49 protein-coding genes and 1 other annotated feature are annotated in these 53,174 nt (G+C 48.7%); of the genes, 2 read left to right on the top strand and 47 right to left on the bottom strand.

Annotated elements, in window-relative coordinates; translation table 11 throughout:
- The first annotated feature begins 114 nt into the window (after nucleotides 1-114).
- The gene (locus C508_RS0114610; protein WP_018703490.1) at nucleotides 115-1,170 is read left to right on the top strand and encodes an IS30 family transposase; all 1,056 of its coding nucleotides are present in this window, start codon (nucleotides 115-117) and stop codon (nucleotides 1,168-1,170) included.
- A gap of 228 nt (nucleotides 1,171-1,398) precedes the next feature.
- Here the strand turns inward: C508_RS0114610 and C508_RS0114615 are convergent, their stop codons facing one another.
- The 29 genes from C508_RS0114615 to C508_RS0114755 all read right to left on the bottom strand — a co-directional run bounded on the left by C508_RS0114615 (nucleotide 1,399) and on the right by C508_RS0114755 (nucleotide 31,321).
- Nucleotides 1,399-2,223, bottom strand: coding sequence for a class II fructose-bisphosphate aldolase (locus C508_RS0114615; protein ID WP_018704317.1), 825 nt, complete (start codon nucleotides 2,221-2,223; stop codon nucleotides 1,399-1,401).
- A gap of 295 nt (nucleotides 2,224-2,518) precedes the next feature.
- Complete coding sequence (gene rplT, locus C508_RS0114620; protein WP_018704318.1) at nucleotides 2,519-2,872, bottom strand: 50S ribosomal protein L20; 354 nt, start codon at nucleotides 2,870-2,872, stop codon at nucleotides 2,519-2,521.
- A gap of 40 nt (nucleotides 2,873-2,912) precedes the next feature.
- Nucleotides 2,913-3,110: a 50S ribosomal protein L35 gene (gene rpmI, locus C508_RS0114625; protein WP_018704319.1), complete on the bottom strand. Its 198-nt coding sequence runs from the start codon at nucleotides 3,108-3,110 to the stop codon at nucleotides 2,913-2,915.
- A gap of 30 nt (nucleotides 3,111-3,140) precedes the next feature.
- Nucleotides 3,141-3,644: a translation initiation factor IF-3 gene (gene infC / locus C508_RS0114630; protein ID WP_026319559.1), complete on the bottom strand. Its 504-nt coding sequence runs from the start codon at nucleotides 3,642-3,644 to the stop codon at nucleotides 3,141-3,143.
- A gap of 37 nt (nucleotides 3,645-3,681) precedes the next feature.
- Nucleotides 3,682-3,808 (bottom strand) — a sequence feature (ribosomal protein L20 leader region).
- 46 nt (nucleotides 3,809-3,854) lie between these two features.
- Nucleotides 3,855-5,765 (bottom strand): threonine--tRNA ligase, encoded by a 1,911-nt coding sequence (thrS, locus tag C508_RS0114635; RefSeq protein ID WP_018704321.1) that lies wholly within the window; start codon nucleotides 5,763-5,765, stop codon nucleotides 3,855-3,857.
- Nucleotides 5,766-6,037: 272 nt separating this feature from the next.
- Nucleotides 6,038-6,385: a GRAM domain-containing protein gene (locus tag C508_RS0114640; protein ID WP_018704322.1), complete on the bottom strand. Its 348-nt coding sequence runs from the start codon at nucleotides 6,383-6,385 to the stop codon at nucleotides 6,038-6,040.
- 125 nt (nucleotides 6,386-6,510) lie between these two features.
- Complete coding sequence (locus tag C508_RS0114645) at nucleotides 6,511-7,161, bottom strand: hypothetical protein (RefSeq protein WP_018704323.1); 651 nt, start codon at nucleotides 7,159-7,161, stop codon at nucleotides 6,511-6,513.
- Nucleotides 7,162-7,176: 15 nt separating this feature from the next.
- Nucleotides 7,177-8,136, bottom strand: coding sequence for a ferredoxin-like domain-containing protein (locus C508_RS0114650; RefSeq protein WP_018704324.1), 960 nt, complete (start codon nucleotides 8,134-8,136; stop codon nucleotides 7,177-7,179).
- A 233-nt stretch (nucleotides 8,137-8,369) separates the two neighbouring features.
- Nucleotides 8,370-10,523 (bottom strand): type IA DNA topoisomerase, encoded by a 2,154-nt coding sequence (locus C508_RS0114655; protein WP_018704325.1) that lies wholly within the window; start codon nucleotides 10,521-10,523, stop codon nucleotides 8,370-8,372.
- Nucleotides 10,524-10,623: 100 nt separating this feature from the next.
- Nucleotides 10,624-11,442 carry an HD domain-containing protein gene (locus C508_RS19640; protein WP_018704326.1) on the bottom strand — a complete coding sequence of 273 codons (819 nt, stop codon included), beginning with the start codon at nucleotides 11,440-11,442 and terminating at the stop codon, nucleotides 10,624-10,626.
- A 34-nt stretch (nucleotides 11,443-11,476) separates the two neighbouring features.
- Nucleotides 11,477-12,064 (bottom strand): 7-carboxy-7-deazaguanine synthase QueE, encoded by a 588-nt coding sequence (locus C508_RS0114665; RefSeq protein WP_018704327.1) that lies wholly within the window; start codon nucleotides 12,062-12,064, stop codon nucleotides 11,477-11,479.
- Complete coding sequence (gene queC / locus C508_RS0114670) at nucleotides 12,061-12,732, bottom strand: 7-cyano-7-deazaguanine synthase QueC (RefSeq protein WP_018704328.1); 672 nt, start codon at nucleotides 12,730-12,732, stop codon at nucleotides 12,061-12,063. Before queC ends, C508_RS0114665 begins: the two co-directional genes overlap by 4 nt.
- Nucleotides 12,729-13,529 (bottom strand): GTP cyclohydrolase FolE2, encoded by an 801-nt coding sequence (gene folE2, locus C508_RS0114675; protein ID WP_018704329.1) that lies wholly within the window; start codon nucleotides 13,527-13,529, stop codon nucleotides 12,729-12,731. The genes queC and folE2 overlap by 4 nt, the downstream gene beginning before the upstream one ends.
- Before the next feature lie 104 nt (nucleotides 13,530-13,633).
- Nucleotides 13,634-14,689: a type 2 isopentenyl-diphosphate Delta-isomerase gene (gene fni, locus C508_RS0114680; protein ID WP_018704330.1), complete on the bottom strand. Its 1,056-nt coding sequence runs from the start codon at nucleotides 14,687-14,689 to the stop codon at nucleotides 13,634-13,636.
- Nucleotide 14,690: 1 nt separating this feature from the next.
- Nucleotides 14,691-16,655 (bottom strand): bifunctional 4-hydroxy-3-methylbut-2-enyl diphosphate reductase/30S ribosomal protein S1, encoded by a 1,965-nt coding sequence (locus C508_RS0114685; RefSeq protein ID WP_018704331.1) that lies wholly within the window; start codon nucleotides 16,653-16,655, stop codon nucleotides 14,691-14,693.
- Nucleotides 16,656-16,827: 172 nt separating this feature from the next.
- Entirely contained in the window at nucleotides 16,828-18,684 is a 1,857-nt protein-coding gene (locus C508_RS0114690; protein WP_018704332.1) for a carbon starvation CstA family protein, read from the bottom strand.
- 200 nt (nucleotides 18,685-18,884) lie between these two features.
- The gene (locus C508_RS0114695; RefSeq protein ID WP_018704333.1) at nucleotides 18,885-19,640 is read right to left on the bottom strand and encodes a LytR/AlgR family response regulator transcription factor; all 756 of its coding nucleotides are present in this window, start codon (nucleotides 19,638-19,640) and stop codon (nucleotides 18,885-18,887) included.
- Nucleotides 19,633-21,339 (bottom strand): sensor histidine kinase, encoded by a 1,707-nt coding sequence (locus C508_RS0114700; RefSeq protein WP_018704334.1) that lies wholly within the window; start codon nucleotides 21,337-21,339, stop codon nucleotides 19,633-19,635. Before C508_RS0114700 ends, C508_RS0114695 begins: the two co-directional genes overlap by 8 nt.
- Nucleotides 21,340-21,348: 9 nt before the next feature.
- The gene (locus C508_RS0114705; RefSeq protein WP_018704335.1) at nucleotides 21,349-21,939 is read right to left on the bottom strand and encodes a lysophospholipid acyltransferase family protein; all 591 of its coding nucleotides are present in this window, start codon (nucleotides 21,937-21,939) and stop codon (nucleotides 21,349-21,351) included.
- Nucleotides 21,940-21,941: 2 nt separating this feature from the next.
- Nucleotides 21,942-22,631 carry a (d)CMP kinase gene (cmk, locus tag C508_RS0114710; protein WP_018704336.1) on the bottom strand — a complete coding sequence of 230 codons (690 nt, stop codon included), beginning with the start codon at nucleotides 22,629-22,631 and terminating at the stop codon, nucleotides 21,942-21,944.
- Nucleotides 22,632-22,665: 34 nt separating this feature from the next.
- Entirely contained in the window at nucleotides 22,666-23,961 is a 1,296-nt protein-coding gene (gene aroA, locus C508_RS0114715) for a 3-phosphoshikimate 1-carboxyvinyltransferase (protein WP_018704337.1), read from the bottom strand.
- Nucleotides 23,962-23,988: 27 nt separating this feature from the next.
- Entirely contained in the window at nucleotides 23,989-24,999 is a 1,011-nt protein-coding gene (gene aroF, locus C508_RS0114720; protein ID WP_018704338.1) for a 3-deoxy-7-phosphoheptulonate synthase, read from the bottom strand.
- Nucleotides 25,000-25,100: 101 nt separating this feature from the next.
- Nucleotides 25,101-26,345, bottom strand: a complete 1,245-nt coding sequence (locus C508_RS0114725) for a BaiN/RdsA family NAD(P)/FAD-dependent oxidoreductase (protein ID WP_018704339.1) — start codon at nucleotides 26,343-26,345, stop codon at nucleotides 25,101-25,103.
- A 111-nt stretch (nucleotides 26,346-26,456) separates the two neighbouring features.
- Nucleotides 26,457-27,182: a pseudouridine synthase gene (locus C508_RS0114730; RefSeq protein ID WP_018704340.1), complete on the bottom strand. Its 726-nt coding sequence runs from the start codon at nucleotides 27,180-27,182 to the stop codon at nucleotides 26,457-26,459.
- Between the two features lie 35 nt (nucleotides 27,183-27,217).
- Nucleotides 27,218-28,393 carry a D-alanyl-D-alanine carboxypeptidase family protein gene (locus C508_RS0114735; RefSeq protein WP_018704341.1) on the bottom strand — a complete coding sequence of 392 codons (1,176 nt, stop codon included), beginning with the start codon at nucleotides 28,391-28,393 and terminating at the stop codon, nucleotides 27,218-27,220.
- Between the two features lie 15 nt (nucleotides 28,394-28,408).
- Nucleotides 28,409-28,960: an SMC-Scp complex subunit ScpB gene (gene scpB, locus C508_RS0114740; RefSeq protein WP_018704342.1), complete on the bottom strand. Its 552-nt coding sequence runs from the start codon at nucleotides 28,958-28,960 to the stop codon at nucleotides 28,409-28,411.
- Nucleotides 28,942-29,679 carry a segregation and condensation protein A gene (locus C508_RS0114745; protein ID WP_018704343.1) on the bottom strand — a complete coding sequence of 246 codons (738 nt, stop codon included), beginning with the start codon at nucleotides 29,677-29,679 and terminating at the stop codon, nucleotides 28,942-28,944. The genes scpB and C508_RS0114745 overlap by 19 nt, the downstream gene beginning before the upstream one ends.
- A 4-nt stretch (nucleotides 29,680-29,683) precedes the next feature.
- Nucleotides 29,684-30,685 carry a tryptophan--tRNA ligase gene (trpS, locus tag C508_RS0114750; RefSeq protein ID WP_018704344.1) on the bottom strand — a complete coding sequence of 334 codons (1,002 nt, stop codon included), beginning with the start codon at nucleotides 30,683-30,685 and terminating at the stop codon, nucleotides 29,684-29,686.
- A 12-nt stretch (nucleotides 30,686-30,697) separates the two neighbouring features.
- Nucleotides 30,698-31,321: a site-2 protease family protein gene (locus C508_RS0114755; protein ID WP_018704345.1), complete on the bottom strand. Its 624-nt coding sequence runs from the start codon at nucleotides 31,319-31,321 to the stop codon at nucleotides 30,698-30,700.
- Between the two features lie 132 nt (nucleotides 31,322-31,453).
- Between C508_RS0114755 and C508_RS0114760 the strand changes: the two genes are divergently transcribed.
- The gene (locus C508_RS0114760) at nucleotides 31,454-32,413 is read left to right on the top strand and encodes a polysaccharide deacetylase family protein (protein ID WP_245553745.1); all 960 of its coding nucleotides are present in this window, start codon (nucleotides 31,454-31,456) and stop codon (nucleotides 32,411-32,413) included.
- Between the two features lie 48 nt (nucleotides 32,414-32,461).
- Here the strand turns inward: C508_RS0114760 and guaB are convergent, their stop codons facing one another.
- The 18 genes from guaB to C508_RS18835 all read right to left on the bottom strand — a co-directional run.
- Nucleotides 32,462-33,916, bottom strand: coding sequence for an IMP dehydrogenase (gene guaB / locus C508_RS0114765; protein ID WP_018704347.1), 1,455 nt, complete (start codon nucleotides 33,914-33,916; stop codon nucleotides 32,462-32,464).
- 187 nt (nucleotides 33,917-34,103) lie between these two features.
- Entirely contained in the window at nucleotides 34,104-35,462 is a 1,359-nt protein-coding gene (locus C508_RS18830) for a VanW family protein (RefSeq protein WP_018704348.1), read from the bottom strand.
- A 78-nt stretch (nucleotides 35,463-35,540) separates the two neighbouring features.
- Nucleotides 35,541-36,347 carry a PRC-barrel domain-containing protein gene (locus C508_RS0114775; protein WP_018704349.1) on the bottom strand — a complete coding sequence of 269 codons (807 nt, stop codon included), beginning with the start codon at nucleotides 36,345-36,347 and terminating at the stop codon, nucleotides 35,541-35,543.
- Between the two features lie 54 nt (nucleotides 36,348-36,401).
- Nucleotides 36,402-37,610 carry a hypothetical protein gene (locus tag C508_RS0114780; protein ID WP_018704350.1) on the bottom strand — a complete coding sequence of 403 codons (1,209 nt, stop codon included), beginning with the start codon at nucleotides 37,608-37,610 and terminating at the stop codon, nucleotides 36,402-36,404.
- Between the two features lie 56 nt (nucleotides 37,611-37,666).
- Nucleotides 37,667-38,923, bottom strand: a complete 1,257-nt coding sequence (locus tag C508_RS0114785) for a methionine gamma-lyase family protein (RefSeq protein ID WP_018704351.1) — start codon at nucleotides 38,921-38,923, stop codon at nucleotides 37,667-37,669.
- Nucleotides 38,920-40,746 carry a GTPase HflX gene (hflX, locus tag C508_RS0114790; protein WP_018704352.1) on the bottom strand — a complete coding sequence of 609 codons (1,827 nt, stop codon included), beginning with the start codon at nucleotides 40,744-40,746 and terminating at the stop codon, nucleotides 38,920-38,922. The genes C508_RS0114785 and hflX overlap by 4 nt, the downstream gene beginning before the upstream one ends.
- Before the next feature lie 47 nt (nucleotides 40,747-40,793).
- Nucleotides 40,794-41,063, bottom strand: coding sequence for an RNA chaperone Hfq (gene hfq / locus C508_RS0114795; protein WP_018704353.1), 270 nt, complete (start codon nucleotides 41,061-41,063; stop codon nucleotides 40,794-40,796).
- A gap of 87 nt (nucleotides 41,064-41,150) precedes the next feature.
- Nucleotides 41,151-42,095 (bottom strand): tRNA (adenosine(37)-N6)-dimethylallyltransferase MiaA, encoded by a 945-nt coding sequence (miaA, locus tag C508_RS0114800; RefSeq protein ID WP_018704354.1) that lies wholly within the window; start codon nucleotides 42,093-42,095, stop codon nucleotides 41,151-41,153.
- On the bottom strand, nucleotides 42,092-42,886 hold the full coding sequence (locus C508_RS0114805; RefSeq protein ID WP_018704355.1) for a class I SAM-dependent methyltransferase: 795 nt from the start codon (nucleotides 42,884-42,886) through the stop codon (nucleotides 42,092-42,094). The genes miaA and C508_RS0114805 overlap by 4 nt, the downstream gene beginning before the upstream one ends.
- A gap of 19 nt (nucleotides 42,887-42,905) precedes the next feature.
- Nucleotides 42,906-44,867: a DNA mismatch repair endonuclease MutL gene (gene mutL / locus C508_RS0114810; RefSeq protein ID WP_018704356.1), complete on the bottom strand. Its 1,962-nt coding sequence runs from the start codon at nucleotides 44,865-44,867 to the stop codon at nucleotides 42,906-42,908.
- 2 nt (nucleotides 44,868-44,869) lie between these two features.
- A complete protein-coding gene (gene mutS, locus C508_RS0114815; protein WP_018704357.1) occupies nucleotides 44,870-47,449 on the bottom strand; it encodes a DNA mismatch repair protein MutS in 2,580 nt (859 codons plus the stop codon).
- Between the two features lie 18 nt (nucleotides 47,450-47,467).
- Nucleotides 47,468-48,772, bottom strand: coding sequence for a tRNA (N6-isopentenyl adenosine(37)-C2)-methylthiotransferase MiaB (gene miaB / locus C508_RS0114820; RefSeq protein WP_018704358.1), 1,305 nt, complete (start codon nucleotides 48,770-48,772; stop codon nucleotides 47,468-47,470).
- Nucleotides 48,773-48,915: 143 nt separating this feature from the next.
- Nucleotides 48,916-49,281 carry a sulfite exporter TauE/SafE family protein gene (locus C508_RS0114830; RefSeq protein WP_018704360.1) on the bottom strand — a complete coding sequence of 122 codons (366 nt, stop codon included), beginning with the start codon at nucleotides 49,279-49,281 and terminating at the stop codon, nucleotides 48,916-48,918.
- On the bottom strand, nucleotides 49,281-49,643 hold the full coding sequence (locus C508_RS0114835; protein WP_018704361.1) for a sulfite exporter TauE/SafE family protein: 363 nt from the start codon (nucleotides 49,641-49,643) through the stop codon (nucleotides 49,281-49,283). The genes C508_RS0114830 and C508_RS0114835 overlap by 1 nt, the downstream gene beginning before the upstream one ends.
- A 29-nt stretch (nucleotides 49,644-49,672) precedes the next feature.
- Nucleotides 49,673-50,491, bottom strand: coding sequence for an Asp23/Gls24 family envelope stress response protein (locus tag C508_RS0114840; RefSeq protein ID WP_018704362.1), 819 nt, complete (start codon nucleotides 50,489-50,491; stop codon nucleotides 49,673-49,675).
- A 76-nt stretch (nucleotides 50,492-50,567) separates the two neighbouring features.
- The gene (locus tag C508_RS0114845) at nucleotides 50,568-51,395 is read right to left on the bottom strand and encodes a PHP domain-containing protein (RefSeq protein WP_018704363.1); all 828 of its coding nucleotides are present in this window, start codon (nucleotides 51,393-51,395) and stop codon (nucleotides 50,568-50,570) included.
- Complete coding sequence (locus tag C508_RS0114850) at nucleotides 51,392-52,879, bottom strand: leucyl aminopeptidase (RefSeq protein ID WP_039797583.1); 1,488 nt, start codon at nucleotides 52,877-52,879, stop codon at nucleotides 51,392-51,394. Before C508_RS0114850 ends, C508_RS0114845 begins: the two co-directional genes overlap by 4 nt.
- A 128-nt stretch (nucleotides 52,880-53,007) precedes the next feature.
- Nucleotides 53,008-53,174 (bottom strand): transposase (locus C508_RS18835; protein WP_018702672.1); only part of this gene is annotated, 167 nt, incomplete at its 5' end.

Here is a 53,174-nt window from a genome sequence, read left to right on the forward strand (position 1 = left end):
AAAGGTTGATTGTAAAATGAAGTTGAACACTTAAGAAAAAAGTCCATGGTGACTTTTCCTCGTATGGTAGAATGGAGTTCTCACACAACCATCACCAACGAGGAGGCAATCACTATGGACTGCCATGATTATATCATACAAGAGCCAGAACGCAAGCGCGGCCAGCACTTAGGGAAAGAAGAACGAGGTGCTATTCAGCACCTAAATAAGCAGGGCTATTCATTACGCAAGATCGCTCAAGCCATCAATTGCTCGCCAAGTACGGTTATGAACGAGCTGCGCCGGGGAACGCCGCTGCGCAAAAGCAACAGAGGTCGTGCGCCTGAATACAACGCTAAACGAGGTCATGCGGTCTACAAGGCTAACCGAACACGCTGCAAGAAAAGGCATCGTATAGTGGAGTGCTCGGCCTTTGTTAAATGGCTAGTAAAAATGGTTCGCAGCCATACGTGGTCCATAGATGCTTGTGTAGGCCATGCAAAGCTTCATAACAAATTCCCTAAAGAGCAGCTGGTGTGTACCAAAACGCTATACAACGAACTGGCATCCGGCAACTTGCCTCTATCACTTTTTGACGTGCCGGAATTGCTTAAACGCAAGCGCAGAAAGGTCAAAAGCCATGAACATAAACGCCTGAAAGGCCGTAGCATCGATGAGCGCCCCGCTATTGTTGCGGAACGCACCGAGTTAGGACATTGGGAAGCCGACACAGTGGTCGGCCTGCGCAATGGCAAGGAAGCTGTCGTTTTGACACTGATCGAACGCGTCACAGACCATTATCTTGCCATTCACATTCCCGGAAAAACAAGCGTGGCCGTGATGAATGCCATGAGGCAACTATACAGTGAATATGGCAACCAGTTCAGTACTATCTTCAAAACAATCACCACCGACAACGGTTCTGAATTTGAAGACTTTGCAGACGTTCAGCAATGGGGCACGAAAGTTTTCTTTGCTCATCCTTACTCGTCTTGGGAGAGAGCCATAAACGAAAGGCATAACGGTCTCTTGCGCAGGTACATTCCCAAAGGCACGTCTATAGAGAGGTATACTCCCGAAGAGGTGAAGGGCTTTGCTGATGAAATAAACGCTCTTCCACGCAAGCGCCTCGGTTATCGAACTCCAGACGACCTTTTCGAAGACTTTCTTGACTCTATTTATGCTGCTTAATTTAAACTACTGTTCTACTTTACCAAAGTGTTCAACTTGCACTTGCAATTTGCGTTCTTTTAACAAACCAAGAGTGCTATTTTTCAATACGATCGCTCCACTCCAGCCTATATTCTTCTCAATTCATTATAAGCACTCCCTTACTGCCCGTCCAGAGGGTGCGAAAAACTTAAAAAAGCAGGGAAACCCGAAGCACTGCCTCGAAATCCCCTGCTTAAAATTTCATTATTAAATAGCTTTGGCCTTGGAGATGCACTCAAAGGCCAGCATGTACTTGCGCACCGACTCCTTGACGCCCTTTTTAACAATCGCCATCAAGTTCACATAATTCATATGAGGCGTCCGCGACAGTTCTTTTTTCAACTGTTCCGCCGCTACCGTCGAAGTGTCGGTTGCAATATTAATTTTTGCAATACCTGCTTGGATCAAACGCCGATATTCTTCCGACTGCAAACCAGCCCCGCCATGCATGACCAGGGGAATTTGCACCATCTGACGCAGCAAGCCAAGGCGTTCAAAATCCAACGAAGCATCCGCAATCGCGCCTAAATGATTGCCACATCCTACCGCCAAGGCGTCAATACGGGTTTTTTGCGCAAACTGCGCCGCCTCTTCCAATCCAGCAGTCGTCTCGCCGCCTAAAGAGCCAAGTTCTCCTTCCACGGTTAAACCGGAAGCATGAGCAATTTTGGCCACTTCTTTTGTACGACGTACGTTTTCCTCAAACGTCAGCCTAGAACCGTCAAACATGACCGAAGTAAATCCCCAACGTACCGCTTTTAAAATCCCTTCGTACGTATGACTATGATCCAAATGCAAGGCCACCGGAACACTTGCTTTGTGAGCAGCCCTTACCATAGCAGCTCCCAACAAATCTGCGTCGACAAACTTAAATAACCGTTCAGGAATTCCAAGAACCAGGGGCGTTTTTAATTCTTCCGCTACTTCCACCACAGCTCCCAGGGTTTCAAAATTAAAAACATTAAAGCCCCCTACTGCGTATTGCCGCCGCCGCGCATCCTGTAGAAGTTCTGCCATTGTTACTAAAGCCACGACACAACTCTCCCTTCAGGGTTTATTTATTATGTTTTTTCTTTTCGCCATACAAATCGAAAACCCCTGCGCAAAAAGCAAAGAGAGTTTGAAAAATTCATTTTTTTCAAACTCTCTTTGCTTCAATAAGAAACCGATATAATTGGGATTCATAAAACCCTTTCGCGTCTTTCGTGTATTTCGCGGTTCTTTATCAATGCCCCTCCAATTTATATCCAACCGCGAAAAGCGTGAAATTATAAATGTAGAGTATACAAAAAAGCCAGCCCAAAGGCCGGCTTTTCACTAGTTCATTTTACAGTTTGGCTTTAGCGGTTTCAACAAGCTGGTTGAAAGCAGCCAGATCATTGACAGCCAAGTCGGCCAGCATTTTGCGGTTTACTTCTACGCCAGCTTTAGTCAAACCATTGATCAATTTGCTGTAGGACAAGCCATTAATACGAGCAGCCGCATTAATACGGGCAATCCACAGACGACGGAATTCGCCTTTTTTGGCGCGACGGTCACGACGAGCGTAGAACAACGCTTTCATGACTAATTCATTAGCTTTTTTAAACTGCTTGCTGCGGGCACCACGGTATCCTTTAGCCAGCTTTAGAATTTTTTTATGGCGTCGATGTGCAGTAACGCCTTTTTTTACTCTCGGCATTTCAATCCCTCCAGAAAGTGTACGTTAAAATATTTTTTAATTATGCGTTCGGCAGCATAAGCTGTACGCGTTTGTGGTCGGACTTGCTTACCAGCGAAGCTTTGCGCAGATTGCGTTTACGCTTAGGTGATTTGCATTCCAGGATATGGCTTTTAAAAGCTTTGGCGCGCTTGAATTCACCGCTGGCGGTGATACGAAAACGTTTGGCAGCGCTTCTACGAGTTTTGATTTTCGGCATTACTTGCTCCCCCTTGCTGTTGTTTCAGTTTTACCCCTGCTGTTTGGGATTCAAAATCATAATCATGTTCTTGCCTTCCAGTTTCGGATCGCGTTCTACGTTGGCAATATCAGCCAATTCCTTGGCCATACGCACAAGCAAAACCCGCCCTAATTCCGGATGGGATAATTCCCGGCCGCGGAACATGATGGTCACTTTGACCTTGTCACCATCTTCTAGAAAACGCAGGGCATTTTTTTTCTTAACATCAAAGTCGTGGTCTTCGATATTAGGACGAAGTTTGACTTCTTTGATGGTAACGATTTTTTGTTTTTTCTTGGCTTCTTTGTCCCTTTTTTGCTGCTCATACTTGAACTTTCCATAGTCCATGATGCGGCATACCGGCGGACGAGCCGTCGGAGCAACTTCTACCAGGTCGAGATTCTGCTCAATAGCCATCTGCAAGGCGTCGCGCACCTGCATGATGCCTAGCTGTTCACCTTCGGCGGTAGTTACCCGCACTTCTCTTACCCGAATCTCTTCGTTGATCCGCAAATTTTCTTTGCTAATTGTCATTCACCTCCGCATACATTTACAAAAAAGAAAGCGGGTAGAGTCTGCACTCCACCCGCAATACACCCTTAGCTTTGGGTTTGCTAACCTAGCTCACTGCTCCATGGCGTGGCAAGGTGAGAAGCGGATGGCTTCTTCTTTTAAGTCACTTTTGTTAAGATACCATGATTTTTCTTCATTGTCAATAACGTTTTATTTTTTCGCCGCAATTTCCGCTAACAGTTGCTCCGTGAATGCCTCTGTCGCCTGCGGTCCCAAATCTCCTTCGCCCCGTTTACGCACAGCCACAGTGCCATTTTCCAGTTCCTTGTCTCCCACGACCAGCACATAGGGGATTTTTTGCATTTGCGCTTCTCTGATTTTATAGCCAATTTTCTCGTTGCGCTCATCCACGGCCACGCGAATGTCCTGATTCCACATTTCTTTTGCAACCTTTTTAGCATAGTCCATATGGCGATCTGTAATCGGTAGAATTTTAACCTGCACTGGCGCCAGCCAAGCCGGGAAGGCGCCAGCAAAATGCTCAATCAGAATGCCAATGAAGCGCTCCAGGCTGCCATAAGCCACACGATGAATCATAACTGGACGATGCTTTTGGCCGTCTTCGCCGATATAGTTCAAATCAAAGTTTTCCGGCATCAGCATGTCCAACTGAATGGTGCCGCACTGCCAGGTCCGGCCAATGGAATCACGCAGATGGAAGTCAATTTTCGGACCATAAAAAGCGCCGTCGCCTTCATTAATCTTGTATTCCATGCCTCGTTCGTCAAGAGCGTCTTGAAGCGCCTTAGTGGCCGTTTCCCAAACATCATCCGAACCCATGGAATCCTCGGGACGAGTGGACAACTCGGCATGATACGAAAGGCCAAAGGTGCTATATACTTCATTAAACAAATCAATAACGCCCTGAATTTCTTCTTTGATTTGCGAAGGCAGCATGAAAATATGCGCGTCATCCTGAGTAAAGCTGCGCACACGCATTAAGCCGTGCAAAGCGCCGGAAATCTCATGACGATGCACAAGACCCAGTTCGCAGGTACGCAACGGCAAATCGCGATAGCTATGATACTGAGAGCGATATACCAAAATGCCGCCAGGACAGTTCATGGGTTTTACCGCGTAACCTTCGCCGTCAATCTCCGTAAAGTACATGTTTTCGCGATAATGATCCCAATGTCCGGACTGCTGCCATAATTTCTGATTCAAAATAATCGGTGTCCTGATTTCCTGGTAACCGTATTTCCGGTGCATTTTGCGCCAGAACGTTTCCAGTTCATTGCGCACCACCATGCCATTCGGGTGGAAGAAAGGAAAACCAGGTCCTTCGTCTTGCATGCTGAATAAATCCAATTCTTTGCCCAGTTTACGGTGATCCCGTTTGGCCGCTTCCTCCAGCATTAACAGGTAGGCGTCTAAATCCGCTTTCTTCTCAAATACCGTCCCGTAAATACGCTGCAGCATTTTCCGTTTTTCATCGCCCCGCCAGTATGCGCCGGCCACCGACTGCAATTGAAGAGCCTTTAGACGACCTGTTGACGAAACGTGAGGGCCTGCGCATAGGTCGATAAATTCACCCTGCTCGTACATGGAAATAACCGCATCTGCCGGCAAATCCTGAATCAATTCCACTTTATAGTCTTCACCGCGCTCGTTGAATAACGCGATAGCCTCTTCCCGACTGACTTCTTTACGTGAAATCGGCAGATCTTCTTTAACGATTTTTTCCATTTCCTTTTGGATGCGCGCCAGATCTTCCGTGCTGAATGGTTCTTCAACGTCAAAATCATAATAAAAGCCATTAGCAATAGCCGGTCCAATGGCGATTTTCACTTTCTTGTCGCCATATAAGCGTTTGACCGCTTGCGCCAGTACGTGAGAAGCGCTGTGACGCAAGGCATCGCGTCCTGCGTCTTCATCAAAAGTCAACAGCTCTACAGCCGCATCCTGCTGCAGCTTGCTGGCCAAATCCTTTACTTGCCCGTCTACCTTACCCACCAGTACTTTTTTAGCTAAGGAACGGCTGAGCTGTTCCGCCAATTCGCCAAGAGTCGTACCCTGAGCCACCTCGCGAATGCTGCCGTCTTTTAATTTTACTTGTACCATTTTTACAACCTCCTTGCAAAAATAAAATCCCCGTCCCATGTAGGGACGAGGATTGCTCGCGATTCCACCCTGCTTGACCCGAAGGCCCTGCTTGTTTAGGAAAATAACGGCTCCTTATGCCGGCCGGCTCTACTTCTATTCAAACCGGCAGCTCCAAGGCGGTAGTTCAGCGCACCATGCCAGAACGCTTACAGCCAATGGCGTTCTTTCTCTGCAGACATGCCCCTCGTTGAACCATATCCTTGTCTTTGCTATTGTTGATATTGTTTCGATTATACTCCAAGGCCGCCAGCCCTGTCAACCGGATTCAACCGCTCTATTAGGGCTTGATACCATTCATTTCTGCGGCGGATAACAAAACGCAAGCTTTCCTTTTCAGCCGTCTTTATGACCAGCGCATTGGGTATAAGACCCAAGCTTCGAGCCGTAGCAACTTGCGTGAGATCCTCTAAGGAAACTTCTTTAAAATATTTGTGCTCCATCCCCATTACATAGCCTACAAAGACCAAGCGCTCTGTAGTCAAATATAAGGCGCCATGAAGTTTTTCCGCCGCCGAATCAAAATTAGCATGATCTTTTTTTATGATTTTTTCATCATCATGCAAAGAAAAGCTATACATGTATTGCACCTGCCTGTCAAAATTCGTTCAAGACAACTTGAATTTAATTTATATTCGACAAGCTTTGCAAAAAACCTACAAATTAAAGAACAGATTTTTAGTGTGGAAAACAATTTTCTCTATCGCTACGCGCTAACCTGCCGCGTGATCAAGTCGCCCTGGATGTTCATAGTATATTGCAATTGAGGCGCTAAGGCTTTAAAAAATTCCGCATGCCAAACCTCATGACACTGCGTCAGAAACTGGCTGTCTGCGCCGGCTTTCCCCCAATTTGCTCCTTGTATCCAGCCAGTATTACTCCACCTGGTCACTTTGCTGTCTTCCTGCTCCAGCCGGTCCCAACGATCACAAGGCATGCCGTTTAGCACCTTGCCGGCAAAGGCCGCATATGCTGCCGACGCGTCGGTTTCTTCCTGTCCGTCTTTGCGAGCTGCCAGTCCGCAAGTTTTCCCTTGAGCGGCAAAAACATTTTTTATCATTTCCTGTCCAGCAGTTCCAAAGCGCGCCAGCAGTTCTCTAACAGCGGCGCCTTCACGCAATTCGGCCAAATTAATTTGCCGCTGCAGCCAGCCATGTATATTACTCGCGTCAATCAGCTCCGCCAAATCCTCATCCGGCAATGGCTCTCCATAGGTCTGCCAAACCATTTCTCGTCCTTCTTCCGCCGCGTCGGCGTCAAACTGGGACGCCGACTCCCAAAGCAATTGTTCCCGCTCCACTAAGATACGAATTTTATGATACAGCCAGTAATGAATAGGTCCTAAATATAAGCTCATAGTAAATCCTCCGTTCTATTTGTTCTGTTCTTCTTTAATGCTGCAGTTTAGCGCTTCCACCAGCTCTTCCACCTGCAGACCGTGAATAGCGGCCGCTTGCTGCAGCGGCTCTCCTGTCGAAGACGGACACCCGAGGCAGCCCAAGCCAAACGAGCGAAAAACCGGTACCGTGTGCGGATATACCTGCAGAATGTCGCTGATAACGGTTTCCGCATTTACCAATTCTCCCGGCTTCAGATTTCCGTTTAACAGCGGCGCAGGCGCCTGCTGCTTGGCCAGAGGACGCTCTGGCTCTGCGGGACCTGGCTGCTGCCCGTAAAAGCGGCTCAACACTTCTTTTTGAAAACTTCCAAAGCCAATGCGGTCAATAAAAACTCCCATACGCTCTACCTCGGCATTTTGCTTGTAGAACGAAACAATGACATCGGCGATCCGCAGGGCTTCTTCCAAACTCAGCGATCCCAGCAGCTTATCCGCCAGCCTGGGCTGCGCTCCGGCGCAGCCGCCTACATACACATCCCAGCCGCTTTCCGTACCGATGAAGCCCACATCTTTCACATGCACCTCGGCGCAGGAGTTAGGGCAGCCGGCTACGCCTATCTTAATCCGCGAAGGCATTTCTTTTTTATGGTAGCGCTTGTCCAGCTCCATGCCCAGCTTAATGGCATCTTGTTTGCCGCGCTTGCAAAAGGTGTCGCCTGGGCACATTTTGATGCTGCGCACGCAATTGGCAAACCCCATGGCAGGCTGCATCCCCAGCAGTTCCCATACGCCTTCCACATCCTCCGCCTTTAAACCGGTGATCATAATGCGCTGCGCCGAAGTCAATTTCAGTACGCCGCCGAATTGCTCCGCCGCTTCCGCATAACGCCGCAATACCTCCGGTTTGACAAAACCTCCCGGAAGATGTGGCGTCACGGCATAGGTTTTTTTCCCGTCTCTTATTTTTTGCAAGTTTGCACCTTTAGGCTGCATAGCTTGTCTACCTCCTTCAGCATGGCTGTTCTCTATGGTCTTAGTATAGCCGCAAAAAGGAAAGCAGGCTGTGATATACCTCACAGCCTGCTTAAATTCGCCAATATCTGTCTCAAACAAATTCCAGTCTCTATAAAATCCCCCAGACTAGATAATTTTTTTCCTCATTCACCTATCTAGTGGTATCCGATCACGGCCTCCAAGCTTGGAGGCTTTTAGTTCCATACTTCTTTTCAATCAATGAATTCCATTTTCCAGTTGTATCTGCCTGTGTTTTGATCCTTGCCATAATAGAAATAGGCGGCAAACTTATTCCCCTTCTTGCTTTTTAAACCGCGAAAACCAACTCTTCCGTTTTTCAATAGCAGTTTAACCATCTCGGGTGATACTTGCTTTTCAAAAGACGCAATATATTTATCATCTTTCCAGATGGTAAATTTACAGCCGTTTTTCCAGTTGCTGCAGCCAAACGCCTTCGCTGACTCTACCACTGGGCTATTGCATTCCGGACACAAACCTAGTACTTCAACATCTTCCGGGATAATCGCATGGGCCCCAAAACCAGCGGCGTCTTTGACATCATTAACCGATTTTATCACGAACTCAATCATCATATTGATAAAATCAGCTTTGCTGAATTTTTTCTTCTCAATGTCCGCTAGGGTTTTTTCCAGTTTTCCCGTATACTCTAAGTCAAATAATTCTTTTACTGGGAATTTTTCCACCATCATTTTACCTAATTCGGTACAAGCTAGGCTTTTCCCTCGGATTTCGATATAGCCGACGTCTTTTAGTTTTTTGATGGTTTCCGCTCTAGTTGCAGGAGTCCCGATGCTAAAGCCGCTCAAGATAGCAAGCATCATTTCTTCCGCATCTTCTTCTTTATATTTACGGCCGCAATTTTCCATCTCGCGCAGTAACGTTTTTTCCGAATGATACTTAGGCGCCTTGCGCTTCACTTCATTTACGCTGCTTTTATGCACAAAAACAGTATCACCATCTTCTACGTGGGGCAAGGTAATCTCTTTGGAAGTTACCTTTTCGACTTTCTTCCAGCCATCGTTTAATTCTACTTTTCCCTTGCTTAGAAAAACGCCTTCCAGCAGCTCACTGTCGATCTTAATAACCAATTCCGTCTCTTCATATTCTGCCACAGGCATAAACTGTGCTAAAAAACGATTTACTACTGCCTCATAAACGATCTTTTCATCACTATTCATATTCCGTGGCAAAACATAGGTCGGCATAATGGCGGAATGGCTCTCAACCTTTTTACTGTCAAAAACTCGCTTGGACGTATGAAAAACGATGTCCTTTTCAAAGGGAAGCCCTTTTTTATGTGCATTTAATACTTTTTCCGCTTTTTCAATTAAGCTTTCATCTAATACTGAACTGGCTGTTCTCGGATAGGTAATCAACTTATTTTCGTATAAGCTTTGGGCTGTCTTCAATACTTTATCAGAAGTCCAGCCTTTATATTTACTGGTAATATGGCCTTGCAAATTCGATAAATTAAACAAGTATGGGGCATATTCTTTTTTATATTCCACTTTTTTACTTGTAATGCGCGCCGTTTTTTCAGCCAACTCTTTTTGCAACAGTTCCAGCTTATCTTTGGTTTCAAATTTTTCACTTTCATTTTCATGATATACGCCTTCAAAGATGCTGTCTTCCTTGGTTTTAAACTCGGAAACCAATTTATAGTAGCTGGATTCTTTAAAGGCTTCAATTTCTTTATCGCGATCATAAATGATCTTTAAAGTCGGCAATAAGACACGCCCAATATTTAAAACCTTGATCGATTCATCGGCGCGATATTTTACGGTAGCAACCGAGGTAAGGTTAATCCCAATTAGCCAGTCTGCCAGTTGTCGCCCAAATCCGGCATCTTGCAGCGAGCTCATTTCTGTATTGGAGCGCAAGCTTTGCAAGCCTTTTTTTACTTCATCGTTTGTCCATTCATTAAGCAGCAGGCGTTCTATGGGCTTTTTTATATCCAAATATAGTGCAATTTCATCAAAAATAATTTGACCTTCGCGATCATCATCTGTTGCCGCAATAATCCCGTCTATATCTTCTCGCATAATCAACGCGTGAATAATATCAACTTGCTTCTTGGCGCCGGCGTCAATTTGCTCTTTAGTCCGATCCGAAGACTTTATTTTATATTTAAATTCGCTTGGTATGTAAGGAAAATACTCTAATCTCCATCCTTTGAGCTCTAGATTATAATCTTTCAAATCATATAACTGCAGCAAATGGCCAAAAGCCCAGGTTATTACATAGTCGTTGCCTTCAATAAAGCCATCTTTCCTGATTTTAGCATTAATGGCGTCGGCGATATTTCTGGCTACTGATGGTTTTTCAGTAATAATCAATTTTTTCATCTTAATCGACTAACAAAAATTGTTATCTCCTTCATTTAGTATGTCCAGCTGCAAACTAGAAAAGCCGCCTGCTGCGGCTTTTTTAGTTTAACGTTTCCGCTTAAAGCAGAAATTCTTGCTCCAATTCGCCTAAATGATGCAACAGCTGATACGCTATAAGCGCCAATTGCCAAGCCCGGCGACTGCGCAGATACTTAAAATCCAAATCCAAAATGCGTACGCGGTCCAAGGCGTCACAGTCCTTAAACAAGAAGAAAAGCCTTTTTATACGAGTCTGCTCAGCAACCGGCATCTCGCTTAGCGCTCTTAGGCCTCGCTGGTCTGCAATGCAATGCCACTGCATAACGAACTGCAACGCCCGCAAATCTTCCGGCTCTAACTGCTCTTGCAAGGTAACAAGTTTATGCATTTTTTCAATGCTGTCCGCCCCATGCCGCTCGCACAGCGCATCATGGCTGCGTCCAATATCATGAAACGCCGCTGCATAGAGCAGTACTTTCCGGTCTTTTGCCGACAACTGCTCCAAAAAAGACAGAAAAAAAGCATGCAGCAATACTCTTTTCATATGACTAATCCCATGAATGCTCTCTGGCCGGTGAAACTGCCTTCGCAAAACGGCTTCATTCCCAGCCAACAGACGATACTCGTCCAGCAGCGCAGCGTTAACCACCTGCGGCCAAAACGTCCAAAATGAGTAAAAGCTATCAAGCCTATGAATCGAACTGCGGGTTCCGTTATGAACAACGGCCTCATAAATCTGCCCCTCAGCCCCAAGCTGTGCTGTTCTATATAAAGCCAGATGCAAATCTGGCGTCCACGCATCGCCGCCGCTTAAACCGGAAGGAATGTCCCGAGCGGCCTTAAATACTTTGCTGCCGTCCGCATTACTTAACGCCCGCTTTTCTTCCAATGCTTTCACCGCCTCTAATTACCGCCTGATTGCGTTAGCCGCCTTAAGGAACCTGTAGCACCCGATGGAGCTGCACGCCTACGCGCCACAGTTTTCCAGGGTTAGCACGCACCAATTCTAAGGCCCGTAAAGCCGATGCTGGCCTGCCGCCCTCAACCTGTAAATACACCCGTCCCTCCGGGACCAAAGAGTCTTGAATGTGCTCCGCCTGTAGCCGCTCATCCACTACGTATTTCAGTTCATCCGCACGACAGCGCACGCCGTATGCAGCATCCGGCTTAGGCGAAACAGCAATCCAGTCAATTCCCCACTCAGCCGGAACTTCTTGAGTGCCATTCGTTTCCAGCGCTACTTCATGTCCACGCGCATGCAGCGCCGCTGCTAAAGGGCCTAAATCATGCAGCGTCGGCTCGCCTCCGGTAATAATGACGCGCCGTACATCGCGCGGCAATTGCAAAAGAATGTCTGCAATGTCCATATCCTTGGCTTCTGCCGCCGTTTGCGAATGAGCCGTATCACACCAACTGCAGCGAAGATTGCAGCCGCCCAGACGTACAAAAGACGCCAGCGTCCCCTGATAGTAGCCTTCCCCTTGAATGCTACTGAATAATTCTAACACCGGATAATTCATAATTTGCCCCCGGACCGGCGTTGCTGCAGATAGGTAGCAAGTCCTTTAGCCCGCAAAATGCAAGACGGACACTCGCCGCAGCCAGCGCCAGGAATCCCCTGGTAACAAGTCACCGTTTTTTCAGCAATATACTCCAGTTTTCCCATTTGATCCGCCAGCTCCCAAGTTTGCGCCTTATCCAGCCACATCAGCGGCGTATGCAAGACAAACTCCTCCGCCATGGCTAAATTCAAAGTAACATTTAGTGATTTAATAAAAATATCCCGACAGTCTGGATAGCCGCTAAAATCAGTCTCGCAAACACCAGTAACAAGATGACGCAAACCATGTCCTTTCGCCAAAACAGCTGCAAATGACAGAAACAGCAGATTACGCCCGGGAACAAAGGTAGAAGGAAGTGCGCCTTCTTCTCCCTCTGAAACAGGAATATCCGTACGAGTCAATGCATTCGGAGCCAGTTGATTCAGCAGCGCCATATCCAACACCGTATGCTGCACGCCAAGCTCTGCGGCGATCTGCCGCGCATGCTCAATTTCACTGCTATGCCTTTGCCCGTAATCAAAGGTAACCGCTTCCACCCGCTCAAATCGCTCCAACGCCCAAAACAAGCAAGTAGTGCTGTCTTGTCCGCCGCTGAAAACCACTAAAGCGCCTTGGCCCTGTTTCATTTTCCAGTCGCTCCTTCTACCCATTCGCTATGTGCGGCATAAGCGCTGTGATTGTGAATGGACTCAAAGTTTTCACATTCAATCGCAAACCAACGTACGCCCTTTAGGCCGCGAAACAGCAAAATCAAATCACGAATTACATCTTCAACAAATTTAGGGTTTTCATAAGCTTGCTCGGTAACAAATTTTTCATCCTGTCGCTTGAGCAACGAATACACAGGCGCGCTTCCTTGCGCTTCCATAGACGCCACAAGGTCCTCCAACCAATGCAGCACTCCCGGACGGCAACGCAAACGAGCGCGCATCATGCCTCGCTGATTATGCGCGCCATAACGTGAGATTTCCTTGCTGCACGGGCACAAAGACGTAAAAGGAACTTCCACGGAAATAATAAAATCGAACGTTCCATCTTCATCATAAGCCGCTTCAAAAGAACAATTATAATCAACCAAACTGCGAATACCGCTCACCGGCGCCGCTTTTTCAATAAAATAGATAAACGAAAAACTCACATGCGCCCGGCCTGCTTGCAGTCTAACACAAATATCTTTTGCCATGTCCTCCAGTTCCACCATAGAAACCGGCTTATTGCGCCAGGCATCCAATACTTCTAGGAACCGGCTCATATGAGTACCTTTATAGTCATGAGGCAAATCCACTGCCGCATCAATGGTAGCGACAACATGCTGAAATCCTCCGGCCTTTGTTCGAATAGAAAAAGGCAAACGAACCCCTTTGACCCCTACTTTTTGCAGTGAAACCCCTCTATGATCCATCGAGCTTTGCACGTCATCCAACTGAATTTGCCCTCCTGTACAGTGATTCTTCATTTCATCTTAACACATCTGTTCAAGCAAAGACAAGAAAGCCGGCCACTTCCGTGGCCGGCGCCTGTATCCCTTTAGAAAAAGCGTCGCGTTAAACCGCGCTGTCGACTCCAAGACTCGACCAGACCTGTTAAAACCAACGGAGCCTTCTGCAGTTCTTCAATACAACTGCAGCCAGACAGAAGTAGTATGGCCCGAACCTGCATTAATAAAGCCTGCCACTGTTCGACAGCAGCTTTCAAATCGCCAGACCAAACTAACCGCAGTGCCGGCGCCGCTAATGCGACCGCATCAGCCCCCAAGGCCAACGCTTTTACAATTTCCAACGCCGTTCGCACGCCTCCTGAAGCAATCAAAGACGCCCCTTGCCGCTGCACTACGCTGCCAGTTTCCAACAGCGAACACGCTGTTGGTATGCCCCAGGCCAAAAGATCTTCAGCTAAAAACTCATTTTTGCGTTCGGCTTCAATGGCAATGAAATTCGTACCGCCGCAGCCACCCACATCCAAGACTGCCACGCCACAGGAAAGAAGGGTTTCTGCCGCTTCTCGCTGCATGCCGCAGCCTACTTCCTTAACAATCACAGGGACCGAGACGGCGCTGCAAATAGCAGCAATATTATCCCGGTAGCCGCGGAAATCACGATCCCCCTCCGCCATAAACAGTTCCTGTGCGACATTGAGATGCAACTGCAAAGCCGAGGCATCCAGCATATCAACCGCCATAACCGCTTGCTCCGGCGTGGCATGCGCTCCCAAATTGGCCCACACCGCTCCCGAAGGCAAATGCCGCCGCACAACGCGAAAAGTTTCTGCAAGCTCAGGTTCCTCCACCGCGGCATACTGCGAGCCCACAGCCAAAACGCTTTGAGTTTCTCTCGCTAATACCGCCAGACGCTCATTCAACTGCGCCACATCCTGAGCGCCGCCTGTAAGCGCATTGATAATTAAAGGGTGGATCAATGTTTGTTTTCCTACGGACGCAGCAAGAGAAATGTCAGTCACTGCCAAATCCGGAAGACAATGATGCAGCAACTGCACATCCTGAAACCCATTTTTCGCCGGTCCATCTAACAATTCCAGCGCACAGCGCACATGGTCCATTTTGCGCGACTGCCTGGCAGATTGCATCTTATTTCTCTTCTTCAGCGGCTAAACGTTCGCCGATAGTCGCTTGCGCCGGTTCTGCTTGCGTATCGATAAAGGAGCTGAATTCCGCCCGCTCTGTTTCTTGCTGCGCCTGGGAAATGCTAAGACCGATCCGTTTCTGCTCTTTTTCCACGCGAATCACTTTTACAACCACTTCTTGTCCAATGGAAACAACCTCTTCCGGCTTGTTGACGCGTTGTTCCGCCATTTCTGAAATATGCACAAGACCTTCGATGTCGCCATGAATTTTTACGAAAGCGCCAAAAGGCATCAATTTAGTCACAACGCCCTTTACCAGCATGCCTTCCTGTAATTCTTCCACCGCATCCATCCAGGGATCGCGCTGCGTTTGTTTGAGGCTTAGAGAAATCCGTTTGGCCGCCGCATCCACTTTGAGTACCAAGACATCCACTTCATCGCCTACCTGCACAACTTCTTGGGGCGATTTAACATGATGCCAGGACAAATCCGAAATATGAATCAACCCGTCAACACCGCCAATATCGACAAAAGCGCCGAAGTCAGTAAGGCGGCGCACAACACCGTGCACAACCTGATTCGGTTCGATTGAACCGTAAATTTCTTCTTCTTTTTGTTTGCGTTCGTTTTCCAAAATCATTTTTCGAGATAAGACAATACGCTTTTTGCCCCGTTCGATCTCAATCGGCACAACCTGAATCGTCTGTCCGATATATTCACTTAGATTACCCACAAAGCGCAGATCAATATGAGACGCGGGAATAAAGCCTCGAATACCAAATACTGCTACCGAAAGACCGCCTTTTACCTCGGCAGTAACCGTAACTTGCAAGGGGCTTTTTTGCTCCATTGCTTCCTCCAGACGGTTCCAGGCAACCTGTTCATCCGCACGACGCTTAGACAGCAATACTTGGCCGTCCTCATTATCTGCATTCAAAACGTAAACATCAATTTCTTCGCCGTCTTTCACTACGTCTGAAGCTTGATCCGGGGCGGGATACGCCAATTCTTTCAAAGGAATAACACCTTCCGCCTTATAGCCGATATCAACAAACACCTCATCACGGCGAATTCCTACGACAGTTCCTTTAATCACCATGCCCCGTTCAATTTTTTCCGCTGTTTGGGCCAACATTTCGTTAAAATCCTGCATTTTCCTACAAACCTCCTCAATAATCCAATCCGGCGTTGATGCTCCTGCGGTAACTCCTGCGGTTTCCACATCAATAAACCAGGCCGGTTGTAATTCCTCCGCCGTTTCTATATGATATACCTTTGTTCCCGCTCGGGTGCAAAGGTCGGCTAGACGATTCGTATTGGCGCTGTTTTTGCCGCCTACTACGATAATCACCTGTGCTTGAGCAGCAAGCTGTAATGCAGCTTGCTGGCGTTGCTCCGTTGCCGCACAGATCGTCCTGTCTACTACGGCATCTGTTGACTTAGCCGATACAATGGCAACCAGTTCTGTAAACAAATCGGTCGCAAAAGTTGTTTGAGAAACAACGCCTATCTTTTCATATTCAGGCAACGACTCAGCTTCTTCCTTATTTTCCACTACTTTAGCCTGGCGCTGCGCCCATTCCAGAATACTTTGCACTTCCGGATGCCTATGTTCGCCAATAATAATAACTTGGCGTCCTTCATGAAAAAACCTCGCCGCCGCTTGCTGCGCTTTTTGCACGTGCGGGCAAGTAGCGTCAACAACAGTCAATCCTTTGCTTTCCGCTTCCTGATACACGCTCGGGCCCACGCCATGAGAACGAATAACGACGGTTCCCATCGAAAATTCATTTAAAGAAGCGGCCACGCCGACGCCTTGCTTTTGTAAACGTTCTACCACTTGAGGATTATGAATGATCGGCCCCAATGTCGCCACCGGACCGCTCGTATCCTTGCATTTTTCCGCCAACTCGACGGCCCTTCGCACACCATAGCAAAAGCCACAATGTTCAGCTGTTATTATTTTCATAAAGTTACACTTGAACCTCCCGAGTAACGATACTGGTACTTTTATAAAATTCGCTGACTGAACGAGAAATCCTTTTTTACTGCATTATTTTTAAAAAAAAGAAAAAGCGGGACCCAAGTCTGCCTTCAAGACAGTCTCGAGTCCCGCTCCCCTTCTATCCTTTTATTAGATATCAGGGAGTCACATTCGGCTGTGTTTTGCCATATTCACAGAAGTTTTGAATTTCTGTGTTCATGCCGACCGGTTTATCGGTCTTCAGCAATTCCAGCCACTTGCGGCTGCAGTCGATCAACGTAATAACTACCAAAATAATCAAGACAATACTTACTGTACCGTTAATGTTGCCCAAGAGATTTCCCATTTTAAAGAACATGCCGACATTCATAATGCCTGCGGCAATAACAGTAACAACTAGGAAGACCATAGGAACAAAGGAAATTAAAGCATAGCTCTTCGGAGCGATTTTCAGAATGATCGTCGTTCCCAAGGCCAAGGCAACAATGGCGAGAAGCTGATTGGCTACGCCAAAGAGCGGCCAAATCGTTCCTACGTCACCGCTATAGAGCAGATACCCCCACATTACGCTTACAAGAGCGCTCGTAAAGAGAATACCAGGCCACCAGTGAGATTCTTTCAATGGAGCGTACACATAGGTTCCCAGGATATCCTGCAAAATGTAGCGGGCTACACGAGTGCCTGCGTCGATCGTAGTCAGGATAAAGAGAGCTTCAAACATGATAGCAAATTGATACCAATAGCTCATCAGATGCTTCATGCCGCCGATGCTGGAGAAAATATGAGCCATGCCTACGGCCAGGGAAACGGCGCCGCCGGGACGGTGCATAACATCCATACCCACCAAAGCGGACAGCTGTTTGATTTCTACCGTCGGGAACTGCGCAGCTATTTTGGCGTACGCAGCCGCAGGGCTGTTGATAGCCAGATAATCGCCAGGCATCATAACTACGGCGGAAATCAAAGCCATCATAGCAACAAAGCCTTCCATCACCATGCCGCCGTAGCCAATAGCCCGAGCATGGGTCTCAATTTCAATCATTTTCGGGGTTGTACCAGAACTAATCAGGGAGTGGAAACCGGAAATGGCGCCGCAAGCAATGGTAATGAATACATAGGGCCATACCGGTCCGGGAATGATCGGGCCGCCGCCGTTGATAAACGGAGTTGTGAACGGAATATTAACGGTAGGCTGCACAACCAGAATACCCAGCGCCAAAGCGCCAATGGTGCCGATTTTCATATAGGAGCTCAAATAATCGCGAGGCGCTAAAAGCAGCCATACAGGCAGCGTAGCAGCACAGAAGCCGTAAACAGGCAAAGCAATCGACAACGCCGGTTTGCTTAAGTTAAATGCTTCAGCCCAGCTTTCCAACGGTCCGCCAGGAAGTAGCCAGCTTCCCGAGAAAACAGCGCCTAATACGGCCAAGAAGCCAATGATAGAGCCGGAACGAATAGCGCCGGGGAAAATTTTGAACATATACAGACCGATCACGACTGCGATCGGAATGGTCATGCTCAAGGTGTAAAGGCCCCAAGGATTTTTAAAGAGAGCATTTACAACAACCATAGCCAAGCCTGCCAAAGCCACAATGATAATAAAGAAAATGGAAAGAGATGTAGTAATACCGGTAAGTGGTCCTACTTCACGACGAGCGATAACGGCCAAAGACTGACCATTATGACGAATAGACGCGAAGAGAATAATAAAGTCATGTACAGCCCCTGCAAAAATGGATCCTAAAAGAATCCAAGCAAAGCCAGGGCCCCATCCATATTGGGCTGCCAACACAGGGCCTACAAGGGGGCCTGCGCCAGCAATAGCAGCAAAATGATGACCAAAGAGTACCCATTTGTTCGTAGGCACAAACTCGCGTCCATCGTTGCAGCGATAGGCAGGAGTCACGTACGTGTCATTAAGCATGAGAACTTTAGCAGCAATAAATGCGGAATAATAGCGATACGCCAAGACAAATAAGCAGCCGGATACAATGAGAAGTAAAGCGGAATTCATACTTTTCCCTCCTGTTCATATTAAAAATCAAAAAGAAAACAGCCTATGTTTGTCTCTCCCTCCTCTCTGCTAAAAACAGGAATTTCATAAATTTCCTATTTTTAGCATACAGAAGAATAGGATGCGCGACAATACATACGCTGTGAAATGCAGTATATGAAGGGTGAAGCACCGCCTGGGCCTGCGAATGGTTTTATCTCTTACAAGCCAAAAATACGTTTGAGCGGACCAGCCTGCTGCCTACTTACAGGTATCTCTTCATTAGGCAGGTCTTCCAGGATGATATTGTAAGCTCCGTTAAACCAGGGGATAATTTCTTTCACCTTGCGGAGATTCACCAAGTAACTGCGATGACTGCGAAAAAAGCTATCCTCGCCTAGCCGTTCTTGTAATTCATTCAAGCTAAAGCTGGCTGAATAGGTTTTATCTTTTGTTTGAATACGCACTTGATTGTTTGCCGCCTGCACCAGCAAAATATCCTCTGCATTGATTAATACGGTTTTTCCGCCATCGTCAATAGCTAGCTTCTCTTTAAGATAGGTAGGCGAAGGGCAAAAACGATTATCACTATGACGTTCTCTCCAGGCGGTACGCACTTTATCCAGGCAGCGCCCAATCCGTTTTTGTGAAAACGGTTTCAAAACGTAGTCTAACGCATTCAGATCAAACGCCCTGGCGGCAAATTCTTCATGAGCAGTAGCAAAGACCAGCAGCGGCGCTTCCGGTTTATCGGCAAAAGCTTCCGCCAACAAAAGACCGCTAAGCCCTGGCATCTCCACGTCCACAAAGACGACGTCCGGCTTCTCTCTGGATACGCCAGCAAGCCCCTCGGTCACACCAGCCGCTTGGCCGCAAACCTGAACATCTTCGTGAAGGGAAAGCAAGTAAGCCAACTCATTGCGCGCATGCATTTCGTCATCCACTAGAAATGCCCGCAGTCTGCATTCATTAGGCATGATATTCCTCTCTTTCATTCGCATGGACGGGTATCCGCAAATAGATGCGCGTGCCCTCTCCGGGGATACTTTCCATCTTCAATGCATAAGAAGCGCCATATAGTACTTTCAAGCGTTCATTAACATTAGTAAGGCCTACGCCAGTCCCTTTTCCATATCCTAATAGGAGAATTTTTTCCATTACTTTTTCTTCAATTCCCAAACCGTCATCATATACGCAAATTTCCATATGCCCTGCCCGCTGCGCAATGTTCAGTCCTACCATGCCGCCGCTTTCCCTGGCTAAAAGACCGTGTTTAACAGCATTCTCCACTAAAGGCTGTAATATAAATGCAGGCACCTGTATTCCCAGCATAGTGGCGTCAATTTCTTTTTCCACCTTTAACCTCGGGCCAAAGCGCGCTTTTTCCAGCACCAAATAGGAATCAACTAGCTCCAATTCTTCTTGGAGGCTGACAAATTCACGGGAAGATTTCAGCGTACGCCGAAAAAAATCGCTCAGTTCAATTAACAACGTTCGAGCCTGCTCTGAATCGGTCCGGCATAAAGAAACAATAGTATTCAGCGCATTAAACAAAAAATGCGGATTGACCTGCGCCTGCAAAGCCTTCAATTCCGCTTTGGTGGCCATTTCCGACATTTGCTGCAGATTCGCTAATTCCAGCTGCGTGCTAAAGATTTGCCCCAAGCCTTGAGCAAATTCAATGTCCAATTGGTTCATGGCATCATCGCGGCTATAATACAATTTAAACGCGCCGACGATTTTTTCCCGACACAAAAGAGGCACCAACACGGCCGAATGCAACGGACATTCCGCATTGCTGCAGCCAATTTCCCGTCCATTGCGAGCGGTCAAAATCTGCCCGCTTTGGATGCATTCCTTCGTCACGGAAGTAACAATCGGCCCGCCTGCCGGGTGATGATCCGCCCCCAAGCCAACATGAGCCAGCACGGTATGCTGGTTGGTGATAGCTACCGCTGCTGCGCCAGTCATATAACGCACGGTCGTGGCAACTTTTTCCGCAGACAGGCGGTTGAGGCCTTGCCGAAAGTAAGGCAGCGTAGAATTGGCAATGTGCAGGGCTTTATGGGTTTGTATAGCGGCAATTTTAGTCTGGTGCTCACGGGCATTATAAATAATAATCATAAACGCCGCAATTCCTAAGCCATTAGCCAAAACCATAGGAAGCAATGCTTGAATAACCAAAGACTGAGCTACTGCATCCGGTTTGGCCAAAAACCAAATTAAGCCCATGCTAAAAAGAACCACCGTCGTACTGGTAACCATGCCGGTTACCACTTCCGGCGTTCTCGGACGCATGCGATAGTGAATATAACCAGCTAAAAATCCTGCTAAAATCGTAGATATCCCGCACTCTACCGCCGTAAAACCGCCAATAAAAATACGGTGGAAACCTCCGATAATACCAGCAACGCCGCCTACAAGAGGTCCGCAGAGCAGACCTCCTACAATAACACCCGTATCTCGTACATTGACTAGCGCTCCTTCCACAGGAACGCCCATATAAGTTCCGCCAACAGACAACGCTGAAAAGAAGAGCATCAAAACAAACTGCTCTCGCAAAGTAGTTTCTTCTTTAAAAAGATAGCGAAAAGCTCTGGTATGAGAAAAGATGTACGCAATCACAGAAAGAATCGCAATACGCTGCAATAAAATTACGGACAAGCTTTCTTCCATCACCGTAACTCACTCACTTTCTTTTTGTGCCATGAGCATTCCAATTTCCCGCATAATTTGCTGACTTAAATCATCAACAGCTTCCTTGTCCGGTTTCGTACGCGCCACAGGAATTGCCTTGCCGAAAGACACGGAAAACTTGGGCCAACCGCCGCCGCGAAAATCACTTCCCGTTACGGCCACAGGTACAACCGTGGTTCCCGTCTTTAGGGCCATCATCGCCATACCCGGTTCCGGTTCGCCTAAAACACCGTTTTTTCCCCGAGTCCCTTCCGGAAATACGCCTAGAACCTGACCGGCCACCAGAATTTCCAGCATACGCTTTACTGCCTGACGATCTGCACTCCCCCGTTTAACCGGAAAGGCTCCTAACCAACGAATCACATCCGCAAAAATCGGAAATCGAAATAATTCTTCTTTTGCCATAAAATAAATGCGCCGAGGTATATGACATCCGATTAAAGGCGGATCAAAATTGCCAATATGATTAGAAGCTATAATGACGGCTCCAGTAGCAGGAATGTTTTCCGTACCGCAAACGCGACAACGAAAGACCAGCCGAAATAGCCAATACAGAAAAAAACGCACTAGGCTATACATAGTCAGACCTTCTTTCCCGCATCTCGGCAGACTTGACAAAGCCCTGTAATTTTGCCTACCACGTCGTCAATACTCAAACCGCTGGTATCCAAAAGATAGGCGTCTGCCGCCTGCACAAGCGGCGCCAGTTCCCTCTGCTCATCCTGCTTGTCTCTGCTCTCCATTTCAGCCGCAACAAGAGATTCTTCTATTGCTTCTCCTTTGGCCTGCAATTCCAGCCAACGACGATGCGCCCTTTCTTGAAGAGATGCGGTAAGAAAGACCTTCACTTCAGCTTGCGGAAACACGGCCGTACCAATATCTCGCCCGTCCATAACAACGCCGCCAGCAGCCCCCATCTCCCGCTGCATGGCAAGAAGAGCCTTGCGAACTTGAGGCTGTTGAGCATAAATAGATACCAAACGGCTGATTTCAGGACTGCGTATGGCCTCGCTGACATCTACGCCATCCACAAGAACCTTCGCCGCGCCTTCCCCAGGCAAGAGTTCCAGTTGCAGGTTTTCCAGCAGCACCGTCAATGCTTCTTCTTGCTCAGCGCTAATGCCAGCTTGTGTTGCTTTCCAGGCAACCGCCCTATACATAGCGCCAGTATCTATATATACATAACCCAGCTGTTGCGCTACCTTTTTCGCAACAGTGCTCTTACCGGCGCCCGCCGGCCCATCTATGGCAATAACTACTTTTTCCCCCATGGCCTCGTGTTCTCTCCTCCCGGTCAGCGCCATGCTACTTTGCAAAGCCTGCCAACACCTCATAAAAATCAGGATAGGATATTTCTACGCAATCCGCCCCCTCAATAGTAACGCCCTGCGCCGCACTGCCTGCAATAGCCAAGGACATAGCAATCCGATGATCATGATGAGCGAAACAAGTTGCCCCATGCAGCGAATGACCGCCTTCAATAACCAAGCCGTCCTCTTTTTCTTCGATCACTGCGCCCATTTTCCCAAATTCCAAAGCTACTGCATGCAAACGGTCTGTTTCTTTTACCCGCAGTTCTTCTGCACCGCTGATAACGGTTTTTCCACTTGCAAACATAGCGGCAACCGCTAAAATAGGAATCTCGTCAATCAGTCGGGGCATAATTTCACCGCCGATTTCACATCCCTTTAGTGCTGCAGAGCGCACTAAAATATCTGCAATATCTTCATTACCGCTGCGACGGCGGTTCAGGACCGTTAAATCCGCCCCCATCTGCTCAAGCACATCCAAAATACCGGTTCGAGTGGGATTCAAACCCACATTTTCAATCGTCACTTCGCTGTCTGGAACGATCGAGGCGGCAACCATCCAAAACGCCGCGGAACTAATGTCCCCAGCAATATCAATCGCCGGCGGCGCTTCCAATTCCTGCGCCGGTTGCACCGTTACCGCATTTCCTTGCCGCGTCACTTTTACGCCAAACAGCTCCAACAAACGTTCTGTATGATCCCGTGAACGATGCGGTTCGCTTACTGTAGTCGGAGAGTCGGCGAAAAGGCCAGCCAGAAGAATGGCCGATTTTACCTGAGCGCTAGCAACGGGAAGATCATAGGTGATCCCTTTTAGCGTCGGATTAGGCCCAATAGCCATGGGTATATTGCGGCCTTCCTGACGGCCCGCTAATTGACTGCCCATCATACGAAGCGGTTTGACAACCCGTCCCATGGGGCGCTGACGTAAAGAAGCGTCGCCAGTAATAATGCTAAAAAAAGGCTGCGCTCCTAAAATACCGCTTAACAGACGCAGGGTAGTCCCTGAATTTCCGGCGTCCAGAACATCCTCCGGCTCTTTCAGGCCGTAAAGTCCATTCCCGCTGACCGTCAGTACCCCATCGGCATCCTTTTCCACCTTCACCCCTAAGGCGCGCATGCAACGCACAGTAGAAAGGCAGTCCGCAGCATACAGAAAGTTACTCAAACGAACAGGCCTCTCAGATAAGCCTGCCAGCATCACCGAACGATGAGAAATGGATTTATCTCCTGGTGCAACAATCGTTCCTTGCCATTGACTGACTGGTTGAATGACACGTGTCTGGGTCATAAGACATCCTCCTCAATATAATCTGCTTCAGCCTTTACGGCCCACTACCGCGGCAATAGATGACAAAGCCTGCATCATTTGTTCAAAATTCTGCGGCGTCAAGGACTGAAATCCATCCGAGACAGCCTCTTCCGGGCACTGGTGCACTTCTACAATAACTCCATCCGCTCCGGCCGCTACAGCAGCCAAAGTCATAGGCGTCACAAGGCGCCATTTTCCAGTGCCATGGCTGGGATCGGCAATCACCGGCAAATGAGTCAAATGTTTAGCCAAGGGAACGGCGCTTAAATCTAAGGTATTGCGAGTGTATGGCTCAAAAGTGCGGATGCCTCGTTCACAAAGGACAATAGCGTCATTGCCGCCGACCATGATGTACTCCGCCGCCATGAGCCATTCTTCTATGGTTGCTGAACTGCCTCTCTTCAAAAGCACTGGCTTATCCGCATGAGCAATTTCTTTCAGCAACGCAAAATTTTGCATATTGCGCGTGCCAATTTGCAGCATATCTACATACTTGCAAACCGTCTCCACAGCTCTAGGATCGGTTACTTCCGAAACTACAGGCAAGCCCACTTCATCGGAAACAGCGCGCAAAATCCGCAAACCTTCTTCTTCCAAGCCTTGAAAGCTATATGGCGATGTTCTCGGCTTATAGGCTCCGCCGCGCAGCATCACCGCACCGGCATTTTTCACTAGGCGAGCCGTTTCCGCAAACTGCTCATAGCTTTCCACGGCGCAGGGACCGGCAATAACCGGCACTTGTTCGCCGCCAAAAACGACTTCGCCAACACGAATCAGACTGTTTTCCGCCTGAAAAGAACGGCTTACAAGTTTGAAGGGAGTTCTCGTCTGTACTACTTTTTCAACGCCGTCTAAGCGTTCGAAAGCTTCGGCGTCTACCTCATCGTTCTCCCCGATTGCCGTAACTACCGTCCGTCCGCCTGTCTGCCAAACTTGGGCATCCAGTCCGCACTGGTGCAATTTTTCCAACACTCGCTGCACTTGCCCGGGAGTAGGCATTTGCATAAATATGATCATGACCAGCCCTCCGATACGTTTTCACAAATCTGCTTCTATACTAATTTAAATTCACGCTATCCCTTGCATTTTCCTTTTTCATTGACTGGTTTCCTGCATTTTTATTGCGCCGCGCTTCGGCCCGCCAAATATCCGGTAGAAAAGGCCGCCTGCAAATTAAAACCGCCTGTGTTGCCGTCAATATCCAGTACTTCCCCTGCCAAATACAAACCGTCGACAATTTTCGATTTCATGCTGCGCGGATCTACCTCATTTACGCACACGCCTCCCGCTGTAACAATAGCTTCCGCTAACGGCCTCGCTCCTATCACCGTAAAAGGCAGCGCTTGCAGCAACTCCAACAAACGCCGACGTTCCTCCCGCGTCAATTGCCCAATCTCTTTCGCTGTATTAATAAATGCCAAATCCAGCACTACCGGTCGCAGCGAAGACGGCAGCAGTTCATCCAGACAATGCACCGCTTTTTTACGGCCTAATAAAGCAAAATCGCGCGCCAGACGTTTATCCAAGACCTCCGCTGTCAACGCCGGCTTCAGATTAACGCGTATTTCCACAAAACTGCCTGCGGCCACAGCCATGACAGCCTGGCGGCTCAACGTCAAAATGATAGGTCCTGACAAGCCAAAGTGAGTGAAAAGCATTTCACCGAACTCAGCGGCCACGCATTTCTCGTCCACCCACAACGAAGCTTCAACATTGCGAAGCGACAAACCCATCAATTCTTTTACCCACTCTTCTTCCACTTCCAATGGAACCAGCGCTGGCTGCAGCGGCGACAGCGAATGTCCGACCGCTTCAGCCATACGATAGCCGTCGCCAGTACTGCCTGTTCCCGGATAAGAAGCGCCGCCGGTCGTTAAAATCACAGCGTCGGCCTTTTCTCGCCTGCCGTCAGTCAACGTAACGCCGCAAAGCCGCTCGCCCTCTTGCCATAATCCCTGCACAGGCGTTTTAAAATGAAAAACCACGCCAAGACGACGTAAGGTATGCTCAAAAGCAGCCACAACATCGGCTGCCTTCTCACTAACCGGAAAAACTCTGCCACCGCGTTCCTCCTTTGTCTCTACCCCGGCGCTGCGCAGTATTTCTCGTAAAGCGTCATTATTCAAGGCGCTCCATGCGCTATAAAGAAACTTACCGTTTCCTACCATATTCTTGAGAAACCGCTCCCGGTCTCCGACATAGGTCACGTTACAGCGGCCTTTGCCGGTAATGCCTATTTTTCTTCCGGGACGGCCCATTTTTTCGTATATCGTCACTACAGCTCCCGCTTCGGCAGCCGCCAAAGCGGCCATAAGGCCCGCCGCGCCAGCGCCAATAACGGCAATTTTCTTTCGTTCTTCCATGGTTTTCTATCCTTTCATCGATGTAAAACCGACGTCATCTATTTTTTGAACTATGTTGCTGCTTCTACTTCGCTATATCAAGAAAGACCCTATTACAGGGTCTCTCACTATCTACTCTGGTTTAAACTGATACAAACCGGCTACTTCTTCCGCTGTCAAATGGCGCCATTTTCCTCGGCGCACGCCTTGTAGCGTCAAAAAGGCAAAACGAATTCGTTTTAAGGACCATACCGGAAAGCCGATGGCGTCAAACATCCTGCGCACCTGTCGATTACGTCCTTCACGCAGCACCACGGTCAGTACGGAACGATTTTTTTCACGCAAAACCTCTTGCAGCCGCACTTCCACGGGAGCAGTTACGCCGTCTTCCAAGCGAATACCAGCCCGCAAGCGATCCAGCTTTTCTTCGGAAGGAACGCCTTTCACCTGCACCAAGTATTCCTTTTCCACCTGATGCCGGGGGTGAATCAAAGCATGCGTCAATTCGCCGTCGTTCGTCAACAATAACAGACCTTCCGTATGATAGTCCAGCCGTCCTACAGGATATACGCGAGCGTCAATTCCATCTAATAAGTCCAAGACGGTTTGGCGCCCTTCCGGATCTTTAGACGTTGTCACGCAGCCCTTTGGCTTATACAACAGTAAATACACCAATTTTTCTTTCGCTATCAGACGACCATCTACCTGAATACGGTCTTTACCCGCATCCACTTTGCTTCCCAGTTCGGTTACAACCTTTCCGTTCACCTTTACATGCCCTTCACTAATTAAGCGCTCCGCCTCGCGGCGTGAAGCCACTCCGGCATGACTCAATATTTTCTGCAAGCGTTCCTGCATTTCCGCCTCCTTACTTTTCCCAAGACAGCCGTATTCTAGGCCCGTCTTCCCTCCGACAATAGCCGGGCAAAGGCCACTTTTACCCAAGCCCACACATCTTCCGCCGAGAGCGCCGCTAAACGAAACAAGGATCGCCTCTCCACATCTTGTCCGGCCAGAAGCGGTATCGTAGCCACCTCTTCATCTCCGCGCAAAATCCGTACCGTGCCGATAGTATCCCCTCTGCGCACCGGAGCGACAATAGTATCTGGTTTTTGCACCGCAATACGATACGTATTACCAGCGCCATTACGCGATTCCGGCACAACAATATCCTGTGCAACATATAACGAAATTTGATTTTCCAAACCATCTAACACAGCTACATCCGCCACTTTTTGATTTTTCTGCAGCAACGATTTAGCTTTCACAACACCAAAGCCGTAATCCAATAGGGCAATAGAATCATCCCACATACGTTCACTGTCTAGCACTACGGAAATCAATTGCAACCCGTTGCGTTTCGCCGCGGATACCAAACAGCGGCCTGCCGCGTCTGTATAACCAGTTTTAACGCCATTAGCGCCAGGATATAACCAAAGCATTCTATTTTCATTGAAAATTTCCCGATCATATCCTTTGCCTGGCCAAGGCATGACCCGTCGTTTCGAAGAAACAATCTCGGCAAACAACGGCTGCGTTCGATATCCATACGCAGCAATCCGGGCCAAATCATGGGCTGTCGAATAATGATTAGGGTCCGGCAGCCCGCTGGAATTGGCAAAATGCGTATTTACAGCGCCGATTTCTAACGCTTTTTGCGTCATTAAACGAGCATAAGCCGGCACCGAACCGGCAATGTGTTCCGCAACAGCCACGGTAGCATCATTGCCTGAAACCAGCATAATGCCATATAAAAGATCTAAAAGTTTTTGCTTTTCTCCAGTTTCCAGATACAACGACGATCCTTCCGTTTCGTGCGCCGCCTTACTTGCAACAATCCACTCGTCAAGTCGTCCTTTTTCAAGAGCCACCAGCAAAGTCATCATCTTGGTCGTACTAGCTGGATAGCGGCGACTTTCCGCATCTTTGGCGTACAGGACTTCCCCTGTCGTTGCATCCATGACAATAGCGGCCTTCGCCGTCACTGCCGGCGCTGCTTGCACGGAATCAGCCATTAAAGTATAAAAAAAACTGGCAAAAACAAATAACCAGAGAGTTTTTCGCGCCATGAAAATCCGAAACTCCTAACCTTCATTTTTTTCATCGGTATTGGTTGTTTCATTCGGTAGTAAATTCTGCAAATCAGGTAATTGTTGTAAATCACGAAGGCCAAAGCATTCCAAAAAGTCTTCAGTCGTCCCGTATAAAATAGGGCGTCCCAATGATTCTTTTCTGCCCACTTCCCGAATCAAGCCTCGCTCTACTAATTGCGTAAGCACTTTGTCAATACGAACCCCGCGAATTTCTTCCATTTCTTGCTTCGTTACAGGCTGTTTAAAGGCAATAATGGCCAATGTTTCCAACGCCGGCGCCGACAACTTGCTTTCGCGAGCCCCAGCCAACGCGGTAATCAGCGAAGCCCATTCTTCTTTTGTGCCTAATTGAAAGCCCCCTGCTACTTCATAAAGCATAATGCCCCGTTCGCTACGGCCATATTCTTCCTGCATTTCCGCCAGCAGTAACTGAATATGTTCTTCCTCCACTTGCAGCACTTCCGCGAGAACTGAAACAGCTACAGGTTTTCCGTGGGCAAACAAGAGCGCTTCCAACGGCGCCTTTAAATGCTGATAAAACAAGTCTGTTCCTCCTCGCAAGACAAAATGATTTCCATCGGTCCAAAAGACTGAAGCTGCTGCACACGCACTCGCTGTAAACGAACCAATTCCAAAACCGCTAAAAAGGAAGCGATTACTTCTCCTCGCGAGCCACTGCGAATCAGCAAATCTTCAAAAGGAACGCAGCGGCGCTCTTGTAAAAGACGTACCACATCGGCCATTTTATCCTGAATGCTAATTTCTTCTCGTTCTACGACCGCCTGCGTTTGTGGCAGACGGCTTTCCCACAACGCAGTCAACGCTTGCAAAAGAAGCTGCGGCGTCAGACCGGCAGGCAACGGGCGAGCCGGCTCCGGCAGCTGTGACGGACGAGTAAAGACGCCCTGCCTCAACTGCCAACGTTCGCCTAATAGTTGAGCCAGCATTTTAAACCGCCGATACTCCAATAGCCGATCCACTAATTCCTTGCGAGGATCCAGCCCTTCTTCCTCCTCTTCCTCGACAGCAGCTACCGGCAAGAGAAGTCTGGACTTGATTTGCAATAAAGTAGCGGCCATTAGTAAAAATTCACTGGCAATTTCCATGTTGAACTCTTCCATCTCGCGCAAGTATGCCAGATATTGAACCGTCACATCGGCAATCGGAATATTATATATATCCAGTTTGCTCTTTTCAATCAAATGCAGCAGAAGAGCCAACGGCCCTTCAAAACCTTCTAAGCGGATGCGATATGCTTCCATTTGCTTAGTTCGGCAAATGCATAACTTCGCGAACGCTGCGCATGGTTTCGTTGGCTACTTTGCGGGCCTTCTCCGCGCCAGCAGCTAAAATTTCATGCACGCGCTCCGGATGCTGCTCTAGAACTACTCTCCGTTCATGGATCGGCGCTAAAGCGCTCACCATATGATCCGCCAGACATTTCTTGCAGTCTACGCAGCCAATTCCCGCTTTGCGGCACTCTTGATCAATTTCTGTCACTGCCACAGCTGGTGAAAACACCTTGTGGAATGTAAACACCGGACAAACATCCGGATTTCCAACATCAGTGCGCCGTACCCGTTGCGGATCGGTTACCATTTGCCGCACTTTTTCACGAATCTCCTTTTCGCTGGCGGCAAATGGAATTTCATTACCATAGGATTTGCTCATTTTACGTCCGTCTAAGCCCGGCAGCAACGAAGCCTGGCTTAGCATTTCCTTAGGTTCCACAAAAACTTCCTGTCCATAAAGATTATTGAAGCGACGTACAATCTCCCTCGTCAACTCCAAATGAGGCAACTGATCAATCCCCACCGGAACCGTATCCGCTTTGTACAAAGCTATATCCGCCGTCATCAATTCCGGGTATCCCAAAAAGCCGTACGTGTTGATATCTTTCCCTTGGCTGCCCAATTGAGCCAGCTTATCTTTATAAGTAGGCACCCTCTCCAGCCAAGACAAGGGCGTCATCATCGAAAGCAGCAGATGAAGCTCAGCATGCTCTTTTACCTGAGATTGAATGAAAATAGTATTTTTCTCCGGGTCTAGGCCAGCGCTCAGCCAGTTCAACGCCATTTCGTACGTCCGTTGCGGCAGGGCTTCTGTATTCTCAAAAGTCGAAGTCAATGCATGCCAGTCTACAACACAAAAAAAACACTCATATTGCTCTTGCAGTTTGACCCAATTTTCCAACGCTCCTAAATAGTTTCCAAGATGAAAATTTCCAGACGGCTGCATACCGCTGAAAATGCGCCCTTTTACTGTCATGTTGAAACCCTCCTAAAAAAATAAAATGCCAACAATTGTTTGAATGGCAAGATATAACGCAATTTGAAACGGATATACAATCGTACCGATAACCCCAATATATACTAAAGCAATAAGAACTACCGGGCTATACGGAATAATCCGTTCATATAATTCAGCGTATTTCCAAGGCAAAAATACGCTAATTACCTTGGAGCCATCCAACGGTGGAATAGGCAGCAAGTTAAAAATAGCCAAAATAATATTATAATCTCTTGTCCAAGCTAGCACTTTCCACACCTCGGGAATTCCGATCCCCCATACTTTGCAAGCGCCTAAAGAAATCGCCGCAACCAATGCCATCAACGCATTGCTGAGAGGACCCGCCAAAGAAACCCAGATCATGCCGCTGCGATACGAGTGAAAGCGATTGGGATTGACCGGTACCGGCTTGGCCCATCCAAACTGCGTCAGCCAAAGCATTAACAAACCGACCGGATCCAAATGAGCTAGCGGATTCAAAGTTACTCTGCCAAGTTGGCGAGGAGTATCGTCCCCCATAGCCACAGCTGCTCTCGCATGAGCATATTCATGCACGGTTAGAGCAATCAAAAGAGCCGGCACACGAAAAATCAAATCGGCATCTAACGAAAACACGCCATTCCTCCTTCATTCAACCCTAACTAGTTGTCGCTAAATCAATATTATATCCTACTTTCTCCGGGAACGCAAAATCCTGTCCCCTCTTAACAAGCTCGTTTTACTGTGCTAGAATACGAACTGAATAAGTTGTCAAAAATTCAAATCCCTATACAAAAAGGAGTCTTGTTTATCATGAAGCCCCCCCGTTTTGTTTTTTCGCGCCGCGCCTTCGCCCTCTCTCTCTTCAGCGCCATTTTACTTTGCGCCTCTTTTCCTCTAATTACTTGGGCGATTCAACTCTGGGACGTTCCGGTTACAGCAGAAGATCCAGCGTCGACGCTTTCCCAAAGCAATCGTTCACCCGCTATTTTCATGTTACCCGAACACCCTGGGGATGAACCATTAGCGGAAGAAGGTCGCCCTTTATATGACTCTTACCTTATTAATGAACGCTTACGGGCCAACCTCCCCCTCAACCTTCCAACTCCGCAGCCTTATAAAGCCGCAAAAGTAGTATATCTTACCTTTGATGACGGTCCTGACCCGCAAAATACGCCAGTGGTTCTAGATATCTTGAAAAAAGAACAGATAAAAGCCACCTTTTTTTTAGTAGGTACGCAAATCGAAAAACATCCTGATTTAGTAAAACGTCTTTTTGCCGAAGGTCATGCCATAGGCAATCATACCTATGACCACATTTATAAAAATCTCTACCAATCGCCTCAAAGTTATGTAGCGCAACTAAACCATACCGATGAGCTTCTTAAATCCATTCTTCTTTGCCGCCCTCGCATTTCCAGAGCTCCTGGAGGTTCTACAGGGAGCTTCAACAAAGGTTACTGGGATTTGCTCAAACAAAATGGCTATATTGAAGTTGGCTGGAATGTTTCCTCCGGCGATGCTTCAGCCGCCAAGGCTGCAGCAATTGAAGGAAATGTATTAACCCAAATGAAGCAAACCTTTTTACAAAGTCACGCGATTGTACTTATGCACGACGGTCCCGGACATATTGAAACCGTCCGCGCCCTGCCAGGTATTATTCAAGCTTTAAAAGCCCAAGGCTATGAGTTTCGCGTAGTCAACACGCAAACACCGGCAGCCTGGTAAAAAATAAAAAATCCGCTTTCTCTCTTCTTAGAGAGAAAGCGGATTTTTTTATAGACTGTAGTTCGGAGCTTCCTTGGTAATATTGACATCATGCGGATGGCTTTCTTTGAGACCAGCGCTGGTAATACGGATAAATTTCGTTTCCGTACGCAATGCTTCAATGTTTTTCACACCGCAATAGCCCATGCCAGCTCGAAGTCCGCCAACCATTTGGAACATGGTCTCCGAAACAGGTCCTTTATAAGGAACACGTCCTTCAATGCCTTCCGGTACCAATTTATCCATATTTTCCTGAAAATAACGATCCTTACTACCCTTGGCCATAGCGCCCAACGAGCCCATGCCGCGGTATACCTTGTAGCTCCGGCCTTGATAGATAATGGTTTCGCCGGGGCTTTCCTCGGTTCCGGCCAGTAAGTTCCCCACCATAACTACATTAGCGCCAGCAGCCAAGGCTTTTACGACATCTCCAGAATATTTAATACCGCCATCGGCAATAATCGGCAAGCCAAATTCCGCCGCTGCTTTAGCACATTCATATACCGCCGTAATTTGAGGCACGCCGATACCTGCAATTACGCGGGTCGTACAGATGGAGCCAGGTCCAATACCAACTTTGACTGCATCTACGCCAGCTTCAAATAAGGCTCTCGTAGCTTCTTCCGTAGCCACATTACCTGCAATCAAATCCACATCAGGGTAGGCTTTTTTAATGGTTTTAACCGATTCGATAACGCCTTGAGAATGACCGTGCGCCGTATCTACAACAATAACGTCCACTTTGGCTGCCACAATAGCTGCCACGCGATCCAGCATATCGGAACCAACGCCTACTGCTGCACCGACCAATAAACGGCCTTTAGAGTCTTTCGCAGAGTTGGGGTATTTCTGCGCCTTCTCAATATCTTTGATGGTAATCAGGCCTTTTAAATGACCTCTCTCATCCACCAACGGCAGTTTTTCAATGCGATGCTTGCGCAAAATTTCCTTGGCCTCATCTAAAGACGTCCCCATAGGAGCGGTAATCAAATGCTCCCGGGTCATGCATTCGCCAATTCGTTTGGACAAGTCAGTTTCGAATCGCAAATCCCTGTTGGTTAAAATGCCTACCAGACGGTCTTGCTGGGTAATTGGCACCCCAGAAATATGATACCGTTCCATCAAATCCTGCACATCTTTTAACGTATGTTCAGGAGAAAGAAAAAGAGGATCCACAATAATACCGTTTTCAGAACGTTTTACTTTATCAATCTCGTTCGCTTGCTGCTCGATCGTCATGTTCTTATGGATAATTCCCAGGCCGCCTTCACGCGCCATGGCAATAGCCATACGCGCCTCCGTGACCGTATCCATGCCCGAGCTAATGATGGGGATGTTCAAGCTGATATTGCGAGTCAGCCGAGTGTTAACCTCCACATCCTTAGGCAACACATCCGATTTAGCGGGAACGAGAAGTACATCATCGAACGTTAGTCCTTGCTTGGCGAACTTTTCTTCAAACATGTCTCTACTCCTTTCTCTACTTACCAAAAGGTATTTCTGATAGAATACCACAGTTGCCCCCTCAAAAACCAGAGAAAGATAAAGTTTTTTTATTCACATTGTTTCACTTCCTCTCTTTGTTTTCGATTCTCATGTATTATCAGAGAAAAAAAATAAAAAGCGTAAACCTCTTTTTGAGGTCTACGCTTTAATTGTTCTTTTTCTCTGTCGCTGCTTTTGTACCTACGCGGATAATACGTTCAGAAGGAGGAAAATCATCCGAAGAAATAATCTCTCGACTGATTTCTACGCCTTGATGCAACCGAATTTTTTCAATTTTTATTCGATAGCCGCTTTCGCCTCGTTCTTCTACAATTTGGCGGCCAGCCTCCAAATTAGCATCTGGTTTCACTACGACCGGCGCCGGGATTACCTGTTTATCCACTGGTACAATACGAACTTCAACCGGATCATCTGCGCTGCCAAATACTTGCACAGTCAGGCGATTCCCTTCAATTTTACTGGAAATATAAAGATTGTGTCGGCTGGTATTGGTAAATTGAAAATCCAATTGATCATCCGCCACGGTTGCATCCTGTCCAAGCGGCACGTACCCAGGAGGACTATAGTGAGAAGTCCGTTCCACAATCTCCAAATCTGCCAATAAAACAGCATTATACAAGGTGCTGCTCACTTGGCAAACTCCGCCGCCCCAATCCGGCACTAACTTCCCATTGATAAATACAGGGGCTTCCTTATAGCCATTTTCCTGCGTCCGCTTACCTACTTGCGAATTAAAGGAAAACACACTGCCAGCTCGCACCAGCGTATCATCAATACTACGCGAGGCCAAATAAACATTTTTAGACCGGTTGTTGTCATAGGCATTGAAATAACTGGAATACGAACCCAAAAGACGATTAATCCCGCTAAGATCCTCAGCCCGTATTTCCGGCACATCATCCTTTACAGGCAAAGAAATCTGCAACGACTGAAAATCAGCCATCGCGGCCTGCCATGTTGTTTCCAACTCCGTTCGTTCCAAATGCTGCCCTATGATTTCCGGTACAATCTGTACCTGCCCCTGTTGGTAATTAATATGTGCTTTACGGGATGGACGCTCTACCTCATGAACGATTTTATCCAGCAACGCTTTGACCTTAACTGGCTCATACGCAAGACGATAAGCAATCTGACGGCCTTTTTGCGTCGCCATATACCACTCCTGCAATTGCAGCCAAACCGGTCCTGTACGTCCGATCATGTAGGCTTCATGCGCCAACGCCGCTGCATCAGCATGTATGTTTAACTCATCCGTAGTACTTTCCCATTGCTGGTCGCCGTAAATAAAGCGGATTGTCTGATGAGCCAGTCTACTGCGAGCATCTTCTTCAATCGCAGCTACTGCCGCCTCCTCGGTTAAACCGCCTAAATCCAGCGAACCTAATGTCACTCCATGGGAAATACCGTCACGAAAATACACGGCCGTGCCAGCAACGGCCAAACTAGCCAAAGTAAAGGAAAGAATTAATACTAACGATAAACTGACTCGCTGCCATCGCTTCACGAAACCATTCCGTCCTCCTTTGCCTGTGCTTCAAAAGACCGGGCTCCCGCCTAAGCGAAAGCCCGGTCCCAAGCCAGCTTATTGTACATTCATCGACAGTTCTACATATTTACCTGCCAACTTGGCCTTTTGCAGAACTTCTTCTGTAATTTCCCCGCCTTCATCCACAACGAGAACGCCATTGTCAGTCTCAATACGGCGGCTTGCTTTCTTTCCTAAAAGAAACTTGCGAGTTTTTTCTTCAATCTTACGCGAATACGCATCCACTTCCGGAGCGGCTTCCGCCGGTTTTTCTTCTGCTGGTTTTGTCTCTTCTACTTTGGGCTCCTCCACTACAGGGGCCGGAGCGGCAACAGGAGTCACAACCGGAGTTTCCGCCACAGAGGCCGGAACTTCCTCAACTGCCGGAGAAGCCTGCTCTTCCGAGGCGTCTCGAATAAACAGTACATCTTTACCCAAAGTGATAATATTCTCCAGTAATACCTGTTGGCTATCACCGTTATCTACGGTATACTCGCATACTGCAATTTTCCCGTCATTTTCAACCATGAAATCGGTAACCCGCCCTAAAATACGGCCAGCCGTGGTAACTACTTTAGTCCCAATCACTGAGGTATTGGCTACCAGCAATGGCTCAATGTCCGGAAAATCAGCGACTCCTACTACATTATCGCTGGATTCGACAGTAACAGCAAATTCGCCAAGACCGGCTACCGCTTTAGCTGGAAGCAGTTTCGCCCCCAAATACCATTTGCCGTCGTCAATCAAAAACGCTTCTACGGATTTGGCTGCAGCATTAATGATAAACGCCTTGATCGTTCCCAGTTCCTCACCCTCGCGAATGCTAAATACAGGCAAGCTTAAAATTTCTGTGCTTTTTTTCATAAATGAAACCCCTCCCGCATATGTATAAACATAAAAAATGGAATCCCCTGTAATTTATTGCCGGCTGCGCCATTGTTGATAAACGGCTTCTACCCTCTCCAATACGGAAGCCGGTATGGCTTCCGGCGCAACCGCCTCTAGTTTAAGCTGGCGTAATACGCCAAGGAAAATTTGCAAATATCCTAACGTTTGTTGAATGTCTTTTTGCCAAACAGGCTGGCTCTTTACTTGAGGTAAAGCAAGCGCTGTTTCTAGCGCTGCAATGGCTTCATCCCAACATCCATAACGTTTCAGCAATGCCCCTTCTTCAATCAGCAAAAAGGGCAATTCTTCATCGTCAGCAAACTGAGCAATCCCTGCTTGCAGAACCTGCTGCGCTGTTTTCCAGGAACCGGCTTCGCGAAAACGCCACGCTTCCTCCAAACAAGCGTCAACATTAACAAATGTTGTCGGGATTTCTTCTGTTTTCTTGAAAGACTCCACCGTTTCCTGCGAAGAACTCTCTTCACTTGCTTCTGCCTCGGGCACAACGGCTGCTGGCAGGTCTTCAGAAACAACAACGGAATCCGCCGCTACTGATTCTGTCACGTCTCCTGTTGCTGCAGGTTTCTCAGGCTCCGTCTCAGGCATCTTGATCATCACAGGCTCAAGCGATGTCCCTATAGTCTGAGATTCCACCGCTTCAACGCTCTTTTTCGAGATCAGCGCTGGTTTCTTAGGTTTAGCTGGCAAAGGCTTCTCGCCAACCGTGTTCGCTTTTACGCTTTCAACTGCAACAGTTTCCTTGTTTACTACCTTGGATGCCTTGTTTTTCTTTGTCGCAAGCGATTTTCTTTGTCTTTCTTCCTTCTTACTCAAAGGCTTTTCTTGCTTGTCGTCCTCACGGACTTGCGCAAGTTGAGAGTCTTCTTGCTGTTTTTCGCCAACCGACGCAATAGGCAATATCGACGCTTCCGCCATAGCCGGGGAAGCAACCGCTGGCGACATGACCGGCATACACTCAGGCAATTTAGCAGCCGCCCAAGCGCCGCCAACCGCACAGATAAACAAAACGGCAACTGTCATTTCCAGATTAGCCCAACTCAATAAAAGCCGCGGCAATACCGCAGCCAATAAAATTGCACAGCCGGCACAAAACAATACAATTCTCCAAGAAAGCTGCCATTGAGGAAACTTTCGGCTCAGCAAAGCTACCAAGCAAGCCAGGAGCAGCACAACAAATAAAATAATAAGAAAAAAAGCCACATCAACCACCGCTATCATAAAATGGATCTTTCTATTTGCCTATTCTACACAATCAGTAAATTTCCTTTCTTTTTTTAAGAAAAAGAAAGACCTTTATCTTCCAATTCTTGTGCAGCGCCCATACAAGCCAAAACTGCATGCTCAAAAGTAAGACCGCCTTGGAGATAAACAGCATAGGGTTCGCGCATCGGCGCATCGGCGCTCAGTTCGATGGAAGCCCCTTGTACAAAGGTTCCCGCCGCCATAATCACAGCATCCTCATACCCCGGCATACCGCTTGGCTCCGGCCGTACGTGCGCATCAACAGGAGAATATTTTTGAATCCCCTGACAGAAGGCAACTACTCTTTCCGGCGTTCCCAACGTAATCGCCTGAATAATATCACCTCGTTGCATCGACCAATGCGGCAATGTATTATAACCTAAATTTTCAAACAAGGCTGCAGCAAAAATAGCGCCTTTTACCGCCTGAGCCGTTGTATGAGGCGCTATAAACAAGCCCTGATACAACAAACGATTTCCTCCCAAAGAAGCTCCCAACTCCGCCCCGATCCCCGGCGCAGTCAAGCGAAAAGCAGCCAGCTCCACTAAATCCCGTCGGCCTGCAATGTAGCCGCCTGTCGGCGCCAACCCGCCGCCAGGATTTTTAATCAACGAGCCTGCCATAATATCAGCTCCAACCGCTGTCGGCTCCTGTACTTCCACAAATTCGCCGTAGCAATTATCAACAAAGCAGACGCAGTCCGGAGCAATAGCCTTGACCGCCGAGCAAGCAGCGGCAATTTCAGCCACCGTCAATGTCGCCCGAAGGCTATAGCCCCGCGAACGTTGAATCAGCACCATTTTTGTTTTTGAATTCACATAATCTGATAGATGCTCCACGTCAATGCCGTTAGCGGACATGGGCATTTCCCGATAGGACACGCCAAATTCCTTCAAGGAACCGGGAACTTCTCTTTCATGACCAATAACGCTTTGCATCGTATCGTAGGGCGCCCCTGTCAAAGAAACCAACTCGTCTCCAGGACGCAAAACACCGAATAAGGCCGTAGCCAAGGCATGCGTGCCGGAAACAAACTGCGTTCGCACCAGCGCCGCTTCTGTGCCGCATAGCGTCGCCCAAGTCTCTTCCAGCGTTTCCCGCCCGGCATCGTTATAGGCATAACCGCTTGTCGCCCGAAAGTGATAATCCGAAACTCGATGGCGGCGAAAAGCGTCCAATACTCTTAACGTATTGGTTTCAGCGATCTGATCCACTTCTTTGGCCATTGCCGCCATCTGCTGCAGCGCCTTTTCTTTCGCCGCTTGAATTTTAGTACTAAATCGATTCAATCTACCTGTTCCTCACTCTCATCCACTGTTCCTTGCACAATACAATATTGACTCCAAAACGACTCCGCCCATAAAGGAATCTCCGCCTGCACCCGAATACCTTCCGGGGCATATTCGCAGGCAGTAACTTTGCCATCCTCATGCAGTTTATGCAACAGACCGCTCTGCTCATACGGCAGGCACAGCTCGCGCCGCACACTGCGGCGTTTTACTTTGGCGGCTACGGCCAGGAGCAGCTCCTCTAGTCCTGTTTTGCGCAACGCCGAAACCAAAAAAGCATCGCCACGCCGCAAGAGCCGTTCGACCACAGCAGGTTCTCCTGCTTCCATACGATCCGCTTTGTTAAAAACAAGCAGCATAGGTTTTTCTGTAGCCTTTAATTCCTTTAGTACCTCGTAAACAGCTTGTTCCTGCGCTTCTCGCTGCGAATGACTGGCATCCACCACATGAAGCAATAAATCAGCTTCTACAACTTCTTCTAGGGTAGCGCGAAAGGCTGCAACAAGCTGATGAGGCAGTTTTTGAATAAAACCGACGGTATCGGAAAAAAGAACTGTCTCACCATTAGGCAGCGTTACACTGCGCGTCGTCGGATCCAAAGTAGCAAACAACTTATCCTCCGCCAACACCCCTGCATCTGTGAGCGCGTTCAATAACGTCGATTTTCCTGCATTAGTGTACCCTACTAAAGCAATCAGCGGCACTTCGTTATCCTTACGGCGTTGACGCTGTTGCTGGCGTTGCTGCAAAACCAGCGTCAATTCTCTTTCAATATCGCTGATGCGCGTTCTTACCCGCCGCCGGTCCACTTCCAGCTTCGTCTCACCAGGTCCGCGCGTACCAATACCGCCTCCTAAGCGAGACAATTCGATCCCCTTGCCGCTGAGTCTAGGCAGGCGATACCGCATCTGAGCTAGTTCTACTTGCAGCTTGCCCTCTCTAGAATGCGCCCGTTGAGCGAAGATATCCAAAATAAGCGCTGTGCGATCAATGATTTTTACGCCTAAAGCTAACTCCAAATTGCGTTGTTGAACAGGCGTCAGTTCATCATCAAAAATAATGACATTCGCATCCATCTGCTGTCGCAGCAGCGCCAATTCTTTGACTTTTCCCTGTCCGATAAACAAGGCCACATCCGGACGATCCCTTTTTTGCCGTATAACGCCCTTTACCTCTACGCCGGCTGTTTCCGCCAACTGCGCCAACTCTTGCAAGGAAGAGTCCAGATCCCAATTATTCGTTCCGGTTTCCAAGCCAACCAGCAAAGCCGTTTCAGCTTCCTCCATGGCATGCCCGGAAACGGTTTGTTGGGCTAAAAGACGCTCTAACTGGAGAATCCAGCGTGAAAAAGGCAAAGTCGTTAACTGCGAGACGGAAAATGGACCTTCTTCCTGCCATTCATCGTCGCCCGTTAAAAAAGCGATCATGCAAAGCGCGGTTTCCGGCTGTGGCGCAGCCAAGGAAACCATCACATCAAAACGCAAGTCCCGCAACGAACTGACATCAGCCGCACTAAGGCGGCAATCACCGCCCGGATGCGTATGAATACACCGAATGCCGGAAAGCCGTTGTTGACCTCGGCGCCCGCGCACCTCCGGCAAATCTACTGTATAGGAATCCCCCAATGCCACCGCCACGACCCGACCTCGACGATTGCAATAAACGGCTACCTCGCGATTCAGCAATTGACTAAGGCGCAACATTTCCTGCGCCATTTCACTGCTGAGTATCTGATCGGACGGTATTGTCATCTCATATAACTCTTCGAGCTGCGCCAGCAGCGACTTACGAACTCCTTGGATGTCTCCCAATACCTTGGCCACGTCTTCCCACCATCCCTTCCGGTTAAAAGACGCTTATGAAAGCACTGCTATTCTATAGCATTCGCGTTTCCTGTCGTCTCCCTCTGTTTTTCCACAAACCCATGCTGAAAAGCACGAAATGGAGTAATCGTGGAAATAGCATGCTTATAAACTAACTGCTGTTTTCCATCGCTGTCTAAAATAACGGTAAAATTGTCAAATCCTTTAACAAGGCCTCTTAATTGAAAACCATTGACCAAATAAATGGTCACGGGATTATTTTCCTTACGCACCTGATTTAGAAAACTGTCTTGCAGGTTCATCGGCTTTGCAAGCATTGCAACTCCCCCTTTTCTCTCTACCGAAACGCTGCTGCAACTGCACTTCCGGCGCAGCAACGGTTCTATAACATATAGTAATTCGCTCTACGTGCAAGAACTTCCTGTTTTCTCCCAATGCCGGACCAGAGAAAATACATCTTCTCTCCAGCCGTCTTGGCCTACATCAAACCATTGCACATAGGGCATACGCTTAAACCAGGTAAACTGCCTTTTCGCAAAATGACGCGTATTTTTTTGTATGATTGCCACCGTTTCCTCAAAAGAATACTGTCCTTGCAAGTGAGCAACCATTTCCTTATAGCCAATACCTTGCATTGACTGGCAGGTTGTCTCCACCTGCGCTGCCAAGAGACTCTTTACTTCTGTTTCCAGCCCCGCAGCCGCCATGCGCTCCACTCGTTGATCAATGCGCCGATATAATGCGCTTCGCTCCATAGTCAGCCCCACAACCAACGACTGCTCCAGCCAGGAACTTGCAAGGCCTGCTTTTTTGCCAAGGCTCAGTGTTTCCCCGCCTTGACGCGCCACCTCCAGCGCCCGAATGACACGGCGCAAATTATTGGGATGCAGCTTAGCCGCGCTGAGCGGGTCCGCCTTTTGCAGCAGTCTGTGCACAGCCTCATTTCCTTCTTTATGCGCCAACGCTTCCATCTCCTCACGGAAAGGAGCGTCTTCGTCCACTTCACTAAAAACATAGCCTTCCAAAAAAGCCTGCACGTAAAGCCCCGTGCCCCCAGCCAATACCGGCAGCCGTCCTCGGGCTTGGATATCCTTGATCACTGCCTCGGCCTGTTCGCCAAAGCGCACGGCATCATAAGGCTCATTGGGTTCTAAAATATCAATCAAATGGTGCGGAATCCCCCGGCGCTCCTCCTGCGAAGGCTTAGCCGTACCAATATCCATGCCACGGTACACAAGCATAGAATCGCCGGAAACCACTTCGCCGTCATGGCGCAGAGCCAATTCTACCGCCAAGTCGGTCTTGCCTACAGCCGTTGGCCCCAACACCACCAGCAAGCGTTCTTTCATATACCGGCTCCCTTCAAAATCCCATAACGCACGCGACTATAGCGACCGCCGGAAAACTCTTGGATGCCCAGACGTTCCCATTCCGGACTATGCACCGCTTCCTTGACTACCACCCGGCGTCGCGCCACCCGGCAAGCTTCTTGCAAAAGTTCCCGCCTCAAAGGCCGCCGATCGGCAATCTGGTGCAAGGGCTGCATATTGGAGCTTCCTTGCACAGAATAGCGAAACATCGGGTCTAAATACACTGCATCTACCGCTCCGGCGGACATGTCTTTTAAGACGTTCAGCGTATCACCGTACTGAGCTTCAACCCTCCGCATAGCCGCTTCAAGAACCGGAGTCAACCCTACGGCATGCGCCAAACCATGTGAGGTAATCATAGCCACCCAAGGAGATTTTTCCACGCCTAAAATTTTCCCGGCTTCTCCTACGGCAAGACTCATCAAAACGGCATCCGCCCCCAAACCAAGGGTTCCATCCAGCACGGTTTCCCCCGGCTGCAACTCTAAAGCCTGCACCAGCGGGTCCTGACCGTTTCTTTCCCACTGCAACGCACGCAAGGCCGCCATACTGGGATGGTAAAAGTAGCGCCAGCCAATCCCCTCAATGACAGGACCGTCAACGGAAAAAATCACCAATTTTTCTACGCCTTCTTGTTGGCGCAGCTTTTCCAGCGATAATTCTCCCCGGACAACATACTTCCCACCCCAGCGTTCGGCAAACTTCTTGGCTTCCCCTACCAAAAATGTCCCTGCATTTCGCGCCGTCGTCACTCGCAATTCATCCATCATGCTTTACTAACAGCTCTCTTTACGTTCTTTTAAACCAACGCATCAGCTCGGCCTCGCCAAAACGCACCATCACAGGACGTCCGTGCGGGCAGCTATAAGGCAGCGTCGTTTGCGCCAATTGCTCTAATAGACGCTCCATCTGCCGTTGATTCAACTCCTCGCCGGCTCGGATGGCCGCATGACAAGCCGCCGTCTCAAACACCATATGCCGCAGTTGCGCCGCTGTCGGCTGCTGCATTTCGTCTAAACGCACCAATAGCTCCCGCAGCATCGTCTCTGGAGAAGTACCTGTCAAATCGGCAGGAAGCTCCAAGAGCCTCGCCGTTCCTGGGCCGGCCATCTCTAATCGAAACCCCAGCGACGCCAACGCCTCCCCATGCTGTTCCAATAGAAATTCTTCTTTTTCATCCACCTCAAGATAAACAGGTACCAATAAGGTCTGCCCTGGCATAGCCGCCGCTTCCCCTACAAATTTATCATAAAGAATGCGTTCATGCGCCGCATGCTGATCCACCAGATACAGTTGTTCTTTGTCTTTGGCAACAATATAGCACGACAAGACCTGCCCTAAAACCTGCAACGGCTCGGCCGCCTCGGTTTCGTTCGAGATTGTTGCCTGAGCCAAAGGAGCCCTGCTTTCCGTTTGGCAGTCTTCGTCCATCATCGTCGCGTCCACAGCCTGGAAAATCTCTGTTCTTGTCGGTTCGGACTTCATTTCTGGTTCTATTTTTTCACAAGGCGCCGCCGTGACCGTCTCAGCAGGCGCCTCATAGACAGGGATACTTTCTGCCGCTGCAACCGGACGCTGCCGTTCTGCAAGAGGCTTAAAAATAGGACGATATGGCTCCGGCAAAGGCGCTGGCTGCGCCGGTCTCTCTTTCGCAGTCTGTGCCGTCGTCGCAACTGGAAGATTTTGAAAATCAAAAGATTGAATTTCTTCTTTAGGCCGAGGCGCAACAACCGGCGCCGCTTGGCGCAGCTGCTCTGCGGCCGGCCTAGTTAAACAAACAGTGACTGCCTTATAAACGGAGCGAAAAACATCCTGCTCGTTTTTGAACTTCACTTCGCTTTTTTGGGGGTGCACATTGACATCAATATCTTCCGCCGGCACGTCAATACGAATAACCGCCAAAGGAAAACCTGTTTTCGGCAGCACCGAATGATAGGCGTTATCCAAAGCCTTGCTCAAGGCGCGGCTCTGCACCACCCTGCCATTAACCAAAAAAGTTTGCCACTGCCGACTGCTGCGCAAAAGAGTAGGCTGTCCTAAAAATCCCCAAAGGCTAATTCCCTCCTGAGCGTGGTTCAGCTCCAAGAGCCCTGCGCCAGCCTCCTTGCCGTACAGAGAAGCAATTACATCTTCCAATCGCCCGCTGCCATTTGTGCTAAGAACCAAACGTTGGTTATTAATTAGGCGAAAAGCCACTTCCGGGTGCGATAAGGCAAGGCGCGTTATAATATCGTGGATTTGGGCGCTTTCAGTAGCCGGTTTTTTCAAAAATTTGAGGCGCGCCGGGAGATTAAAGAAAATATCCCGTACCAAAATAGTGGTACCCACGCCGCCGCCCGCTTCCGTCACTTCCAGCGTTTGGCTTCCTTCCATGACAATTTGCGTCGCCAAAGCGTCTTCTTGCCTTCTCGTAGTCAAGGTAAAACGGGACACCGAGGCAATACTCGGCAACGCTTCGCCACGAAATCCCAAACTGGCGATATGGTATAAATCATCAGCACTGCGTATTTTACTGGTAGCATGACGCAGCATGGCCGTCTGCGCATCTTTAGCGCTCATGCCCCAACCGTCATCGCTGATACGAATGCTTTCACAACCTCCGCCTGCAATCTCCACCTCTATATTGCGGCTAGCGGCGTCAATTGCGTTTTCTACCAGTTCCTTAACTACAGACGCCGGCCTTTCTACCACTTCGCCTGCGGCTATCTGGTTTGCTGTATGCGCGTCTAATACCTGTACAATATTTTCCATCCCTAGCGCCCCATTTCTTCCTTCGCCTGATTTTGCAAGCGAAACAGCGTATTCAGCGCCTCAATGGGCGTCAGGCTCATTACATCCAGCCCTAACAGTTCTTCTGTTAAAGCGCTTCCGAACAAAGTAAGAGATGGCTCGGCCTTTTTCACGACTGGCGTTGCTGCTTCCCTGGCGCTGCAAGTCTCCAGTTCGGCCAGCACCTCTTTGGCGCGCTGAATAACTTTTGACGGCAACCCAGCCAACTGCGCAACATGGATGCCGTAGCTCTTATCAGCGCCTCCCGGCACAATGCGTCGCAGAAAAACAACATTATTCCCTTTTTCCCGCACCGCAACGGAGTAGTTGCGAATGCCGCTCCAAGCGTTCTCCAATTCTGTCAATTCATGATAGTGCGTAGCGAAGAGCGTTTTACAGCCAATCTGCTTTTTGATGTATTCTACTACCGCCCTAGCAATGCTCATACCGTCAAAAGTGCTGGTTCCCCGGCCGATTTCATCCAAAATAACCAAGCTGTTTTTCGTGGCGTGCCGTACAATGGCGGCTACTTCATTCATTTCCATCATAAAGGTGCTTTGGCCGGTTGCCAAATCATCACTAGCGCCGACACGGGTAAAAATACGGTCTACCGGTGAAATAACCGCGCTGCGTACAGGCAGAAAGCTGCCTGCCTGCGCCATAAGCACCAACAACGCCACTTGGCGCATATACGTAGATTTCCCTGCCATATTGGGCCCTGTAATAACCATAACGTCTTCCACACCCGGAAAAAGCTGCGTATCGTTAGGCACAAACAATTCGCCCTTCAGCAGCCGCTCAACAACAGGATGGCGACCGTCCTGAATCTGAATACTGCCATTTTCTTCAAGGCGGGGACGCACGTATTGATGGCGCACAGCCGCATCGGCAAAGCTATGCAACACATCCAGCACCGCCACGCGCCGCGCTGTAGCTTGCAAAGCGCAAAGCTCTTCTTTCACCCGATCGCGCAAGCGGCAGAACAGGTGGTATTCCAGTTGCACAATCCTCTCCTGGGCGCCCAGGATTTTAGTCTCGAACTCCTTTAATTCCGGCGTAATATATCGCTCGGCATTAGCCAAAGTCTGTTTGCGTTGGAAATAAGCTGGTACCGCTGAGGTATTTGCATGAGTAACCTCCAAGTAGTACCCAAAGACCTTGTTATAACCAATCTTCAAGGAACGTATTCCTGTCTTTTCCTTTTCCGAACGTTCAAATTCTTCAACCCAGCATTTGCTGTCCCTGGCCACTTCCCGCAGTTCGTCCAGCTCGCTATCATAACCGCTGCGAATCATACCTCCCTCGCGCACCGACACAGGCGGAGATTCCACAAAAGCGGCTCCAATTTCTTGAGCCAGTTCCGCATGACTTTCCCATGTCGCATATAGCTCGCGCAGCAAAGGACTCTGCGCCTGGTTCAGCACCATTCGCAGCGCAGGCAGCTGCGCCAGCGACTGGGACAAAGACACCAGATCCCGCGCATTGGCGGTTCCCAGCTCCACACGAGTGACTATGCGCTCGAAATCATAAATTCCTTCCAGCGCCTCAACCAAAGCTTGCCGCAATAGCGGCGCCCCCGTTAATTCTTCTACCGCTTCATGGCGTTTTGTGATGTCTTTTCCATAACGCAGCGGCTGCTCCAGCCAATGCTTTAACAACCTGCCGCCCATAGCGGTACGCGTAAAATCGAGCACCTGCAAGAGCGTTGCTTTTCTGCCGCCGTCGCGAAGATTGCGTGTAATCTCCAAATTGCGCAGCGTCGACGCATCTAGTAAAAGATATTGCTGCTGCGTCTGTTCCGCCAACCGATTGATATGGGCTAAATCGGTTTTGACCGTCTCATGCAAGTAGCACAAAAGATGTTCGACTGTTTGCAACGCTTCCTTGTCGTTTGGTTGCTCCGTCGGCGCAAAATGCTGTTTTACAAAAGCCCCAGCCTCCGGTGCAAAGGCTCGCTGTTCCGGACGACAGTATAAGCGATCCTGCGAAAATTCATCCAGTTCCGTCCAGTAGCTCAAATGCCCGGATACAATAATCTCTTTAGGCTGCAGACGATACAAAGCATCCCACAAAAGCGGTTTTTCTCCTTCGCCGTCCATGACGCTCCAAAAACATTCTCCTGTGGATAAATCCGCCGCCGCCAAATACACGCGTCCAGTTTCTCCTTCTCGGACAAGCGCTAAATAATGGTTGCTTTTTTCGCTCAAGGACACTTCTCCTAAAAAAGTTCCTGGCGTCACAATGCGTACTACTTCGCGCCGCACCAAGCCTTTAACTTGTTTAGGATCCTCAACCTGCTCGCAGATGGCTACCTTATAGCCTTTTTGGACCAGCCGCGCCAAATAGTTTTCCGCCGCATGATAGGGAATACCACACATGGGAATGCGTTTCCCCTGTCCGCCCTCCCGCGAAGTCAAGGTAATTTCCAACTCACGTGAAGCCAGCTCCGCATCTTCAAAAAACATTTCATAAAAATCGCCTAAACGAAAAAAAAGAATCTCCTGAGAATGACGGCTTTTCACGTCCCTATATTGTTCCAGCATCGGCGTATAGGCTGTCGCCATAACCAGTTCCCCCTTTGGTTACACTGATTCCCCTTTAAGAATCCAGGTCTGCGCCTTGGTAATGCGCACTTGGATTAAATCTCCCGGTTTTTGCCCTTCCTGATACGGCCACAGTACCAATTTGTTGCCTCGGGTCCGTCCGCACCATTGTTTAGGATTGGTTTTACTAGGTCCCTCTACCAGTATTTCTTGACAAGTATGGAGCAATTTCTCATTGCACGCTAACGCCACTTTTTCCTGCGAAGTCAGCAAGCGCTGCAAGCGTTCCTTTTTCACCGCCAGCGGCACTTGTTCTTTCATTTCAGCAGCCGGCGTTCCTGAGCGGCTGGAATATAAGAAGGTATAAGAAGCGTCAAAGCCAACCTCTTCCACTAACGCTACCGTATCAGCAAACATTGCTTCGGTCTCTCCAGGAAAGCCGACAATCAGATCCGTAGTTAAAACCGCGTCAGGCACGGCAGCTCTCACTTTTCGCACAAGCTCCAGATACTCCTCACGCGTATATCCTCGATTCATCTGCCGCAAAATTTCATTGTTTCCTGCTTGGATAGGCAGATGAAAATGCGTAGTAATATGTTTGCTTTTTGCTACAGCCGCAATAACTGCATCATCCATATCGCGCGGGTGCGATGTCATATAACGGATGCGCAGCAAGCCGGGAATGTCATCCAACGCCTGCAACAGCGCTGCAAACGTATCGGGCGTCCCTTTTCCATAGGAATTCACATTCTGCCCTAGAAGAGTAATTTCCTGATAGCCCTCGGCCGCCAGGCTCCGCACCTCATCCACAATATCACTTAGCGCCCGGCTGCGCTCCCGCCCCCGGACATAAGGAACAATGCAATAGGTGCAAAAATTGTTGCATCCAAACATAATCGGAACCCAAGCAGCTACGCCGCTTTTTCGCACTACCGGCATTTCTTCAACAATTTGCGTTTCCGCTTCCGCCAGCACCGATCGCTCGCCAGTTCGCTGCTCTCCCAGCCAAGCCGCCAAATGGTGAATCATATTCGTACCCATAACCAGATCTACATGAGATGCTTTGCGCAAAATGCGTTCTTTATCCTTTTGCGCCATGCAGCCTGTAATAATAATGCGCACATGAGGACGTTCCTGCTTGTGACGCTTCAGCTCGCCAATTTTCCCGTATATCTTTTTCTCGGCGCTTTCCCGCACACAGCACGTATTAATAACAATTACGTCCGCCTCTTCCAGATTATCTGTTGCCAGATATCCTTGCGAAGCCAGCTGTCCGGCCATTTTTTCCGAGTCATTTTCATTCATTTGGCATCCATAAGTCAAAATGCAATAGAAACCGTTCATGGCAACTCCTTTACATACCCATTAATACTAAAAGTCTATCTTTTCTATTATAGCCGCAAATCTCTTCGCTGTAAAAGCGTCACTACAAGAAAAAACGCTTTCTTGGAAGTCTTTTACAACCTCCGAGAAAGCGTCCATAGGCTTTACTTCTTTTTATTCAAAGCCATGCGCAGCCCCATACAAATGACAAATACGCCAAAAAAGCGACGCAGCATCTCGGGCGGAATGCTCTGCACAAGATCCGAGCTGCCCAAGGCCCCTATAACAGCGCCAAGGGCCAACAACGCCGCCACCTTATATTTTACAATTCCTTGCTGATGAAAGCGCCATAACCCAGTCAGAGCCGTTGGAATGATGACAAGAAGAGAGATGCCTTGAGCAGTGTGTTGCGGAACGCCCATAAGAAACACCATCATCGGCACCAAGATCATACCGCCGCCAACGCCCATAAGGCCGCTTAAAATACCGGCAGCTACCCCGCCCAAGGCAATAATCGCCAACGCTTCCATCAGCCGCCCACCGCCATTCGCAGTCCTACAAGAACTAAAAATACGCCAAACATCCGCTTAAGCTGTACTGCAGGTATCTTAGACATCCAGCGTGATCCCAGAGCAGCGCCAATAACACTGCCAACCGTCAACATGGCCGCAATAGAAAAATCCAGTTGCCCGTACAAGCCGTAGACAAACGTACTGGCGGCCGCAGTCGGAACAATCACCGCCAAGGAGGTAGCATGCGCCTCATGCTGCGATAAGCCGAGCAAGGAGACCATAACAGGCACCAATACAATGCCGCCGCCAATACCAAGCATACCGCTCAGCACTCCAGCTACCACTCCGTAAAGCACAACACGTACTGCATGTCCTTCCATAGCTGCCTACCTCACTCTCCTTGGATATATCAATCCATGCTTAAGCTGCGCACTACCAGGTTAACTTCAGATACCGTCATGCCTGTCGTGTATTCAACCGCTTCTCGAATGCGCCGTTGTACTGCTGGTAATTCCTGCTGAATTACCGTTCCAAAAAGCACCACTAATTCCGCCGTAATCTTTACGCCTTTGTCTTTTTCTTTGCGAATTTGCACTTTCCCCACCTTGCTAACAAAGGCTGCATCTAACGCTTCTTTCTGCGTCACTGCGACCAGAACGTCATCGGCAATTAAGAGTTTGCCATAGTAGCTGAAAGTAGGACGAACAATCGACTTTTCTCCTAGCTTGCGCCGCGCCGCCGAAGAACGTCGGCTGAAAATTTCCAGTGAATCCACCAAATAGCCGGAAAAATGAGGCTTCAACTCGATTGTTGGCACAGGAATAATATGTTTTCCTTCTCGTAATCTAGCCTTACGAGCTTTAGCAATTTCCGTCGGACTAGCAATTTCCTCAATACGAATAATTTTTTGAATGGGCGGGAGCTTGAGAATTCTAACAATTTTTTCCACCATACCATCGGAGGTTCCTAAAACCAAAATGCGCTGCGGTTTAACTTTCTCAATCGCTTCTCGTACTTCGGCGGCATGCTCCGGATCCGTAAAGATCGCCCGCCGTACGGCGCCAATCTTATTAGGCTCCTTTTTAGCCGATTTGCCTGCAATAATTTTACTGTCCTTAATAAACAAACCATCGTCAATCAAGGCGTCTGCCGCTTGTTCATGCGCGACAATCAAGGCCCGATGGCTCTTGCCGGTACCACTCGGTCCAACGAATGCAAACACGTCCATAGCATGCCTCCTTTCAAAAATCTCTATTTCTATCACCTTACTGGAAATGCTGCCGTTTTGTCAAGAAAGACCGCTCTTACACTTTGCGTTTTTCCATTGCCCTTTGCAAAGAACAAGCAATCGTGTCAGGCGCATGAAATACGCCAAGCATTTCCGGGAACCGTCCGGGAATAGCGTGAAAATCAGACCCTCCTGTAGCCAACAGTTTGGCTTCCTGCGTCCAGGCAAGATATTTTTCTTGCTGCTGTTTTGTATGCATCGGGTGAAATACTTCTAGCCCTTCCGCACCGGCGGCCAATACTTTTTTCACAAGCTCGTCATCTCCCGCCAAGCCTGGATGCGCCACCACCGCCACACCGCCTGCCGCTTGAATCAATTCAATCACCTCTGGATATTTCAGGCGCCGATGCGGCACATAAGCCGGCCCATTTTTATGCAAAAGTGCATGAAACACTTCTCCGACCGTACCAAAAGCGCCCATAGCTACTAAGGCTCTTGCCACATGCGGCCTGCCGATAGAACCGCCGCCCGCCTGAACCGCTACATCTTCCAGCTTCAAAGAATAGCCAAGTCCTCTTAGCTTGTCCACCATTTCTCCCGCTCTATTTTGACGGCTTTGCGCCAACAATGCCAATTCCGCCTGAAAGAAAGACTGCCGCCAATCCATTCCATAGCCTAAAACATGCACCTCATGACCTGGAATATCCGTACTAAACTCAATACCAGGAACAAAGCGCAAACCTAAAGGCCAAGCAAAACCTTCGGCTTCCTCTAACGCCCGCGTAGTATCATGGTCGGTAATGGCAATCATCTTCAATTCAGCAGCGACAGCCGCTTCATAAACTTGCAGCGCCGTCCACCGTCCATCCGAAGCCAGCGTATGGATATGCAGATCTACACTCATAGCTGCACCAAACTTTTTGCAATTTCCAGCAGCGTAAGCACCCCAGCGCCGCTGCCTCCTTTCACCCAAGCCCCTGACGTCTTAAGTAGTGTCGCAGTACCGGCAATATCCAAATGTGCCCAAGGCGTTTCCTTGGCGAAAGCGCCGATAAAAAGGCCGCCTGTAATCATACCGCCATAGCGGCCTCCGGTATTTTTCAAATCCGCTATATCGCTTTTCAATAGCTCCGCATATTCTTCATCATGCGGCATCAGCCAAGTTTTTTCTCCAGCTCGCTCACCGGCCGCCACAATCAAATCAGTCCAGGCTGAATCATTTCCCAAAAGACCGCTGCGCACTCGCCCTAAAGCCACCATGCAAGCGCCGGTAAGAGTCGCTACGTCAATAATGCGCTGCGCTCCCTCGTGCCGGGCGTACGCCACGGCATCCGCCAAAATAAGCCTTCCTTCTGCATCAGTGTTAATTACTTCAATCGTCTGTCCGTCCATAGCGGTCACTATATCTCCCGGTTTTAGGGCTTTGCCGGAAGGCATATTTTCGGTACAAGGAAGCACCGCCAAAAGATTCACTGGCAATTTTAAAGCGGCAATCGCATCCATCGCCGCCAGGACGGCAGCCGCTCCTGACATATCGTCTTTCATTTCCTGCATGCCCTCGCCCGGCTTTAAGCTGATGCCGCCACTGTCAAAAGTAATGCCTTTGCCTACGAAAGCCGCATCCCAGGGCTTACCCTTTATACCGCCGCAATAGCGCAGCACAATAAGCCTAGGCGGCACATCACTTCCCTGCGCCACTGCGCTCAACGCCCCCATGCCGGCAGCTTTTATCCGCTTAGCGTCCCAAACATCAACATCCATGCCATGCAGCGTCGCCAAGCGCTGCGCTTCTTCCGCCATTTTTTCCGGTGTCATAACCGCCGCCGGCTGATTGACCCAATTTCTAGCCTGCAGCACGGCTTCCGCCGTTACAATGGCGCTTTGCAGCGTTTTTTCCAACAAAGGAGTTATTGCCCGCTGGCTTTGAAAGAATACTGTCTGTAGTACGGGTTCTTTCTTTTTACTCTTATAGCAATCGAAGCGATATCCTCCCAGGATAGCTCCCAAAGCCGCTTCATAAGCGCTCTCTTCGAGCGTCAATCCCAGTTCATCAAGAAGAATAACACTTTGAGATATTTTAGCCTTTTCCAACGCGCGCACCGCTTGTCCTAAACAAAAACGAACCCCTTGGACATTCAGTTGCTCACGTTTTCCAAATTGCAGCAATAGAAAATCAGGCATAGTATCTAGGCAGGAACGAAGCAGGTACGTATCGCCCTTGTCATTGCAGCAGACGCCCTGCTGCAGCCAAGCGCTCAAACGTCCCTGCAACTGCGCATCTACTTTCTTCCCTTCTTCTCCCATGAAGGTATCTCCTTGAAAGACCGGCAAAACAATTGCGGCCCCTTTTACCGTTTTCTTTCCAAGCCACTCTATTTTCATCGTCATTACACCTCTTAAAAAAGTCATGACCGCCCGTTAAACGGGCGGCATGCACCAGCCCTATAAGGGCTGATTACTAGCGGCACCTAAAAGTGCTGCTTTTCACTTCGTTCAAGCCATCTTTGCACTTGGTACTAGCTACCCCTGAAGGGGTCTTCTAACTCTTTTACACTAATTTTATCCATCATTTGATCTGCTTTCTCTTGTTCTCTTATATACTTTTTTATTGTAGCTTCATTAAGGCCAACTGTACTCACATAATATCCAATTGACCAGAAATGTCGATTCCCAAATTTGTATT

This window comes from Anaeromusa acidaminophila DSM 3853 (assembly GCF_000374545.1).
Taxonomy (GTDB): Bacteria; Bacillota; Negativicutes; order Anaeromusales; family Anaeromusaceae; genus Anaeromusa; species Anaeromusa acidaminophila.

Bases quoted from the DNA above. Each gene is read 5' to 3' on its own strand.
- C508_RS0114610 (WP_018703490.1), top strand. From the start codon at position 115: ATGGACTGCCATGATTATATCATACAAGAGCCAGAACGCAAGCGCGGC.
- rplT (WP_018704318.1), bottom strand. From the start codon at position 2,872: ATGCCGAGAGTAAAAAAAGGCGTTACTGCACATCGACGCCATAAAAAA.
- rpmI (WP_018704319.1), bottom strand. From the start codon at position 3,110: ATGCCGAAAATCAAAACTCGTAGAAGCGCTGCCAAACGTTTTCGTATC.
- thrS (WP_018704321.1), bottom strand. From the start codon at position 5,765: ATGGTACAAGTAAAATTAAAAGACGGCAGCATTCGCGAGGTGGCTCAG.
- C508_RS0114640 (WP_018704322.1), bottom strand. From the start codon at position 6,385: ATGTATAGCTTTTCTTTGCATGATGATGAAAAAATCATAAAAAAAGAT.
- C508_RS0114645 (WP_018704323.1), bottom strand. From the start codon at position 7,161: ATGAGCTTATATTTAGGACCTATTCATTACTGGCTGTATCATAAAATT.
- C508_RS0114650 (WP_018704324.1), bottom strand. From the start codon at position 8,136: ATGCAGCCTAAAGGTGCAAACTTGCAAAAAATAAGAGACGGGAAAAAA.
- C508_RS0114655 (WP_018704325.1), bottom strand. From the start codon at position 10,523: ATGAAAAAATTGATTATTACTGAAAAACCATCAGTAGCCAGAAATATC.
- C508_RS0114665 (WP_018704327.1), bottom strand. From the start codon at position 12,064: ATGAATTATCCGGTGTTAGAATTATTCAGTAGCATTCAAGGGGAAGGC.
- queC (WP_018704328.1), bottom strand. From the start codon at position 12,732: ATGAAACAGGGCCAAGGCGCTTTAGTGGTTTTCAGCGGCGGACAAGAC.
- fni (WP_018704330.1), bottom strand. From the start codon at position 14,689: ATGCAATCTGCCAGGCAGTCGCGCAAAATGGACCATGTGCGCTGTGCG.
- C508_RS0114685 (WP_018704331.1), bottom strand. From the start codon at position 16,655: ATGAAAATAATAACAGCTGAACATTGTGGCTTTTGCTATGGTGTGCGA.
- C508_RS0114690 (WP_018704332.1), bottom strand. From the start codon at position 18,684: ATGAATTCCGCTTTACTTCTCATTGTATCCGGCTGCTTATTTGTCTTG.
- C508_RS0114695 (WP_018704333.1), bottom strand. From the start codon at position 19,640: ATGCCTAATGAATGCAGACTGCGGGCATTTCTAGTGGATGACGAAATG.
- C508_RS0114700 (WP_018704334.1), bottom strand. From the start codon at position 21,339: ATGGAAGAAAGCTTGTCCGTAATTTTATTGCAGCGTATTGCGATTCTT.
- C508_RS0114705 (WP_018704335.1), bottom strand. From the start codon at position 21,939: ATGTATAGCCTAGTGCGTTTTTTTCTGTATTGGCTATTTCGGCTGGTC.
- cmk (WP_018704336.1), bottom strand. From the start codon at position 22,631: ATGGGGGAAAAAGTAGTTATTGCCATAGATGGGCCGGCGGGCGCCGGT.
- aroA (WP_018704337.1), bottom strand. From the start codon at position 23,961: ATGACCCAGACACGTGTCATTCAACCAGTCAGTCAATGGCAAGGAACG.
- aroF (WP_018704338.1), bottom strand. From the start codon at position 24,999: ATGATCATATTTATGCAAATGCCTACTCCCGGGCAAGTGCAGCGAGTG.
- C508_RS0114725 (WP_018704339.1), bottom strand. From the start codon at position 26,345: ATGGAAGAACGAAAGAAAATTGCCGTTATTGGCGCTGGCGCGGCGGGC.
- C508_RS0114730 (WP_018704340.1), bottom strand. From the start codon at position 27,182: ATGCAGGAACGCTTGCAGAAAATATTGAGTCATGCCGGAGTGGCTTCA.
- C508_RS0114735 (WP_018704341.1), bottom strand. From the start codon at position 28,393: ATGGCGCGAAAAACTCTCTGGTTATTTGTTTTTGCCAGTTTTTTTTAT.
- C508_RS0114745 (WP_018704343.1), bottom strand. From the start codon at position 29,679: ATGGAAGCATATCGCATCCGCTTAGAAGGTTTTGAAGGGCCGTTGGCT.
- trpS (WP_018704344.1), bottom strand. From the start codon at position 30,685: ATGACAGTAAAAGGGCGCATTTTCAGCGGTATGCAGCCGTCTGGAAAT.
- guaB (WP_018704347.1), bottom strand. From the start codon at position 33,916: ATGTTTGAAGAAAAGTTCGCCAAGCAAGGACTAACGTTCGATGATGTA.
- C508_RS0114775 (WP_018704349.1), bottom strand. From the start codon at position 36,347: ATGAAAAAAAGCACAGAAATTTTAAGCTTGCCTGTATTTAGCATTCGC.
- C508_RS0114780 (WP_018704350.1), bottom strand. From the start codon at position 37,610: ATGATAGCGGTGGTTGATGTGGCTTTTTTTCTTATTATTTTATTTGTT.
- hfq (WP_018704353.1), bottom strand. From the start codon at position 41,063: ATGCTTGCAAAGCCGATGAACCTGCAAGACAGTTTTCTAAATCAGGTG.
- miaA (WP_018704354.1), bottom strand. From the start codon at position 42,095: ATGAAAGAACGCTTGCTGGTGGTGTTGGGGCCAACGGCTGTAGGCAAG.
- C508_RS0114805 (WP_018704355.1), bottom strand. From the start codon at position 42,886: ATGATGGATGAATTGCGAGTGACGACGGCGCGAAATGCAGGGACATTT.
- mutL (WP_018704356.1), bottom strand. From the start codon at position 44,867: ATGGAAAATATTGTACAGGTATTAGACGCGCATACAGCAAACCAGATA.
- mutS (WP_018704357.1), bottom strand. From the start codon at position 47,449: ATGGCGACAGCCTATACGCCGATGCTGGAACAATATAGGGACGTGAAA.
- miaB (WP_018704358.1), bottom strand. From the start codon at position 48,772: ATGAACGGTTTCTATTGCATTTTGACTTATGGATGCCAAATGAATGAA.
- C508_RS0114830 (WP_018704360.1), bottom strand. From the start codon at position 49,281: ATGGAAGCGTTGGCGATTATTGCCTTGGGCGGGGTAGCTGCCGGTATT.
- C508_RS0114835 (WP_018704361.1), bottom strand. From the start codon at position 49,643: ATGGAAGGACATGCAGTACGTGTTGTGCTTTACGGAGTGGTAGCTGGA.
- C508_RS0114840 (WP_018704362.1), bottom strand. From the start codon at position 50,491: ATGGACGTGTTTGCATTCGTTGGACCGAGTGGTACCGGCAAGAGCCAT.
- C508_RS0114845 (WP_018704363.1), bottom strand. From the start codon at position 51,395: ATGAGTGTAGATCTGCATATCCATACGCTGGCTTCGGATGGACGGTGG.
- C508_RS0114850 (WP_039797583.1), bottom strand. From the start codon at position 52,879: ATGACGATGAAAATAGAGTGGCTTGGAAAGAAAACGGTAAAAGGGGCC.